Origin of the sequence: Corynebacterium sp. DNF00584, from assembly GCF_001552965.1 — a bacterium.
GTDB lineage: Bacteria > Actinomycetota > Actinomycetes > Mycobacteriales > Mycobacteriaceae > Corynebacterium > Corynebacterium phoceense.
Genome location: NZ_KQ959771.1, coordinates 1 through 54,988 on the forward strand (window position 1 = coordinate 1; position 54,988 = coordinate 54,988).

The 54,988-nt window shown below is 63.0% G+C and carries 58 protein-coding genes and 1 pseudogene (1 of these 59 cut by a window edge); 36 read left to right on the forward strand and 23 right to left on the reverse strand.

Going from position 1 to position 54,988, the window contains the following annotated elements; translation table 11 throughout:
- Positions 1 to 381 precede the first annotated feature (381 nt).
- From HMPREF0307_RS13610 to HMPREF0307_RS12080, 5 genes and pseudogenes are all read right to left on the reverse strand, one after another.
- The gene (locus tag HMPREF0307_RS13610; RefSeq protein WP_369799450.1) at positions 382 to 870 is read right to left on the reverse strand and encodes an IS3 family transposase; all 489 of its coding nucleotides are present in this window, start codon (positions 868 to 870) and stop codon (positions 382 to 384) included.
- A 31-nt stretch (positions 871 to 901) separates the two neighbouring features.
- Positions 902 to 1,279, reverse strand: coding sequence for an IS3 family transposase (locus tag HMPREF0307_RS13615; protein ID WP_156435940.1), 378 nt, complete (start codon positions 1,277 to 1,279; stop codon positions 902 to 904).
- Positions 1,276 to 1,639, reverse strand: a pseudogene (locus tag HMPREF0307_RS13620) (transposase). The gene HMPREF0307_RS13615 and the pseudogene HMPREF0307_RS13620 overlap by 4 nt, the downstream one beginning before the upstream one ends.
- Positions 1,640 to 1,893: 254 nt before the next feature.
- The gene (locus tag HMPREF0307_RS12075; RefSeq protein ID WP_066493438.1) at positions 1,894 to 2,088 is read right to left on the reverse strand and encodes a hypothetical protein; all 195 of its coding nucleotides are present in this window, start codon (positions 2,086 to 2,088) and stop codon (positions 1,894 to 1,896) included.
- Positions 2,089 to 2,470: 382 nt separating this feature from the next.
- Positions 2,471 to 3,514: a pseudouridine synthase gene (locus tag HMPREF0307_RS12080; protein ID WP_082723345.1), complete on the reverse strand. Its 1,044-nt coding sequence runs from the start codon at positions 3,512 to 3,514 to the stop codon at positions 2,471 to 2,473.
- Between HMPREF0307_RS12080 and HMPREF0307_RS13215 the strand changes: the two genes are divergently transcribed.
- From HMPREF0307_RS13215 to HMPREF0307_RS12095, 4 genes are all read left to right on the forward strand, one after another.
- Positions 3,450 to 3,593, forward strand: a complete 144-nt coding sequence (locus HMPREF0307_RS13215) for a hypothetical protein (RefSeq protein WP_168162240.1) — start codon at positions 3,450 to 3,452, stop codon at positions 3,591 to 3,593. The genes HMPREF0307_RS12080 and HMPREF0307_RS13215 overlap by 65 nt on opposite strands.
- A 69-nt stretch (positions 3,594 to 3,662) precedes the next feature.
- The gene (locus HMPREF0307_RS12085) at positions 3,663 to 4,559 is read left to right on the forward strand and encodes a universal stress protein (protein ID WP_066493443.1); all 897 of its coding nucleotides are present in this window, start codon (positions 3,663 to 3,665) and stop codon (positions 4,557 to 4,559) included.
- Positions 4,560 to 4,731: 172 nt separating this feature from the next.
- Complete coding sequence (locus HMPREF0307_RS12090) at positions 4,732 to 4,986, forward strand: GlsB/YeaQ/YmgE family stress response membrane protein (RefSeq protein WP_066493446.1); 255 nt, start codon at positions 4,732 to 4,734, stop codon at positions 4,984 to 4,986.
- A gap of 111 nt (positions 4,987 to 5,097) precedes the next feature.
- Positions 5,098 to 5,706: a TetR/AcrR family transcriptional regulator gene (locus HMPREF0307_RS12095; protein WP_066493449.1), complete on the forward strand. Its 609-nt coding sequence runs from the start codon at positions 5,098 to 5,100 to the stop codon at positions 5,704 to 5,706.
- Here the strand turns inward: HMPREF0307_RS12095 and yidC are convergent.
- Complete coding sequence (yidC, locus tag HMPREF0307_RS12100; protein WP_066493451.1) at positions 5,703 to 6,701, reverse strand: membrane protein insertase YidC; 999 nt, start codon at positions 6,699 to 6,701, stop codon at positions 5,703 to 5,705. The two genes, HMPREF0307_RS12095 and yidC, sit on opposite strands and share 4 nt — an antisense overlap.
- A gap of 42 nt (positions 6,702 to 6,743) precedes the next feature.
- On the opposite strand from yidC, the gene HMPREF0307_RS12105 reads away from it, so the two are divergent.
- Entirely contained in the window at positions 6,744 to 7,481 is a 738-nt protein-coding gene (locus HMPREF0307_RS12105; protein WP_066493453.1) for a class E sortase, read from the forward strand.
- Positions 7,482 to 7,634 carry a hypothetical protein gene (locus HMPREF0307_RS13220; RefSeq protein WP_168162241.1) on the forward strand — a complete coding sequence of 51 codons (153 nt, stop codon included), beginning with the start codon at positions 7,482 to 7,484 and terminating at the stop codon, positions 7,632 to 7,634.
- Here the strand turns inward: HMPREF0307_RS13220 and HMPREF0307_RS12110 are convergent.
- A complete protein-coding gene (locus HMPREF0307_RS12110) occupies positions 7,631 to 8,182 on the reverse strand; it encodes a DUF2020 domain-containing protein (RefSeq protein WP_066493605.1) in 552 nt (183 codons plus the stop codon). The genes HMPREF0307_RS13220 and HMPREF0307_RS12110 overlap by 4 nt on opposite strands.
- Here HMPREF0307_RS12110 and HMPREF0307_RS12115 point away from each other — a divergent pair.
- Together HMPREF0307_RS12115 and HMPREF0307_RS12120 are read left to right on the forward strand one after the other, a co-directional pair.
- Entirely contained in the window at positions 8,181 to 9,332 is a 1,152-nt protein-coding gene (locus tag HMPREF0307_RS12115) for a sensor histidine kinase (RefSeq protein ID WP_066493456.1), read from the forward strand. The genes HMPREF0307_RS12110 and HMPREF0307_RS12115 overlap by 2 nt on opposite strands.
- 40 nt (positions 9,333 to 9,372) lie before the next feature.
- Positions 9,373 to 10,008 (forward strand): response regulator, encoded by a 636-nt coding sequence (locus HMPREF0307_RS12120; protein WP_066493463.1) that lies wholly within the window; start codon positions 9,373 to 9,375, stop codon positions 10,006 to 10,008.
- Here HMPREF0307_RS12120 and HMPREF0307_RS12125 read toward each other — a convergent pair.
- Together HMPREF0307_RS12125 and HMPREF0307_RS12130 are read right to left on the reverse strand one after the other, a co-directional pair.
- Positions 10,005 to 10,319 (reverse strand): histone-like nucleoid-structuring protein Lsr2, encoded by a 315-nt coding sequence (locus HMPREF0307_RS12125; protein ID WP_066493465.1) that lies wholly within the window; start codon positions 10,317 to 10,319, stop codon positions 10,005 to 10,007. The genes HMPREF0307_RS12120 and HMPREF0307_RS12125 overlap by 4 nt on opposite strands.
- A 236-nt stretch (positions 10,320 to 10,555) precedes the next feature.
- The gene (locus HMPREF0307_RS12130) at positions 10,556 to 11,185 is read right to left on the reverse strand and encodes a DUF6474 family protein (protein ID WP_066493467.1); all 630 of its coding nucleotides are present in this window, start codon (positions 11,183 to 11,185) and stop codon (positions 10,556 to 10,558) included.
- Positions 11,186 to 11,261: 76 nt separating this feature from the next.
- Here HMPREF0307_RS12130 and HMPREF0307_RS12135 point away from each other — a divergent pair, with 76 nt between their 5' ends.
- The gene (locus HMPREF0307_RS12135) at positions 11,262 to 12,716 is read left to right on the forward strand and encodes a TM0106 family RecB-like putative nuclease (RefSeq protein WP_231725186.1); all 1,455 of its coding nucleotides are present in this window, start codon (positions 11,262 to 11,264) and stop codon (positions 12,714 to 12,716) included.
- On the opposite strand, the gene HMPREF0307_RS12140 is transcribed toward HMPREF0307_RS12135, so the two are convergent.
- Together HMPREF0307_RS12140 and HMPREF0307_RS12145 are read right to left on the reverse strand one after the other, a co-directional pair.
- On the reverse strand, positions 12,711 to 13,988 hold the full coding sequence (locus tag HMPREF0307_RS12140) for a copper oxidase (protein ID WP_231725188.1): 1,278 nt from the start codon (positions 13,986 to 13,988) through the stop codon (positions 12,711 to 12,713). The genes HMPREF0307_RS12135 and HMPREF0307_RS12140 overlap by 6 nt on opposite strands.
- A 10-nt stretch (positions 13,989 to 13,998) precedes the next feature.
- On the reverse strand, positions 13,999 to 15,144 hold the full coding sequence (locus HMPREF0307_RS12145) for an MFS transporter (RefSeq protein WP_066493476.1): 1,146 nt from the start codon (positions 15,142 to 15,144) through the stop codon (positions 13,999 to 14,001).
- Positions 15,145 to 15,214: 70 nt separating this feature from the next.
- On the opposite strand from HMPREF0307_RS12145, the gene HMPREF0307_RS12150 reads away from it, so the two are divergent.
- The gene (locus HMPREF0307_RS12150) at positions 15,215 to 16,087 is read left to right on the forward strand and encodes a LysR family transcriptional regulator (protein ID WP_066493478.1); all 873 of its coding nucleotides are present in this window, start codon (positions 15,215 to 15,217) and stop codon (positions 16,085 to 16,087) included.
- A 10-nt stretch (positions 16,088 to 16,097) separates the two neighbouring features.
- Here the strand turns inward: HMPREF0307_RS12150 and HMPREF0307_RS12155 are convergent, their stop codons facing one another.
- Positions 16,098 to 16,700, reverse strand: coding sequence for a superoxide dismutase (locus HMPREF0307_RS12155; protein ID WP_066493482.1), 603 nt, complete (start codon positions 16,698 to 16,700; stop codon positions 16,098 to 16,100).
- 144 nt (positions 16,701 to 16,844) lie between these two features.
- On the opposite strand from HMPREF0307_RS12155, the gene msrA reads away from it, so the two are divergent.
- On the forward strand, positions 16,845 to 17,495 hold the full coding sequence (gene msrA / locus HMPREF0307_RS12160) for a peptide-methionine (S)-S-oxide reductase MsrA (protein ID WP_066493483.1): 651 nt from the start codon (positions 16,845 to 16,847) through the stop codon (positions 17,493 to 17,495).
- Here the strand turns inward: msrA and HMPREF0307_RS12165 are convergent.
- A complete protein-coding gene (locus HMPREF0307_RS12165) occupies positions 17,492 to 19,285 on the reverse strand; it encodes an alpha/beta-hydrolase family protein (protein WP_066493485.1) in 1,794 nt (597 codons plus the stop codon). The genes msrA and HMPREF0307_RS12165 overlap by 4 nt on opposite strands.
- 130 nt (positions 19,286 to 19,415) lie before the next feature.
- On the opposite strand from HMPREF0307_RS12165, the gene HMPREF0307_RS12170 reads away from it, so the two are divergent.
- Genes HMPREF0307_RS12170 through HMPREF0307_RS12180 form a run of 3 tightly spaced genes read left to right on the forward strand, consistent with a single transcriptional unit; the run spans position 19,416 to position 22,014 of the window.
- The gene (locus tag HMPREF0307_RS12170; RefSeq protein ID WP_066493493.1) at positions 19,416 to 20,363 is read left to right on the forward strand and encodes an L-lactate dehydrogenase; all 948 of its coding nucleotides are present in this window, start codon (positions 19,416 to 19,418) and stop codon (positions 20,361 to 20,363) included.
- Positions 20,363 to 21,067, forward strand: coding sequence for a glycerophosphodiester phosphodiesterase family protein (locus tag HMPREF0307_RS12175; RefSeq protein ID WP_066493495.1), 705 nt, complete (start codon positions 20,363 to 20,365; stop codon positions 21,065 to 21,067). Before HMPREF0307_RS12170 ends, HMPREF0307_RS12175 begins: the two co-directional genes overlap by 1 nt.
- 23 nt (positions 21,068 to 21,090) lie before the next feature.
- Entirely contained in the window at positions 21,091 to 22,014 is a 924-nt protein-coding gene (locus HMPREF0307_RS12180; protein ID WP_066493497.1) for a DUF5926 family protein, read from the forward strand.
- Positions 22,015 to 22,187: 173 nt separating this feature from the next.
- On the opposite strand, the gene HMPREF0307_RS12185 is transcribed toward HMPREF0307_RS12180, so the two are convergent.
- The 3 genes from HMPREF0307_RS12185 to HMPREF0307_RS12195 form a co-directional block, all read right to left on the reverse strand.
- A complete protein-coding gene (locus tag HMPREF0307_RS12185; RefSeq protein ID WP_082723347.1) occupies positions 22,188 to 23,426 on the reverse strand; it encodes an LCP family protein in 1,239 nt (412 codons plus the stop codon).
- A gap of 110 nt (positions 23,427 to 23,536) precedes the next feature.
- Entirely contained in the window at positions 23,537 to 24,247 is a 711-nt protein-coding gene (locus tag HMPREF0307_RS12190) for a CPBP family intramembrane glutamic endopeptidase (protein ID WP_066493499.1), read from the reverse strand.
- Positions 24,244 to 25,380, reverse strand: a complete 1,137-nt coding sequence (locus tag HMPREF0307_RS12195; RefSeq protein WP_066493501.1) for an amidase family protein — start codon at positions 25,378 to 25,380, stop codon at positions 24,244 to 24,246. Before HMPREF0307_RS12195 ends, HMPREF0307_RS12190 begins: the two co-directional genes overlap by 4 nt.
- A gap of 19 nt (positions 25,381 to 25,399) precedes the next feature.
- Here HMPREF0307_RS12195 and pheA point away from each other — a divergent pair, with 19 nt between their 5' ends.
- Positions 25,400 to 26,290 (forward strand): prephenate dehydratase, encoded by an 891-nt coding sequence (gene pheA / locus HMPREF0307_RS12200; protein ID WP_066493503.1) that lies wholly within the window; start codon positions 25,400 to 25,402, stop codon positions 26,288 to 26,290.
- Positions 26,291 to 26,301: 11 nt separating this feature from the next.
- On the forward strand, positions 26,302 to 26,934 hold the full coding sequence (locus tag HMPREF0307_RS12205) for a histidine phosphatase family protein (protein WP_066493505.1): 633 nt from the start codon (positions 26,302 to 26,304) through the stop codon (positions 26,932 to 26,934).
- Here the strand turns inward: HMPREF0307_RS12205 and HMPREF0307_RS12210 are convergent.
- The 3 genes from HMPREF0307_RS12210 to HMPREF0307_RS12220 are packed head-to-tail and all read right to left on the reverse strand — an operon-like array spanning position 26,931 to position 29,063.
- Positions 26,931 to 27,278 (reverse strand): metallopeptidase family protein, encoded by a 348-nt coding sequence (locus HMPREF0307_RS12210; RefSeq protein ID WP_066493507.1) that lies wholly within the window; start codon positions 27,276 to 27,278, stop codon positions 26,931 to 26,933. The two genes, HMPREF0307_RS12205 and HMPREF0307_RS12210, sit on opposite strands and share 4 nt — an antisense overlap.
- On the reverse strand, positions 27,279 to 28,295 hold the full coding sequence (locus tag HMPREF0307_RS12215) for a septum formation family protein (protein WP_066493508.1): 1,017 nt from the start codon (positions 28,293 to 28,295) through the stop codon (positions 27,279 to 27,281). It abuts the gene before it with no gap.
- A gap of 27 nt (positions 28,296 to 28,322) precedes the next feature.
- Entirely contained in the window at positions 28,323 to 29,063 is a 741-nt protein-coding gene (locus tag HMPREF0307_RS12220; protein ID WP_066493509.1) for a GntR family transcriptional regulator, read from the reverse strand.
- Between the two features lie 101 nt (positions 29,064 to 29,164).
- Here HMPREF0307_RS12220 and serS point away from each other — a divergent pair, with 101 nt between their 5' ends.
- From serS to glpK, 4 genes are read left to right on the forward strand one after another with little or no spacing between them, the layout of a single operon-like run.
- A complete protein-coding gene (serS, locus tag HMPREF0307_RS12225) occupies positions 29,165 to 30,424 on the forward strand; it encodes a serine--tRNA ligase (RefSeq protein ID WP_066493511.1) in 1,260 nt (419 codons plus the stop codon).
- A gap of 6 nt (positions 30,425 to 30,430) precedes the next feature.
- Positions 30,431 to 31,354: a lysophospholipid acyltransferase family protein gene (locus HMPREF0307_RS12230; protein WP_066493513.1), complete on the forward strand. Its 924-nt coding sequence runs from the start codon at positions 30,431 to 30,433 to the stop codon at positions 31,352 to 31,354.
- A gap of 4 nt (positions 31,355 to 31,358) precedes the next feature.
- Positions 31,359 to 32,180: a Cof-type HAD-IIB family hydrolase gene (locus tag HMPREF0307_RS12235; RefSeq protein ID WP_066493515.1), complete on the forward strand. Its 822-nt coding sequence runs from the start codon at positions 31,359 to 31,361 to the stop codon at positions 32,178 to 32,180.
- Positions 32,180 to 33,634, forward strand: a complete 1,455-nt coding sequence (gene glpK / locus HMPREF0307_RS12240) for a glycerol kinase GlpK (RefSeq protein WP_066493517.1) — start codon at positions 32,180 to 32,182, stop codon at positions 33,632 to 33,634. Before HMPREF0307_RS12235 ends, glpK begins: the two co-directional genes overlap by 1 nt.
- Positions 33,635 to 33,682: 48 nt before the next feature.
- On the opposite strand, the gene HMPREF0307_RS12245 is transcribed toward glpK, so the two are convergent.
- Complete coding sequence (locus HMPREF0307_RS12245; RefSeq protein ID WP_066493519.1) at positions 33,683 to 35,596, reverse strand: N-acetylmuramoyl-L-alanine amidase; 1,914 nt, start codon at positions 35,594 to 35,596, stop codon at positions 33,683 to 33,685.
- A 144-nt stretch (positions 35,597 to 35,740) separates the two neighbouring features.
- Between HMPREF0307_RS12245 and glf the strand changes: the two genes are divergently transcribed.
- The 7 genes from glf (at position 35,741) to HMPREF0307_RS13070 (ending at position 41,591) form a co-directional block, all read left to right on the forward strand.
- Entirely contained in the window at positions 35,741 to 36,937 is a 1,197-nt protein-coding gene (gene glf / locus HMPREF0307_RS12250; RefSeq protein ID WP_066493521.1) for a UDP-galactopyranose mutase, read from the forward strand.
- 338 nt (positions 36,938 to 37,275) lie between these two features.
- Positions 37,276 to 37,425, forward strand: a complete 150-nt coding sequence (locus HMPREF0307_RS13065) for a helix-turn-helix domain-containing protein (protein ID WP_156435941.1) — start codon at positions 37,276 to 37,278, stop codon at positions 37,423 to 37,425.
- 120 nt (positions 37,426 to 37,545) lie between these two features.
- Complete coding sequence (locus HMPREF0307_RS12260) at positions 37,546 to 39,270, forward strand: carbon starvation CstA family protein (RefSeq protein WP_066493525.1); 1,725 nt, start codon at positions 37,546 to 37,548, stop codon at positions 39,268 to 39,270.
- Positions 39,271 to 39,276: 6 nt separating this feature from the next.
- Complete coding sequence (locus HMPREF0307_RS12265) at positions 39,277 to 39,519, forward strand: cory-CC-star protein (protein ID WP_066493527.1); 243 nt, start codon at positions 39,277 to 39,279, stop codon at positions 39,517 to 39,519.
- The gene (locus tag HMPREF0307_RS12270; RefSeq protein WP_141628694.1) at positions 39,513 to 40,412 is read left to right on the forward strand and encodes an ArsA family ATPase; all 900 of its coding nucleotides are present in this window, start codon (positions 39,513 to 39,515) and stop codon (positions 40,410 to 40,412) included. The genes HMPREF0307_RS12265 and HMPREF0307_RS12270 overlap by 7 nt, the downstream gene beginning before the upstream one ends.
- Before the next feature lie 116 nt (positions 40,413 to 40,528).
- Positions 40,529 to 41,134, forward strand: coding sequence for a three-helix bundle dimerization domain-containing protein (locus HMPREF0307_RS12275; RefSeq protein WP_066493531.1), 606 nt, complete (start codon positions 40,529 to 40,531; stop codon positions 41,132 to 41,134).
- Between the two features lie 307 nt (positions 41,135 to 41,441).
- On the forward strand, positions 41,442 to 41,591 hold the full coding sequence (locus tag HMPREF0307_RS13070; RefSeq protein WP_154666878.1) for a hypothetical protein: 150 nt from the start codon (positions 41,442 to 41,444) through the stop codon (positions 41,589 to 41,591).
- A 203-nt stretch (positions 41,592 to 41,794) separates the two neighbouring features.
- Here HMPREF0307_RS13070 and HMPREF0307_RS12280 read toward each other — a convergent pair whose 3' ends face one another.
- From HMPREF0307_RS12280 to HMPREF0307_RS12290, 3 genes are read right to left on the reverse strand one after another with little or no spacing between them, the layout of a single operon-like run.
- A complete protein-coding gene (locus HMPREF0307_RS12280) occupies positions 41,795 to 42,067 on the reverse strand; it encodes a type I restriction enzyme endonuclease domain-containing protein (RefSeq protein ID WP_066493533.1) in 273 nt (90 codons plus the stop codon).
- Positions 42,040 to 42,615, reverse strand: a complete 576-nt coding sequence (locus HMPREF0307_RS12285) for a histidine phosphatase family protein (protein WP_066493535.1) — start codon at positions 42,613 to 42,615, stop codon at positions 42,040 to 42,042. Before HMPREF0307_RS12285 ends, HMPREF0307_RS12280 begins: the two co-directional genes overlap by 28 nt.
- Positions 42,616 to 42,626: 11 nt before the next feature.
- Positions 42,627 to 43,973 (reverse strand): DUF5129 domain-containing protein, encoded by a 1,347-nt coding sequence (locus tag HMPREF0307_RS12290; RefSeq protein ID WP_066493538.1) that lies wholly within the window; start codon positions 43,971 to 43,973, stop codon positions 42,627 to 42,629.
- A 583-nt stretch (positions 43,974 to 44,556) separates the two neighbouring features.
- Between HMPREF0307_RS12290 and HMPREF0307_RS12295 the strand changes: the two genes are divergently transcribed.
- From HMPREF0307_RS12295 to HMPREF0307_RS12335, 9 genes are all read left to right on the forward strand, one after another.
- Complete coding sequence (locus HMPREF0307_RS12295) at positions 44,557 to 46,527, forward strand: glycosyltransferase (RefSeq protein WP_066493544.1); 1,971 nt, start codon at positions 44,557 to 44,559, stop codon at positions 46,525 to 46,527.
- On the forward strand, positions 46,517 to 47,074 hold the full coding sequence (locus HMPREF0307_RS12300; protein ID WP_066493546.1) for a phosphatase PAP2 family protein: 558 nt from the start codon (positions 46,517 to 46,519) through the stop codon (positions 47,072 to 47,074). Before HMPREF0307_RS12295 ends, HMPREF0307_RS12300 begins: the two co-directional genes overlap by 11 nt.
- Positions 47,071 to 48,063: a decaprenyl-phosphate phosphoribosyltransferase gene (locus HMPREF0307_RS12305; RefSeq protein WP_066493548.1), complete on the forward strand. Its 993-nt coding sequence runs from the start codon at positions 47,071 to 47,073 to the stop codon at positions 48,061 to 48,063. The genes HMPREF0307_RS12300 and HMPREF0307_RS12305 overlap by 4 nt, the downstream gene beginning before the upstream one ends.
- A gap of 22 nt (positions 48,064 to 48,085) precedes the next feature.
- Complete coding sequence (locus tag HMPREF0307_RS12310) at positions 48,086 to 49,816, forward strand: arabinofuranosyltransferase AftB family protein (protein WP_231725190.1); 1,731 nt, start codon at positions 48,086 to 48,088, stop codon at positions 49,814 to 49,816.
- Between the two features lie 112 nt (positions 49,817 to 49,928).
- Entirely contained in the window at positions 49,929 to 50,960 is a 1,032-nt protein-coding gene (locus HMPREF0307_RS12315) for an alpha/beta hydrolase (protein ID WP_066493550.1), read from the forward strand.
- A gap of 271 nt (positions 50,961 to 51,231) precedes the next feature.
- A complete protein-coding gene (locus tag HMPREF0307_RS12320) occupies positions 51,232 to 53,202 on the forward strand; it encodes an alpha/beta hydrolase-fold protein (RefSeq protein ID WP_066493551.1) in 1,971 nt (656 codons plus the stop codon).
- A complete protein-coding gene (locus HMPREF0307_RS12325) occupies positions 53,202 to 53,726 on the forward strand; it encodes a DUF732 domain-containing protein (RefSeq protein ID WP_066493552.1) in 525 nt (174 codons plus the stop codon). The genes HMPREF0307_RS12320 and HMPREF0307_RS12325 overlap by 1 nt, the downstream gene beginning before the upstream one ends.
- Positions 53,727 to 53,852: 126 nt before the next feature.
- On the forward strand, positions 53,853 to 54,797 hold the full coding sequence (locus tag HMPREF0307_RS12330) for a cutinase family protein (protein WP_066493556.1): 945 nt from the start codon (positions 53,853 to 53,855) through the stop codon (positions 54,795 to 54,797).
- Positions 54,798 to 54,904: 107 nt separating this feature from the next.
- Positions 54,905 to 54,988: the 5' end (the start) of a FadD32-like long-chain-fatty-acid--AMP ligase gene (locus HMPREF0307_RS12335; RefSeq protein ID WP_066493563.1), read on the forward strand. 1,785 nt of this gene lie beyond the right edge of the window; 84 of the gene's 1,869 nt are visible here — the first part of the coding sequence; the start codon lies at positions 54,905 to 54,907; its stop codon lies off the right edge, out of view.

Consider the following 54,988-nt stretch of genomic DNA (forward strand, 5'->3'; position numbering starts at 1 on the left):
CGCCGACATAAAAACAACAAACAACAACTACATATTTAAAGGCCGCTTGCCGGGAAGAACACGCTTCTTCCCGGCAAGCGGTCTTTTTGCGGTCTTGGCATACCGAAGGCAGAACGCGCCGACGGTCATGCCGAGCCTTTTGGCGGGCCGGCGACAGTCGGAGCCTGAAACGTAAATGAGGCATCGAATCTACCGCTTCGCGATTCTTCAACAGCTCATACATAATGGGGTGCTCGAATGCATCGGCCTCGCTACATCCCGAGTACAGGGCTATCGTTACGCAGAGGGGTCATCGGCACACGGAGGCACGCGAGCGCTACACGCCCACACGTTTTGTGAAGTGCCCCGAGTTTTGTTCCTAGGCATTTGCCTTGATCGTTATTATTTCCTGTGGCGGGGTCTGCTTCCAAAAATCGGTTTCCACCTCAACCGGGTTCGGTATCCCAAGCTTTGGTGGAGCCTTGTCTCGTTCCACCATGACACCCACTCGAACGTCGCGATTTCTACCTCGACAACATCATCCCACCTGCGAGTATGGATCAGCTCGTTCTTGTAGGAGCCGTTAACGTTTTCAGCCAGAGCATTGTCATAAGAATCCCCGACAGTTCCGGTGGAAGCGGCAATCCCGTGCTGGGCAAGGCGCTCGTTGTAGACCACGCTGACGTACTGCGAGCCGTGATCCGAATGGTGAATGAGACCTGTTGTTTCCTCAGCACACACGATCGCCTGATTAAGAGCTTGCAGCGGCAACGCTTCGGTGCGCATGGAGTCTGATAACGCCCACCCAACGATCCGTCGGGAGTAAACGTCGGTGACAAACGCGGCATACACAAAGCCTTTCTTCGTGCGCACATACGTAATGTCAGCCACCCACAGTTTGTTCGGGCCGGGGGCTTTGAACTCACGCTCGACCAAGTCTGGGCGCAGATCCGGCCTGTTGAGGTGTACGGGTTGTGATTGGTGATCTGCCTTTGCCTTTGCCAGAAACACCAGCTAGGCGCATCAGCCGGGCGGTTTGTTCACGACCGATGTCGATTCCGTCACGGTCAAGCGCATGCCACATTTTCCGCACCCCGTAAACACCGTAATTATCCTGATGAACAGCCCTAATGCGTTCAATCAGCACAGCATCGCGAAGGCGACGAGCACTTAATCCACGGGCCTTGGACTGGCGATAACCACGCGAGGTGATAAACCCACCAGCCCGGCTATTCTTCAACGTCTTACAAATGAACTCGATAGAGAAACGATTCCGGTGTTCATCGATGAATCGGATCATTTCCGACGTTTGGGGTCGAGTTCCGACGCGAAAAAAGCTGAGGCAGCCTTCAGCAGCTCATTAGTATCGCGTAGCTCTTGATTCTCACGGCGTAGTCTCGCGTTTTCGGCGGCCAAATCTTCAGGCACAGGTTCTGGAGTGTTTCCCGAACGGCGGGCCTGCTGGGTCCATTGACGAGCTGTGTGCCATGAAACCCCCAGCTTTGGGGCTACTGCCTGGCACGCGGCTTGCATCGACATATTTTCCGCCAAGATGCGGTCCTCAACGAGACGGACCACGCGGTCCTTCGCATCCTGGTCAAATTTCCTTGGCATGTTCCAGATTTTCCCATCTACTCAAACGGAACAAAACCTGGGGCACTTCAGCGATTCAAGGGGGCCTGTCGTTTGCTTGGTGGGACGCTCGCTACTTTGCGTTAGCGTCGAAAGGAAGGCATCCCATCTTTCCATCGGCTCGTACTGGAGGGGCCGAGTAGAACGGCGCGACTGCCTGCGCGCGGATACAGAAGCGTGCGGCACGCAGTTACGCATTTAGTTCGGAAACGGGACGTTGGGGTCGTGCCAATTCGTGATGGGATCGTTGACGAATACGGGGTCGAGGCGGGGCGGGCGCTGCTACTCGGGAAGGAAGCTGTAGGTATACAGCACGGGATTGTGGATGGTGAGCTCGTAGTTGACGCCGCGGTCCTCGGCTTGGGAGACGAGGTTGTTGACCTCGGCGCGATGGAAGAGGTGGACAGCGGCGAGCAGTGTAGCGGCGAGGAGGAGGACAGTGGCGGTGACAATCTTGAGCATTGTTGCGGTCTTCATGGCGTTCCTCCTCCTGGTGTTTACGGGCTTGAGGGTATCGGAGTGGAGTGCAGCGTGCAACGAGGCTTGATAGCAGACAGAGGATGCTAGCGAGGGTCGGGTGGCAACGGAGTTCCAACGAAGCGGGCCGCGAAAGTTCCTATGTTCGAATATTCACAGCAGTCACAGAGGTTAACTTGGGGGATCCGCAGGCAACTGACTTGGGGGCTCGCCATTATTGTGCGGATCGGGCATGGTGAGAATTGAAATGGGAAATTGTGTTGTTATAGCTACCCCATTCTTCGACCAGTGGTTTTCGCAGCATTTCTCATCGTGCGGAAAGCATGAAAAATCCCTCTCTGCGTGCACCGGAGAGGGATTGTGGGCGTGTAGGACGTCAATTTTAGAACGTAGTGCCTAATTGTGACGTGAATGTGCGTTGCTCGCCGCTCAGCGGGTCGGTGAAGGAGAGCGTGCGCGCAATGAGATGCATCGGGATGGTCATGTCTTCGGCGTCCTCGGGAAGCACGGTGGGATAGACCGGGTCGCCGAGGATGGGGTGGCCGGCGGCCCACATGTGGAGGCGGAGCTGGTGCGTCTTCCCGGTGGTGGGCTTGAGGACGTAGCGCGCGAGCGAGGGTTGCGGGCCGTGGATGGCTTCGAGGGCTGCCTGCTCCGAACTAGACAGGGGCATGACAGACTCGAGCGTGGTGATGGCGTTGGGTTCGCCTTCGACGAGCGTGCCTTGGATTTCGCCGGGGACCTTGTGGATGCGGGAGCGCCAGGTAATGGGGGCATCGGAAGGCTGGTAGGCGGCGACGGCCTCGTAAGTCTTGGAGACTTCCCGGTTGGCGAAGAGGGTTTGGTAGGCGCCGCGGACGGTGCGGTCCTTGGTGAAGAGAAGGACGCCGGCGGTAAGCCTGTCGAGGCGGTGGGCGGGGGAGAGTTCGGAAAGACCGGTCGAGCGGCGCAGGCGCACGGTGGCGGTCTCAGTGATGTGGCGCGCGCGGGGCATGGTGGCCATGAAGTGGGGCTTGTCGGCTACGAGGAGTTGGTCGTCTTCGTAGAGGATCGGAATGTCGTAGGGGACGGGTGTTTCCGGAGCGGGGGTGCGGTAGAAGTAGACGTCGGAGCCCTCAGTAAGGACGGAGTCCGGAGAAAGGACGGTGCCGTCGCGGAGAACCACCTCGCCAGCATCGAAGCGGGCGAGGACTGCGGCCTCGTTGTCTGAGGGGTGGCGGTGGCGCTGGGAGGATACGAGGTGCCAGACGAATGAGTAGGCGGTGAGCCCGGGTTCGGGAACGCGGGCGCGAGTGGCGTTGAGACCATCGCGGATGGGCAACGGGGTGAAGCCTTTGCGCATGTGTACTAATCTATTGGCCATGGATTTTAACGCCCTTCTCGAACCGATTGTCGCCTTCTTCTCCGATGGTATCGGTGCTGTCATCGCCCGGATCGGTGAGTTCTTCTATAACGTCTTCTTCCCGGCGAATGCGGAGGCCGCTCACACCACCCCCGAGATGTGATCTAGCTGGTAGCGTCCGGTCTTATGGGCGGTATACTAACGGTATAACCACTTCGAAAGGATGGATGTCATGGCCAAGGAAGACATTGTTGTCGTTGCAGTCGATGGCTCGGAGGCGTCAAAGAACGCTGTGCGGTGGGCCGCAAACACCGCGATGAAGCGCGGCATCCCGCTGCGTATTGCGTCGAGCTACACGGTTCCGCAGTTCCTCTACGCAGAGGGCATGGTTCCGCCCAAGGAACTCTTTGATGATCTGCAGGCGGAGACGCTGGAGAAGATCGAAGCTGCACGTGCCGTGGCTCATGAGGTTGCGCCGGACATCAAGATTGGCCACACCATCGCTGAGGGTTCGCCGATCGACATGCTGCTCGAGATGTCGCATGACGTCACCATGGTTGTCATGGGTTCCCGCGGCATGGGCGGCCTGTCCGGCATGGTTATGGGTTCGGTCTCCGCGTCGGTTGTCTCCCACGCGTCCTGCCCGGTCGTCGTCGTTCGCGAGGACAACCAGGTCACCGAGTCCACGAAGTACGGACCCGTTGTGGTCGGCGTCGATGGCTCCGAGGTCTCCCAGAAGGCTACGCACTACGCGTTCGCTGAGGCTGCGGCCCGCGGTGCTGAGCTTATCGCCGTCCACACATGGATGGATATGCAGGTGCAGGCGTCGCTTGCCGGCTTGTCTGCCGCGCAGGCCGAGTGGGCCGAGGTTGAGAAGGAACAGGGGGTGCTGCTCACTGAGCGCTTGGCCGAGTTCCAGGCCGAGTACCCGGATGTCCCGGTGAAGAAGGTTATCGCTCGTGACCGTCCGGTGCGCGCGCTTGCCGATGCCGCCGCGGGTGCCCAGTTGCTCGTTGTCGGCTCGCATGGTCGCGGCGGCTTCAAGGGCATGCTGCTGGGTTCCACCTCGCGCGCGCTGCTGCAGAACGCGCCGTGCCCGATGATGGTTGTCCGCCCGGATTCTGAGTGATAACCGTGTGCGTTAGTTTCTCGGAACATTTATAGAATGTTTCGATTAGCTAACGAATGAGTAAGCGTCCAATAACGATATTGGACGCTTTCTCGCTTTTTCTTGATTTTCTCGAGCAACGGGCGCACCATGGGAGATGGACCAAAAAGTTACTTAGAAAAGGAGCGCTCTCATGAGCTTCATTGGTTGGATTATCGTCGGTATTATCGCTGGTTGGATTGCAGAGAAGATCATGGGCCGCGACGACAGTCTCATTATGAACCTGATTATTGGTTTGGTGGGTGCTTTCGTGGGTGGCGGCATCCTCAAGCTGCTGGGTATCGGCGGCTCGAACGGTTGGATTCTCTCGATCGTTACCGCGGTTGTGGGTGCGGTTGTCTTCCTGTGGATCGTGGGTCTTATCCGCGGTCGCGGTGCGAAGAAGTAATATAATTCGCGCCGGACATACCGGTTTGTCTACAGTGTGTAGATGAACCGGTTTTCCAGTTTTTCACCCCCTGGCTGGAGCCACCTACCCGATACCCCGTGAAGGAGCACTGTGACAACCCCGAAGAAGTCCCGACGCAACCGGCCAAGTCCGCGTAGCCGCCTGCTCGAGTCGGCGACGAACCTCTTTAACACGGAGGGCATCCGTGTCATCGGCATCGACCGCATCCTGCGCGAGGCGGACGTGGCGAAGGCGTCGCTCTACTCGCTCTTTGGCAGCAAGGACGCGCTCGTCATCGCGTATATCGAGGCGCTTGACGAGCAGGCCCGCACCGTATGGACTGAGCGCACCCAGGATGCGACGACGGAGGAGAAGGTGCTTGCCTTCTTCGACATCGAGATCGAGGAGCAGCCGGGCAAGGAATTCCGTGGCTCGCACTTCCTCAATGCGGCGGGCGAGTATCCGCGCCCGGAAACGGACCTAGAGCGCGGCATTGTCGAGGCGTGTCACACGCACCGCGATTGGATGCACACGGTGCTCACGGACCTGCTCAGCGCGCGCAACGGCTATCCCTCGGGCGAGCAGGCGAACCAGATTCTTATCCTGCTCGACGGCGGTCTCGCGGGGGCGCGCCTGCGTCGCGACGTGGCACCGCTGCGGACTGCGCGCGAGATGGCGCAGCAGATGCTTGCTGAGCCGCCGGCGGATTACACGATTTAGCTCTCTTCACCGGACTTCTTAGCTTCGCGCTCCTCGCGTAGGAGCTGCGCGCGCAGCTCTGCGACGCGCTTGGCCTCGGCCTTGGCGGCCTTCTTCTGCGCGCGGCGCTCGGCGCGGGGGATTTTACGGGATGCCCTGTGGCGCTGCCAGGACTCGCGGCGGGCGGCATGGGCGGCATCGGAAAGCGGGTAGCGGCGGCGTAGCAGGGTCTCATTGACGAGGGTCTGGGTGAGCGTATAGAGGTTCGACGTGAACCAGTAGAGGATGACCGCCACGGGGACGGGGCCGTGAATGGCGGCATTCCACAGCAAGTAGGGGGTCAGCACTGCGAAGAACGCGAGCACGTACAGCATGCGGCGCGGCATGGTCTTGTCGAATTGGGTGGTGAGGAAACCGCGGTAGCAGGAGATGCACATGTTGATAAATGTGGCAGCGAGCGCGGCGAGCAGAAGCGGCATGATGAGGTGGCGGACCTCGCCGCCAGTGACGCCGTACTGCGTGGCCCAAGACTCGGGCATGGAGACATAGGCGGGTAGCGGAACGCCGGCGAGCGTGGTGCTGCGGAAATCTTCGACCTCATCCGCGGAGATGAGCCCGATGGCGCCCGTAAACGACGGGCGGGCCATGCGCAGGATGACCTGGTAGAGGCCGATGAAGACGGGCACCATGATGAAGGGAATGAGGCAGCCGGCCACGGGGCGGTAGTGGTAGCGCTCGTGGACTTCCTTGACCTTTGCCTTGTGTGCCGCGATGTCCGCTGTCGTCGTGGCCTGGGCGAGCTCCGCATTGAGCGCGGCGAGCTCAGGGCGCATGAGTGCGGAGCGGCGGCCGGAGCGGATGGCGGACCAGTTAAGCGGCCAGATGAGGGAGCGCACCGTGAGCACGAGGAGCGGAATCGATACGAGCCATGCGGTCTGATCGCCGAGGAAGCTGTGGAGAATGAGGTGCCAGAGCTTCATGATGGCAGAGACCGGGTAGACGAAGATATCAATCACGCGGGTTCGGGCCTTTCTCTGAAGGGCAGTACAGTGTTGAGCATGAAGAAGTCGCTCATGAGCGTCACCCACGTTGTGGGCGAGCTGTTGCTTACCGCTGGGGTCCTTCTCTTGCTCTTCGCATTCTATGAGTCCTACTGGACGAATATTGAATCAGGCAAGCTGCAGGATCAGGCGTCTGAGAAACTCGATGAGGAATGGGTCAACCCGCGCGGGCAGCTCCACCCGGAGCTGGGCGAGGCTTTCGCCCGCATGTATATCCCTACGTTCGGCTCGGATTACCAGTTTGCGATAGTCGAGGGCACGAACGACGAGGACCTTCTCGCTGGCCCTGGGCGCTATACGGACAGCCAGATGCCTGGGGAACTCGGAAATTTCGCCGTTGCCGGCCACCGCGTGGGCAAGGGTGCCCCGTTCAATGATCTGGGCAACCTGCAGACGTGCGACGCGATTGTGGTTGAGACGCAGTCCGAGTGGATTACCTACCGCGTGCTGCCGATTGATGGTGAGCCCGCGGACTGCCTCACGCCCGAACAACAGGGGAAGCTCACGGGCGAGTATGCGAACGTGCTGGGCCGCTCCATTACGCTTCCGAGCGACGTGGGAACCATCGCGCCGGTGCCTGGGACGGACAACGCGGAGGCATCGGAAGGCTTGATCACCTTGACGACCTGCCACCCGCAGTTCTCGAACGCAGAGCGCATGATCATCCACGCAATGGAGACGGACCATCAGCCGAAGGTCGCGGGCGAGCGCCCAGCCGTATTGGAGGAAAGCTAAATGTACAGAGCCATATGGAACCTGCTGCCGGGGCCGCGCTGGGTGAAAGCGACTTTCTCGCTCGCCCTGCTCGTCGCCGTATTCTTTCTGCTCATGGACGTCGTGTTTCCATGGGTGTCGGAGATGATGCCGTATAACGACGTAGCGGTTTAGAGCCCGAGGTTTTTAATTGCTTCCTTGGCGATGAGTTCGGCCTTGACAGTCTGTGCTTGGTTCGTCCACACGAGGACGGCCTCGTTGTCCTTCTGGACGGCGTAGACGGAGAGATCCTCGTTGAGGACGCCACGGCCGCCTTGCCAGCCGCCCTCATCCACAGGCTCCGTCTGGTCGATGGGGGCGGCCCAATCCACGGCGGCGCGGGCGCGCTCTACGGTGCCGAGGTCGCGCACCATGACGGTCGCCTGGGGCGCTTCGGGGTAGGACCAGAAGACGCAGGCGGGCGTGCCAAAGCGGGTATCGAGACCCTGCTTGGTCATGCGCTGGCCGTTGGTCTCCGCGACCCATTGGGGGTCGAGGTACGGGCATTCCTGATCCCACGCGTTGACGATGGCGGGGGAATCCACGGGAAAACCGTCGACCGCCGCGTTATCCGTGAGCGGGTCGGCGGCGACGGCACTCGATTCGGCGGGTTCGGGAGTGTCCTGCGCAGAGCAGCCAGCGAGGAGGGCGGCACACACGAGGGGCAGTAGGATATGGCGCATGGACACCAGCTTAACGACAGAATCTGATGCACTGCGCAATGGCGTGCATATCCTCACCACCACGCTGCTGGTCGTGGCCATCTTTACGGTGGTGTCCATGCCTATGAGTTCGGCGGTGTCCACGCTCATGTTGTTGTCGACCTTCGCCATTATCTACTTCGGTGGTTGGAATTTCCTCGAGCGCTGGACGCTGGGGCCTAAGATTTTGTGGCTCGTGGTGCTCACCGTGACGTGGTTCGCGGCGATGCTCATCGCGCCAGCGGCGATGTACCTGCTGTTCTCGCTTATGTTCCTCTACCTCTTCGTCGTGGACGATTGGCGCGGCATTCTCATGGTGGGTTTTGCAACGGCGCTGTCGATTGGCGTGCAGATTCCGAACGGCATCACCTTCGGCGGCGCGATGGGCCCGCTGGTCTCCGCGGTGGTCGTCGTCGCCATCTACTACGCGTTTAACGCACTCGCCGAGATGACACGGGAGCTCAAAGAAACGCAGGCTCAGCTCGCGGAGTCCGAGCGCAATGCGGGTGTCATTGCCGAGCGTCAGCGCATCGCTCACGAGATTCATGACACGCTGGCGCAGGGGCTCTCCTCTATCCAAATGCTCCTCCATGCGGCGGATCGTGATCTCGACACGCACAACGAGGATAAGGCGCGCGAGCGGATTGCGCTCGCGCGTACCACCGCGTCTGACAACCTCCATGAGGCGCGTGCAATGATCGCTGCTCTTCAGCCGACGGCGCTTGCGGAGACCTCGCTCGCTGGCGCCTTGGAGCGCATGACGGCGAATTTCGCGGCGACGGCCGGGATTGACATCGACGTTGACGTGGAAGGCGACGCGGCCCAGCTACCCATGAAGATTGAGGCGGCGCTCCTGCGCATCGCGCAGGGCGCTGTGGGCAACGTGGTGAAGCACTCGGGCGCGACGAAGGCGCGCGTGACCGTCACGTACGACGAGAACGAGGTGCGTGTGGACATCGTGGACAACGGGCGGGGCTTCGACCCTGCGGCCGTGGAGGCGCGCCCGGCCGGACTCGGACACATTGGTCTGTCTGCTATGCATCGCCGGGCAGAAGAGCTGGGCGGGACCGTCACCCTCGAGTCCACGCCGGGCTCTGGGGCGGCGGTATCTGTTAGCGTGCCCTTAGTATAGAATGACGGTGTTCAAAAGTTTGATATAAGGAGCGTTCGTTGTGATTAGGGTCCTGCTGGCAGACGACCATGAAATCGTGCGCCTCGGTCTCCGCGCCATCCTGGAAGGCGCAGAGGACATCGAGGTCGTGGGTGAGGTCGCGACGGCAGAGGCCGCCATCGACGCCGCCGCGCGCGGCGGGATCGACGTCATCCTCATGGACCTGCGCTTCGGCGCGGGCATCGAAGGCACCCGCGTCATGGGCGGCGCCGAGGCCACCCGGGCCATTCGCCAGGGCGACAACCCGCCCAAGATCCTCGTCGTGACCAACTACGACACGGACGCGGATATCCTCGGCGCCATCGAGTCGGGTGCTGTGGGCTACTTGCTCAAGGATGCGCCGCCGGCGGAGCTCCTCGCGGCGGTGCGCTCCGCGGCGGACGGCGACTCGGCGCTCTCGCCCGTTGTCGCTGACCGTCTCATGACGCGCGTGCGCACTCCGCGTACCTCGCTGACGCCGCGTGAGCTCGAGGTCCTGCAGCTGGTCGCCGCAGGTGCGTCGAACCGCCAGATTGGCCAGGACCTCATGCTCTCTGAGGCGACGGTGAAGTCCCACCTCGTGCATATTTATGACAAGCTGGGCGTGCGTTCGCGCACCTCGGCCGTGGCTGCGGCGCGCGAGCAAGGCGTGCTTTAAGCGTTGGCCTCGTTGTAGGCCTCAATGATCACGTTAGGGATCTTGCCGCGGTGGGCGACCGGGATGCCCCGGGTGCGGGCCCAATCGCGGATGACGCTGGGGCTCACACGGCGTGCGTCGGGCTCGGGTGCGATGTGCGCAGCACTCACAAACGGATCGAGGGCAGCGCGGAATTTCGCCGCGTTGGCAGGGGAAAGATCCAGCAAGTACGTCGTTCCGTCGACGGAAAAACGGATGACTTCCACTTCGCTTTCGGACAGCGGGGTGTGGTCCAGGTCGTCATAGAACTGTGTGACTTCGCGACGTGACATGGGAAAAGCCCTTTGAATACTATTGTGGGGGTTTCGACTATGCAATGACAGGTGACTTTGTCCCGCAAAACAGTGCTCCGTCTTTCTCATGGTGACAGAACATGGGACTAATTCGATCATAAAATCGGTCGCGTCAACAAAAGCGTTACGCAATTGAAGAAGAAATTCCTCAAATTAATAAAACAACCCGGAATCACCATAAAGGTGCATTCCGGGTTAATCGAAATCGAAGGAAATTACAGGCGTTCCTGGATTTCCTGAGTAACTCCGTCAATATCGGCCGAAATGGATTCATGTGCGCGGCGACGTTGCTGGTCCGTCATGTATTCGGCGTTGTCGACCGCCTTGTCGAGCTCGTCGAGACGCTCGCGGACGTCGCGCTGGAAGCCCGCCGGAAGGCCCGAGCCCGGCAGCGAGTTGCGCACGCCAGCGATGCGCGCCTTGAGCGGAGCGCCGTGGCCCGACAGAGACGCGAGCTGGTCCACGGAGACGCCGGCCCGCTTGGCCTTGCGCTGCTCTAGGGCCTCGCGGCCGGACATAATGCCACGGTAGATAAGCGGCAGCAGCAGCGGGGCGGCGGCGCGGAGGGCGCCGGCGTAGCGGTTGACGGTCTTGGCGTTGAAGCGGCCTTCTTTAATCTTCTGCAGCTCCTGCTTGGCGCGCTTCTGCTCGTGCTTGCGCTTGCGCTTGAGACCCTTTTCCTCGGCCTTAATGAGGTGCTTTTCCTGCTTGGCTAGCAGCTTTTGCTGACGTTCGCGTGCCTTGCGGGCGTCCTTGACCTCGGCCAGAGCGCGGGTCTTTGCTGCCTTAATCTCGGCCTTCGCCTCGTTGCGACGCTTGCGGAGGGTCTTCATGATGCTGGCCATGGGAATCAGTTCCTTGTGCTTCGTTGATGTTTGTGCGTTTATCGTCTTCCAACTTTACCCGTTAGGCTTGGAAGGCGTGAGGAACTACAGCGTCGGTCCCGTAGAGGCCAGCGATCTCGTGGGCTGCCGCTACCGGCTCGTGCAGCGGGAGCGCTACCCCGATGTTCCCTCCACCCATGCAAGCCTCGCCCGTGCAGAGCGTGCCGATGCCGCCCGTGCTGCGGTCCATTCCCTCCTTTCGTCGAGCTCTAAAAATTTCCGGCGGGTCGACCTTGGAGGCGACGACTTCGCACGTGAGATGGCGACCCTCGAGGCGATGGCCGCGGGAGTCCATCTCATTACGAATGCCCGCTTTCGCTATGGCGGCTGGTACGTCGAACTCGACGGGCTGGTGCGTGACGGCGAGGCCTACCTGCCCATCATCGTGAGTAACCACCGTGTGGCGAAGAAGAACCCGCACGCGACGCTCCCCGGCGTGCCGACGCACAGGCTGGGACTTTCGGCGCCGCTCGACCTGCCCTATAAGCTGCGCCATCACCCGGTGGACGGCTACCGTCTCGCACTGGGCGCGTGGGGCTTACAGGAATCCGACCTTGACTCCGGCCGGGGCGTCGTCATCGGCCAGGACCGAGAGACCGCGTTCGTCGTCGAGACCGGTGATTACTTTGAGGCGACCGAGCGTGCTCTCGCGACGCTGGAGGACCTGCCCGACTCCCCGCGCCGTGTCAAAGAGTGCGCCAGCTGCCGGTTCTGGGAGTTCTGCCGCCCGGAGCTCGAGCGCATGGACGATATTTCGCTCTTCCTGCCTGGGGATCGCGGTCGCAAGTACAGGGAGCGTGGAATCCACACGGTGCACGGCCTCATCGAGGCGAACCTCGGCGAGCCCAGTCGTCTCGCGGAGGCGTGGGAACGCGGGATCCCGCTTCTCAAGCGCCCTACCTTTGCCCCGCCGCGCCGGGCCGACGTGGAGGTCGACATCGACATGGAGGCCTACCTCGACCAGGGCGCGTACCTCTGGGGTGTGTGGCACGACGGTGCGTACCACCCGTTCGTCACGTGGCAGCCGCTGGGCGGCGCCTCAGAAGGTGAGAATTTCCACGAGTTCTGGACCTGGCTGACCGAACTGCGCAGCGCCACGCATGCGCGCGGCGAGACCTTCGCCGCCTACTGCTACTCGGCGCATGGGGAAAACCATTGGCTGCGGTCATCGGCAGAGCGCTTCGGAATTGCACAGAATGAGATCGAAGAATTCATTACTTCCGAGGACTGGGTCGACCTCTTCCTTGACGTCAAACGCAGCTTCGCTGGCCCGCATGGCCTCAGCTTAAAAACCGTCGCTCCCGTTGCTGGCCATGCGTGGGCAGAAGACGACTTTGATGGCGAAGCGTCTGTCAACGCACGCCGTGCCGCCGTTGCAGGCGACGAGAGCGCCCGTGCGCGCCTTCTGGAGTACAACTGCGGCGACGTCCAGGCGACGTACCGTATTCGCGAGTGGATGAGTGCTGGGGCGCCGGGCATCGGCGATTTATAGCTGGAACAGGACCCAGACGAGCGCGAGGATGGCGACGCCGATTGTGATTTCCATAAAGCGCGGCTCGGGCTCGGCTGCGGGTGCCTCTTTCTCCTTCTTCAGCACCGCCTTCTGTGCCTTGACCGCGCGGATCATGAAGATGGGGAAGACCGCCAGCGAGCCTAGACACAACAGCGACATGACGACGTTCTGGTAGGAATTCGTGCCGGAAATCCACAAGAGCAGGCCGCCGTTGATAAATGTCCAGCGGAGTAAGCCATACCTGTACATCTCTATTAAGCCCGCGCGCGTCGCGCCGGGGCCGCCGCCCATGGTCGAGGGCAGAAGGTAGCTCATCATGCCGATGAGTAGCTGCGCCGCAAAACCGACGAGGAGGGCAATGGTGGGAACCTTCGGCTGCATCTGCAGCATGAGCTCCACCGCGTAGTAGGCGAGCGTGAGCACGAGCCAGGTGACGGCGGCAATGGAGGACGCTGACGCGTACGTGAACTGCTTGAGGTTGACGTTGCCCAGCCACTGCTGCCAGGCGAGGACCCAGCCGATCACATACACAACGAAACCGAATTCTGGAAAACCAACGAGCGCGCCGATAATCGTGACGAGGACGCCCGCGCCCAGAATCCACAGCGTGGGCGTCATGTACTTCGAGATGCCCTGAGAGCGCCACACGGTGGGCAGGAGGATGGTGAGGCTGGCTGCGGCCGCAAGCCCGACGAAGCCGCCGATATTCGCCGCGATGTGTGCAATGAGCAGCCGCGGATTGCCCGGATCGAGCGCAAGCCAGCCGCCAAAGAACGCGCCGACGGGCAAGCAGAATGCGGATGCCGCATACGCGCCGACGATGGGCCGAAAGCGTTTCCCGGACGCACCCTTCCACTGGCCGAGGATTTCTACGCCGTGCCACGCCATGAGTACTGCGATGATGGCGGCGCCGGTAATAGTCGCGTAGGGAATCGCAAAGACCTGGCCCACCATGACGATGATGGCGCCGATATTGAGCCCGTAGATCCGATACAGCTGGCGGGGACGGGCGGCATCGGCAAGCTTGTGCTGCACGAATTTCTCGGTGAGGTGTTGGGACCACACGAGGATGGAGTTGGTGAGAATGCCCAGGGTAAAGACGTGGACGAGGAGCCATCCGTAGTTGGGGATGGCGAAGTGGGTAAGTCCAATGAGGATGAAGATCATCATCCACACAGACACCGGCCGCGCAGCGCGGCGATGCCACACGCGCGGGGAAAACTTTTCCTCGACCGTCTTTTGGTTGTTCATTCTTACGACTTTAGTCGGATAAATTTGCTGCGATCAAGGTGGGAAGGAGTGAGAGCACCGCCAACACCACCGCGTAGGCGACCCAGGGGATAACGGAAAACGCCCACCCCGTCGCCGCGCCGATGATCGAGGAGCCCAAGTAATAACAAAAGACGTACATGCTCGAGGCCTCGGCGCGGTCCTGCGTGGCACGGGCTCCCACCCAGCCGGAGGCCGTGGAATGCGCCGCGAAGAAACCGGCGGTAAACAACAACAGGCCGACGAAGAGCACCGGCAATGGCCCCGCGGCGAGCAGGGAACCCACGACCATGAGCGCGGAAGATCCGGTGAGCGTCGCCCTCCGTCCGAATCGGTTGATGAACCCTCCTGCGCGCGCGGATGACCACGTGCCGGAGAGGTACAGCAGGAAGACGAAGCCTGCGATGACGGGCGGAATCCCAAAGTGCTCGATGAGGCGGAAGCCGATGAAGTTGTACAGAGATACGAAGGTGCCCATGGCGAGGAATGCGACGGCGTAGAGCGCCGCCAAATGACCATCACGCCAGTGCTGGAAGAGGGCGGAGAGCTCCGAACGTAGGTGAATTTCTTTTGGGGTAAATCGTTGCTGCGGAGGGAGTAAGAACGCCGCGACGAGTGCGAAGACCAACGTCACGGCTGCGCCCGTCCACAGCGCGCCGCGCCAGGTGAAGACCTCGGTGGCGAACGTAGGAACGAGGCGGCCGATGAGCCCACCGATGGAATTGCCTGCGATATAGATGCCCATGGCGCGCGGGAGGGCCCTCGGTTCGAGTTCTTCTGCCAGCCACGCCATGGCCGTGGCGGGCGCACCGGACATCACTGCGCCTTGGAGGCCGCGCAGGACAATCACCGCCCATCCCGTCGTCGCGAACGGAACGAGCACGCCGATGAGCGCGGCACCAATGGCGGAGGCGAGAAGCACGCGACCGCGGCCGAATCTTTCCGAAAGGATGGACGCCGGAATGACAAAAAGCGCGAGCCCACCCGTTGCGGCGGACACGGTGAGCGCCGCCGCGCCCGAGCTCATGTCCGTCTCCTCGACGAGGACCGGCAGGATGGCCTGCGTGGAGTAGAGTCCAGAAAAAATAGCCAGGCCGATGAGCAGCATGGCGAGCGTCGCGCGGCGGGAACGAGTCATTCTTCTAGCCTGCCTCACCTGCGTTCATGTGTAAAATGTTTGAAACTCTAGTTTTCAATGCGAGGTGTGCATGAATTTCGAGGATCTGCGTGGAATCGTCGCCGTCGCGGAGCATGGTCACGTGGGCGCCGCCGCGGATGCCCTCGGCATGTCCCAGTCAGCGCTCACGCGCCGCATCCAACGAATCGAGCGCGAGCTCGGCGCCACGCTCTTCGATCGCGCCGGAAGAGCCCTTCACCTCAACGACCGTGGGAAGTCCTTCGTCCCGCGTGCGAAGGGCATGCTTGCCGATGCTGCCGCGGCCCGCGCCGAGGTCGCTCGCCTCATGGACCCGGAGCGCGGCACTGTCCGGCTCGACTTCATGCATTCGCTCGGAACGTGGCTGGTGCCGGACCTGCTGGGAAAATATCGTGCGGCCCACCCCAACGTCGACTTTGTACTCCATCAGGGCGCTGCCCGCGAGCTTGTGGATCGCGTGCAGCAAGGCGAATCCGACATCGCTCTCGTGGGCCCGAAACCGGAGGGTTTGCCCTGGCACCGGCTCGAGATGCAGCGCCTTGGCCTTGCCCTGCCTCCCGGGCATCCGAAGTCGGATGCAACCTTTGTCCGCCTCGCCGACTTCGCGGAGGAGCCCTTCATCGGCATGCTGCCCGGCTACGGTACGCGCATGCTTCTTGACGGCCTGGCTGCCGGCGCTGGTTTCACGCCGCATCTCGTCTTCGAGTCGATGGAGCTTACGACCGTTGCGGGTCTGGTTGCGGCGGGACTGGGTGGCGCGCTCATTCCGGTGGATGACCCGTACCTGCGGGTGGGCTCCGTGGTCCCGCTCGATCCGCCCGCGTACCGCGAGCTGGGCTTTACGTGGCGGCCCGGTTCGCCGGCGGCGGATCAATTCCGGAGTTTCATTGAAAAACGCGAAAAGCCCGCGCAAGGCGGGCTCTAGGCTCTAAAAATTACTTCTTAGCAGCAGCGTAACGCTCTGCAACGTCGTCCCAGTTGAAGACGTTCCAGACAGCCTTGACGTAATCAGCCTTAACGTTCTTGTACTGCAGGTAGAAGGCGTGCTCCCACATGTCGAGCATAAGCAGCGGGGTCAGGTTGATGGAGGTGTTACCAGCCTGGTCGGTGAGCTGCTGGATAGCGAGGCGACCAGCGATGTGGTCGTAACCCAGGACGGCCCAGCCGGAGCCCTGCAGGCTCAGCGCAGCGCCGGAGAAGGCCTTCTTAAAGCCCTCGAGGGAACCAAATGCCTCGTTGATGGCCTCAGCCAGCTCGCCGGTCGGCTCGCCGCCACCGTTCGGGGAGAGGTTCTTCCAGAAGATGGAGTGGTTGGTGTGGCCACCCAGGTTGAAAGCAAGGTTCTTGTAGAGAGCGCGCAGGCGGTCACCGTTGCCCTCGCCCTCAGCCTCGGCTTTGATGGCTTCGGTTGCAGCGTTAGCGCCAGCCACGTAGTTAGCGTGGTGCTTGGTGTGGTGCAGCTCCATGATCTCTGCGGAGATGTGCGGCTCGAGAGCGTCGTACGCGTAGTCGAGTTCCGGAAGTTCGTAAACAGCCATTGTTGTTTCCTTTCTTTGGGTACAGTGCACGATGATAGGCCCACTGTAAGAAATTTGCCACCATTAATTGGCAAATGTGGGGAGGCGGGAATAATACGCCCAGCTCCGCGCGCTGACTTGTAAGACGAAAGAAAAGGAGCCGCCATGTTTTTGTTCAAGCCTGAACCGAAGATTGTCGCGAAAACCGACGCCACGCCGGGTCGAGATACCCCGGTGCTCGCGGATCCGCAGCCGCACACCGTGCTCGGCACGCCGACTACGGGCCCGTGGAAAGACGGTCAGCGTTCCCTCCTTGTGGCGTTGGGTTGTTTCTGGGGCGCGGAGAAGATGTTCTGGGAGCTCCCCGGCGTCGAGTCCACCTCGGTCGGCTACGCCGGTGGCACGACACCCAACCCCACTTACTTCGAGGTCTGCCAGGGGATGACCAACCACGCGGAGACCGTCCAGGTGGTCTATGACCCGGACAAGGTCTCGCTCAAGGACCTCGTCGTAACCGCGCTCGAGGCGCACGACCCCACGCAGGGCTTCCGCCAGGGCAACGACGTGGGCACGCAGTACCGTTCCGCGTTCTATCCGGAAACCGAAGAGGAACGCCAGGAAATCCAGGAGATCGTCGACGCGTATGAGCCCAAGCTCGCCGAGGCTGGCTTTGGTCCAATTACCACCGAGGTCCGTCTGCTCTCCGAGACCGACTCGGGCGCGTACTACCTGGCCGAGGATGACCACCAGCAGTACCTCGCCAAGAATCCGAACGGTTACTGTCCGCATCACAGCACTGGCGTGAAGTGCGGCTAGCCGCGGGGCTGCGTTTTCACAATGAACTTCCGCATCCGGTCGGCCTTCGCCGCGTCGAGCGGGACACGGGCCTGCGAGCCTAGGACGGCGTCCCAGTACCAGAAGGTTTCTTCAAAGTAGTTGTGGCCGTGGCCGCCGGGCACGTTGAGTGAGTTCACCTGGTCGAGCGCAATCTGCCACCAGGTGATAAACGGCGCCCATTGCAGCCGCCGGAAGGCATCCGCGTGGAGCGTGGGCGGGACTTGTTCACGCAGCCAGTCCGGCCGACGCCACGCGAGCTGCTGGTCCCACCACACGATGGCATCGGAAGCATGCTGCGCGACCACGACCCGGGGGCGCTGCCAGGCGCGGGGATACGGCGCCCCGAAGGCATCGGCAGCAAGATGCGCGGGATTGGATACGTAGCGGACATGGCGCCCGCCGTCGATGAGTGGAAGCCGCTCCAGCGAGCCGCGGTCACGGGATGCGGCGAGCCTGCGGAAGAACCCTGTCATCCGCGGTGGGCCCGTGAACATCGCGCCATCGCATGCGGTGAGCAAATGCTCCAATTCCTCGAAGTTCTCGACCAAGGCGAAGGCACCGAGAGACTCACCCGCGAGGTAGAGACGTGGGCGATCGTCCTCCGGCAGAGATGCCATGCGAGCATGCACCATGTCGAGGAGGACGCGGGCGGCCGCGACGGGCGCGTCTCGATCGACGAGGAAAGCGAAGACGGAGGGCAGATACGAGTACTGGAGCGTGACTGTCGCGCAGTCGCCGCGGGTCAAAAATTCATACGCGCTCGTGGAGTAATTGTTGACCCAGCCAGAGCCAGCGGGCATGTGCACGACGATGGTGTCACGGCGGAACGCGCCGGTGCGCTCCATTTCCGCGATGACCTGCCGGGCGGAGCCCAGAAAGTCGCGGCCGGGGACGAGCCCGGCGACGATGCGGATGGGCTCGTGCGCGTGGTCGTAGCCCATGATGTCTTGGATGTCGCGGGCGCGTGGGCCGCGGGTGACGAAGCGACGGCCTTGCGCGCCGATGGCGGTCCAGGGCTCGTGTGACCAGGGGCTGCCGGAGCGCTCAGGTTCCCAGGGCATCATCGAGTCGGGGAAGATGAGCCGGTTGAGGCGCTCAGCGCGCACGGAGGCGGTCCGGATGAAGCGACGCCACACGACGCGGTCGCTTAAGGCGATGACGCTGGCGCCGAGGACGCCCGCCGCGAGGGGCCAGGCGACCCAGCGTGGGAGAAACCTTTGCGCACGGCGGCTGAGCTTTGTTGTCGCTGCTTGTGCCGCTTCGCCGAGGATGAGGAGGACGCCGTAACCGAGCGTGCCGAGGGCGACGCCGGCGGCAGCTTGGCGCGGGCCGCGCTCGTTTTCTTTGCCCACGAGCTGGGCTTGCGCTTCCTGGTTGCGGATAGAACGGATGCCGACGAGGACTGTTCCCGCCCCGAGCACTGCGTGGAGAGTGCGATACGGAATGCGGTCCTGTGGGCGCACGTCGTAGACGCGGAATGCCCGTTTGAGTCCGAATGCGAGCGCGGAGGCGCTCAAGTGACCCATGCCTTGGCCTAGCGCCACGTTGGCTGCCGTCACCCACCAGGGACGGGGGAGAAGCGACGGCGACACGGCGGCCCATGTGGCGACCTCGGCGCCCGCAGTGCCTGCCGCCATGTTCTGTGGTAAACGTCTCCTCCCGGTCATGCGTACACCAGGGGTAAGATCGCTCAACACTTCGAGGCCAAAAATGGCGGCAGACAGGCCTTTTGCGAGAACGCGTAGTGCGAAGCGATGCATGGAAACCATTGAACCAGGGAATTCGGCACTGTGCAGACCCTGTCCGAACGGGCATATGTGATGTGAGATCGGACATCCGACTGTGTGAGATCGGGCGCACAACGCGACAAGTCAGACATTTTCGTGCACAATCGGGGTCATGACGAATTTTGTGGGAAACAAGGTTGTATTGATTGGTGCAGGCGATGTCGGAATCGCCTACGCGTATGCATTGGTGAACCAGGGCACTGTCGACCACCTGGCCATCATTGACATCGATGAGAAGAAGCTCGAAGGCAACGTGATGGACCTCAACCACGGTGTGGTTTGGGCTCCGTCCCGTACCCGCGTCACGGTCGGTACCTACGAAGACTGCAAGGACGCCTCCATGGTCGTCATCTGCGCCGGCGCCGCTCAGAAGCCGGGCGAGACCCGCCTGCAGCTCGTGGACAAGAACGTCAACATCATGAACTCCATCGTGGGCGACGTCATGAAGAACGGCTTCGACGGCATCTTCCTCGTGGCATCCAACCCGGTCGACCTGCTCACCTACGCGGTCTGGAAGGCTTCCGGCCTGCCGCACGAGCGCGTCATCGGCTCCGGTACGGTTCTCGACTCCGCACGCTACCGCTACATGCTCTCCGAGATGGAGAATGTCGCACCGACCTCCGTCCACGCGTACATCATCGGCGAGCACGGCGACTCCGAGCTGCCGGTCGTCTCCTCCGCCAACATCGCTGGCGTTCACATGTCCCGCCGTTCTGAGGAGGACCCGGACTACAACCAGCGCATCGAGAAGATATTCGAGCAGACCCGTGACGCGGCCTACCATATCATCGACGCCAAGGGCTCCACGTCCTACGGCATCGGCATGGCCCTGGCCCGCATCACCCGCGCTGTCATCCAGAACCAGGGCGTGGCCCTCCCGGTCTCGACTTACCTGCAGGGTGAGTACGGCGCCGAGGACGTGTACATGGGTACCCCGGCCATTGTGGACCGCTCCGGTGTCAGCCGTGCCATCGAGCTGCAGCTCGACGAGCACGAGCAGGAGCGCTTCAACAAGTCCTTCAATACGCTGAATGACATTAAGAAGGAAATCTTCGGCTAGTGCACATCGTTGCCCATAGGGGATACTCCGGAAAATATCCGGAGCTATCCCCTTCCGCTTTTGCTAAGGCGCTTGAGCTGCCCATCCATGGCGTCGAGTGCGACGTTCACCTCACGCGTGACGGATATCTGGTCGTCAACCATGACTCGACGCTCGATCGCACCTCGGACCGGACGGGCACGATCGAAAAGATGGACTGGGCGGACGTCCGCAAGGCCGACATTGGCGGCGGCGAGCACCCGCTGTTGCTCGACGAGTTGCTCGAGATGGTCGCTCCCACAGGCCATCACCTCTACGTCGAGACCAAGCACCCGAGCCCCTTTGGTGATCGGGTCGAGGAGGAGACTGTGGCGCGTCTTCGTCACGCAGGGCTTTCCGATGACCCCCGCATCCACCTCATTTCCTTCTCTCACCGTGCTATTCGCACGATGTCGCACCTTAATCCCTATATGGACCGGTTTTATCTGCGCCGCGACTGGGAGCGCCACCTCAACCGCCCGGACGTCCTCCTGTCCAAGCCCACCGGCCTGGGCATGTCACTCCTGCGCGCGAAAATGCAGCCGAGCGCCATCGGTGCCTACGGCCTGCCCACGTACCTGTGGACGGTCGACCGTCCGGATGATATGCGGTGGGCGTGGGCGAATGGAGTAGATATTCTGGCCACAAATCAGCCAGAAGTGGCCCTGCACACCCTGCAGTATTAATACGCCCGGTAGACTTGGGCGCTATGGCCAAGAAGAACAAGAAAAACAAAGAACAGCTGCCTGAGGGCATGTCCCGCCGTCAGGCTAAGCTTGCTGCCCGTGCCGCTGAGCGCGCGGCCCTTGAGAAGGACCCACGTCCCTACGCCGGCCTTGCTGCCGAGTCCCAGCTGGTCGCTCTGCAGGAATTCGTTCCTTCCGCTATTGCCAAGCTGACCTTGAAGGATGTCGACCGTGACGTCTACGTGGCGACGGTGCTGCCGGGGGCATCGGCAGCCCTTATCCGCGACGAGCAGTCCGGCGGCCAGGCCTTCGTGGGCCTGCAGGTGAAGACCCACTCCCACAACCCGGGCCGCGACCTTGCGTACGCGCTCAACTGGGTGAAGAACCACGGCGAGGGCGAGACCCTCGAGTCCACCGTTGCAGATGGCACCGAGCCGAAGATCACTGAGCTGCTGGACAACGACGCCATCCTCGACGTCGAGGTCTACCAGGACTTCGAGTGGTGGCTGCCGGAGGGTGCTCAGGTCACCCCGCAGATCGCGCAGTCCATGCAGATGGCCAACGACTCTGTCATTGAGTCCCACCAGGTCGGCGAGGGCATCGTCGGCACTGCTTTCTGGGCCAACGCTGGCGGCGGCAAGGCGCACATCCGCTGGGTCCGTCCGAACGATGACGAGGCCGCCCTGCTCAATGGCCTGGCACGCATTGCTGCCCGCGGTGACCTCAACCTCGGCGAGGGCACCAAGTTCGCTGGCGTCTTCCGCACCCATGGTCTCATCGCCCCCGTGTTCGATCTCGATCCCGAGGTCGCCTACGACTCCTACGAGGAGAAGCTCAAGGCTGTCGATGCCGCGATTACCGCCGAGCTTGACAACGACGCCGAGCTCACCGCAGACGAGCGTAAGCAGCTCCAGAACATTAAGTCCCGCCAGGTTACCTTGCGTTAGACGTTCCTTTTGCTCAGGCCAGAGCCCCCTCAGCGAGGCTCTGGCCTTTGCTTTCTTCTTAGGACCGTTGCGATGTCTGAATCCGCTGTCCTTACCGATACTCCTGCCGCGTTCCAGACACCCGACACCCCGGACACCGACCAGGAGGACAACACCCCGCCCCATTCTCAAAGCTAGGACTTCATCGACTCCCACAGAGCTGCCGTCTGTTCGTCATCCCAGAGCACGACGTTGCCGGAGGCTGTATCGGCGAAGCCGGATACAGGGATGGTCTCGGTTTCGACGCCATCCGCCATGGCGAGGGCTACGCGTGCCAGGTGCCATACGTGATCCTTCTTGCCCACGACGAACGAGTCAGCCGTGTGGTTGATGAGCGAAATCGTCCGGAAAGGATTGATGAGCGTTGTCGGGGCCGTGACCTTGTCGAGCAGTGCGGCGAAGAACTCACGCTGGCGCTGGACACGGTCAAGGTCGCCCATGGCTGTTGCACGCGTGCGCACATAGCCTAAGGCATCGCGGCCCTGTAGATTCTGGCAGCCCGGCTGCAGATCGATGCCAGCCAGCGGATCGTTGATGGCTTCCTGGACGCAGATGTCTACGCCGCCCACGGAATTGACGACGTTGGCCAGTCCACCCATGCCGACTTCCGCATAGTGGTCGATGTGGAGCCCCGACCATTCTTCGACGGTCTGTGCCAGCAGCGGCGCACCGCCGTAGGAGAAAGCCGCATTGATCTTGTCCATGCCGAATCCCGGGACGTTGACCCAGCTATCGCGCGGCAACGATACGAGCTTCGCCTTACCCGACTTCGGGATGTGCAGAAGCATGATCGTGTCAGTGCGGCTCGATCCCACGTCGCCACCGGTGCCAAGCTCAATTTGCTCTTCCTCGGTAAGGCCTACGCGGGAGTCGGACCCGACCAGCAGCCAGTTGGTGCCCGGTGTGTTCGAGACCTGTGAATCTGGCATGGCTTCAATGCGCGTGAGCTTCGAATCGCTCCACAGCGCAATCGCCAGCGTAAATACCACAATCGCGACAAGCGCTGCGCCGAGGCAGCCGATGCCCCGTCGCACCGGGTTGACTTGCTTGCCATGGCGGTGCGGGCGCACGGCTGGCTGCGCCGACCGGGACGAGTAGTTGCGCGGCACCGGCTGGCGTGCCTGCTGCCGAGGCGTGCGTTGTGGCGCAGGCTGGGGCGCGGGCTGGTGGGCTCGGTGTTCGCGCTGCCAGTCCTGCACGGAGAACTGCGGGGTCCGCTCCGCGCGGGGTGCAGGCTTCGCGATGGAACGGCGGAGGACGGGACGGCCGTAGCGATCGGTGATGGGCTTGCCGTCGGCGCCGAGCACGTAATTGCTCAGGTCGTCGCCAACACGCCGGTTTTCCCGGTGGGGGTCGCGTCCTGTGTCAGTCATGCGAACAGGATACCGCGCGCCTCCTCGGGAACGGGACTAGCGCAGACGCAGGGTATCGCCACACATGCCAGAGCCGGTCTTATCGGTGTAGATGTGGTCGGGGTTTAGCGCTAGATTCTCAGGAAGTCGAGGCTGGGCAGGAAGGCGTAGCCTACGAAGGCGACAGCATCGATAAGGAAATGCGCGATGATAAGTGGCCATACCTTGCCGGTTTTGTGGAAGTAGTAGCCGAAAATGAGACCCATGGCGAGATTGCCGAAGCCTGCCGATACCCCCTGATAGAGGTGGTAGGAGCCGCGCAGCACCGCCGAGGCAGCGATCGCTGCCCACGGCGAAATCCGCAGTTGCCGCAATCGTGAGATAAACCAGAAGACGACGACGGTCTCCTCGGCAAAGGCGTTGGCGGCAGACCACACGAGGAGCGTGGGGACCTCGACCCACGGATTATTAAAATCCGTAGGGACAACTTCTTTGGTCCACCCGAAGTGGAGGGCGGTGATATAGAGCGCGAGCCCTGGGACGCCGATAAGAAGGGCGAGGGCGGGGGAGGAGGCGGCATCGGAAAGCTGGGGCCGGGGGAGTGAGCGTTGAAGGAGGAAGAGGGCGAGCGCGCCCCAGGCGAAGAGGACCCCGGCGGAACATAGCTGGAGAGCGATGTCGAGCCACGCCAGGTCCGATTGGGAAGCGTTGAGGGTGACGGACTGTTCGGACAACGGCGCTGGGTTAAGGAGGCCATCGACGAGTCGGAGCAGCGAGCGGAGCCCGGACATGCCGAAGGTGACCGCAAGGACGATGAGGATCTCGGAGCGGACGCGGTTCATGGGTGGAGCACCGTGGCCAGGCCGAGAAGCTCGGGCTCGGAAAGGGTAATCGCGCCGAGCTGGAGGCCGACGGGCTGGTGATTATCGAGGGCCCACGGGACGGAGATTGCGGGGAGATGCGCAACATTGAAAAGAGAACCCCACGGCGACCAGCGAGTTTGTTCCTCGAAGTTCTTCTCGTGGGGCAATGCGCGGAAGGTGCCGTGGCGTGGTGGGTCGAACGCGAGCATGGGGGAGACAATCGCGTCGACGCGCCATTGGAGGGTGAGGATCTCCTGTAATGCCGTCCCATGCTTCTTCGCCAGGGCGAGCTGTTTGGGGGAGACCCGGCGCCCGAGCGCACGGATCCAGTCCACGTAGCCTTCGGCCTCGTCGAGGTTCGCCAGATGCGAGGTGAAGATGTGGCGGAAGGACTCGAAAGTGGTGTTTGCCTGCGGATATTTTCCGATGTGGACGACGTCGAAGCCGCGGGCGCGCAGTCGCTTTTCTGCTTCGCGGACCGCCTCGAGCATGACGGGATCGACGCGGGTGTCGATGAAGAGCGGCTCGGTGAGCACTCCAATCCGCGCGCGGGGGACAAGCGGGTGAATGTCGTGGAGGAAGGCGGCATCGGCAACGGTGCGGGTGATGAAGCCGTCGACCGCGAGTGAGTCCCCACCCGGTTTAAATCCGACCACTCCGCAGGCTGCCGCGGGAACGCGAATAGAGCCGCCGCCATCGCCGGCGTGGGCGGCACGGAGCAGGCCCCGTGCCACCTGGACCGCCGCACCGCCGGAGGAGCCGCCCGGGGGGCGGCCAGGCCAGAGAGGGTTATCCGGATGTGGCAGCCCGATGGGCTCCGTGTCGACCATGAGTCCGAGCTCGGGTGCAGCGGACTTGCCGATAATGACAGCGCCTTCGGACTCCAGCTGCGCAAGGAAGGGATCCGTCGCAGTGGCGGTGTACGCCCGATCGATATGTCCCAGCGTCGTGCGCATACCCTTGACGTCCGCCAGATCCTTTGCGGAGAGCACCCAGCCGTCGAGGCGACCGGACGCTGTGGGGCTCCGATCCAGATCGAGGTAGGTAAAGCCATGTTCTTCGGGGGTAAGGCCCTGAAGGTCCTGGCGTAACTGTCCAAGGGAAAAATCCATAGGTGTTAGGGTAATCGCTATGCATACGACAGTCGCGTATTTGGGCCCTGCCGGGACGTTTACGGAAGCCGCCCTCCTGCAGTTTGATCTGGGGGAGGTGACGGGGCTTCCGGTTAGTTCCCCTTCCGAAGCGCTGGGAGCGGTGCGCTCTGGTGCTGCCCAGTACGCCGTCGTCGCGATCGAGAACTCCGTGGATGGCGCCGTCACGGCGACCTTTGACGCGCTCGTCGAGTCTGATGAGCGAGTCCAGGTCTTCGGAGAGGTCGATCTTCCCGTCGAGTTCGCCATTATGGTGCGCCCGGGGTCGCGGGATCGAGCGAAGTTTGCGACGCATCCGGTCGCGTACCAGCAGGTGCGGAGCTGGATCGCGCAGGAGCTTCCCGATGCCGCCTTTACCCCGGCGTCCTCCAACGCCGCGGCCGCGGAGATGGTCGCGCAGGGTGAGGCCGACGTCGCTGCAGCACCGGCGCGCGCGGCGGAGATTTATGGACTGGAGATCATTGAATCGGGCGTGGCCGACGTGCGCGGCGCGACGACGCGGTTTCTTCTTGTTGGTGCGCCCGCGGCTCCGCCTTCCCCGACCGGTTCCGACCGCACGTCTGTCGTCTTTACGCTTCCCAACCAACCAGGCTCGTTGGTGGGCGCGCTCGAGGAGTTTGCGATTCGCGGCGTGGATCTCACGCGCATCGAGTCCCGTCCCACCCGACGAGAGTTCGGCACGTACCGCTTCTACGCGGATCTTGTGGGGCATATCGAGGACGAACCCGTCGCTGAGGCCTTGCGTGCCCTGTGGCTGCGGACGGAGGAGCTCGTCTTCGTCGGCTCGTGGCCCGCGGCGCAGGAGCTGGACTCGAGCCGTCGTCTCGCGGCCGCAGACGAATGGGTAGCGCGGGCGCGCCGGGGCCAATAAACTTCCGGGGTATGCGTATCTACCTCGTGCGTCACGGGCAGACATTCTCTAACGTCGAGCACCTCATGGACACCCGCCCGCCGGGTGCGGAACTCACCCCGCGCGGCCGCGACCAAGCCACCGCGGTGGGGTTGGAGCTGGCGGATCTCATTGAGGGGGTTCCGCGTTTCCTTTCATCCATCGCGATTCGCACGCAGCAAACGGCGATGGCGGCGGCGCGCGCCTTCGAGGAAGCGCGCGGCTGGGATCCGTATACGTTGCCCGTCGAGCCGACGCCGGGGCTCCATGAAATCCTCGCCGGTATCCACGAGATGTCCGGAACCGATGCGACGCGTGATGCCTATACCTTCGCCCTGCGCGGCTGGCTCACCGGGGATATGAATGCGTGCATGGAAGGCGGCGAAACGCTGCGTGACGTGCTGGGGCGCTACCAGCCCATCCTGGAGTCGGTCGTCGGATCCGATTCGGACGTTGTTGTCTTTTCGCACGGCGCCGTCATCCGTACCGTGACGACGCATGCCTGCGGCGTGGATCCAGACTTCGCCTTCACCGGTTACATGCCCAACTGCCGCTTCACGGTCATGGAGCCGACGGGGCGGTTTGGGGAATGGACGCTGGAGCGCTGGGCCGACCTCGAGCTTTAACCCCAGCCCAGCTCGTGCAGGTGCTCGTCGTCGATGCCGAAGTAGTGCCCCAGTTCGTGGAAGACGGTCACCATGACTTGGTGCTCAAGTTCCTCTTCTGAATTGCACCAGTCTTGGAGCGCGCGACGGTAAATGAATATCGCATCGGGCAGGTAGCCCGTGTGGTCAAACGTGCGCTCGGGCAGCGCGACGCCCTCGTAGAGACCCAGGATGTGGGGCGACTCCTCGTTGTAGTCTTCGACGAGAATCGCCAGGTTGCGCATGCGCGCCACGAAATTTTCGGGCACTTTGTCCAGCGCTGCCTCGACCATTTCATCGAAGCGCTCGTCCTCTACGTAATACATCTACGGGTTCCGCAGCGGGTTACGCGTGGGCGGCGCGGCCGGGGTGGCGCCGTCGATGGTGAGGGATTCGCGGCCATTCTTCGCCGAACCCGTGATGGCGGAGAAGGTCTTCGTTTGCCTGTTCACGTGCATGAGCGAGCAGTTGACCGAGCGCGATCCGCCGTTCCACGAGGACTCCGCGAGCGAGCCCCAGTAGGGCTGCAGCGTGGACTGGTAGAGCGCTTCCTCGCCGCCGAGGTAATCCTCGACCGCCTGGGTGCAGCGTTCCGAGAGGAACTTGTTCTGGTCGTCGATGGACGGCGTGCCCTGTGGGAATTGCTGGGACAGGTCCACGATGGACACCGTCTCCAATTGGTGCGGCTCGGCGCAGTCGACCGTGCGCAGCACCTGGTCGTCGCCGATGGCGCGGCACGCGCCAGGCTCCGCGATATTCGCTTGGTCAACCTCGACGACGCGTCCGCTAAAAGGCTGTGCGACGCCTTTTTCATCCGTGGTTTGCAGGCCGCAGAGCATGGTGCGGTCTCCCTGCGCCCAGGCTTCCGCCGGCGGCAGGATGGGCGCGATGGAGAACTTGCCCGCCGGATCGAAGCGGCCGTCCACGTACGCGAGCGTCGCGCCGTGGCAGAGCTCTTCGCGCAGCTGCGCCTGGCGCTCCTGGTTGGGCATCTGCGCGTTTTCGCCGAACTCACTTGTGGGGTAGACAGACAGATCCTCGCGCGCGGCGACCTCGAAACGGTGCTCTGTCGAACAGTCAGTCTGCGAGAAATTCGAGACTTTCCCCTGCGCGTCGATATCCCAGTTCAGGCACGAGCCCGCGTCCGCCGTGGTGAACGGGGCAAGCTCTGCGGCGACCTCTGCCGAGCTTGAGGCTGCGGCGGCACCGTGCGTCTTGGTCGTGGTCTCGCCTCCGAAGAGACCGTAGGAGCCGACGAAGACGGCGGAGGCCGCCGCCGCTATCAATACAGTGTTGACGGCGGTGGCGCTCCGGAGGGCGCGGAAAGTCTGTCGGCTACTCATATACCTGCGTAGTTTACACTCGCCCGGCTACTCTTCCATCGCACGTCCGACGCGGGCTGAGAGGTGATAGCGGTCTGTGCGGTAGACCGAGGAGCACCACTCGACCGGTTTATCGCCCGAGCGCGAGTACCGAATGATGTGGAGCAGCGGCGTGCCGGGCTCGACATCGAGTAGTTGTGCGACCTCCGGATCCGCGGCGACGGCTGTGACGATCTGGTCCGCCTCCGTAATCGGTACCTGAAAGTCCGTGTCGAGAATGTGATAGACGGACTTGTAGATGTCGTTCTCCAGCAGATTGGGCACGTACGTGGAGTTGTACCAACCGTCATCGATGGAATACGGCTCCCCGTCGCCCAGGCGCAGGCGCCGCAGGTGCGTGTGCGGGGTTCCCGCCGGAGTTCCGAAGAACTCCGTGACCTCGTCCGGCGCTGGCGAACGTCCGCCCAGCAGGATCTTCGAGGAAGCCTCCACGTCCTGGGCGCCCATCTCATCCGAGAAGGATGCGAGGTGTAGGCGGGAGACGAGCGGGTTGGGGGCGACGAAGGTGCCCTTACCGCGGACCCTCCGCAGCTGCCCGGCGGCGACGAGATCACCAATCGCGCGGCGGACCGTGATGCGGGAGACGCCGTAGGTTTCTTCCAAGAGCCTCTCCCCGGGCAACATATCTCCAGGTTTGAGCTGCGTGTGGCACAGCTCCGCCAAAATATCGCGTAGCTGCGCATGCTTCGGGATGGGGCCGTCCTCGATGATGCGTGCTGGGATGTTCATGTCATGTATTTTAGGCCGGTGGTCATAACCAGGCAAGGGGGTGGTCGCCCCCGTGGCGAGCGTAAGCCGTGGTGAAAGTCCCTATGCGCTAGGATTGTTGCGTGATTGATCTCAAGTTCCTCCGCGAAAACCCAGACGTTGTCCGTGCCTCCCAGGTCACCCGCGGCGAGGATCCGTCGCTGGTCGACGCCCTCATTGCTGCGGACGAGCGCCGCCGCGCCGCCATCGTCGCGGCCGACGAGCTGCGTTCCGAGCAGAAGGCCTTTGGCAAGAAGATCGGTAAGGCCTCCCCGGAGGAGCGCCCAGCCCTTCTCGAGGGCTCGAACGAGCTCAAGGCCAAGGTCAAGGAAGCCGAGGCCGAGCAGGTCGCGGCCGAGGAGCAGGTCACCGAGCTGCAGTACAAGCTCTCCAACGTCGTCGAGGGCGCACCCGCCGGCGGCGAGGACGACTTCATCGTCATCGAGGAGGTCGGCGAGATTCCCACCTTCGACTTCGAGCCGAAGGATCATGTGGAGCTGGGCGAGTCCCTGGGGCTCCTCGACATCAAGCGGGGCGCCAAGGTGGGCGGCGCGCGCTTCTACTACCTCACCGGTGACGGCGCCTTCCTGCAGCTGGGCATGCTTATGCTCGCCGCGCAGAAGGCACGCGAGGCTGGCTTCCAGCTCATGATCCCGCCGGTGCTCGTGCGTCCGGAGATCATGGCCGGCACCGGCTTCCTCGGCCAGCACTCGGACGAGATTTACTACCTCCCAGCGGATGACCTGTACCTCGTCGGCACCTCCGAGGTCGCGCTCGCGGGCTACCACAAGGACGAGATCATCGATCTCAAGGACGGCCCGCTCAAGTACACTGGCTGGTCTTCCTGCTTCCGCCGCGAGGCCGGCGCCAGCGGCAAGGACACCCGCGGCATCCTCCGCGTCCACCAGTTCGACAAGCTCGAGATGTTTGTCTACTGCAAGCCGGAAGAGGCCGAGGACATGCACCAGCAGTTGCTGAACATGGAAAAGTCCATGCTCGAAGCCATGGAGCTGCCGTACCGCACCATCGACATCGCCGGTGGCGATCTTGGATCGTCCGCTGCCCGCAAGTTCGACAACGAAGCGTGGGTCCCGACCCAGGGGACGTACCGCGAGCTCACCTCCACCTCGAACTGCACGACCTTCCAGGCCCGCCGCCTGCACACCCGCTACCGCGACGAGAACGGCAAGACCCAGTTCGCCGCGACCCTTAACGGCACGCTTGCGACCACCCGCTGGCTTGTTGCCATCCTGGAGAACCACCAGCAGGCTGACGGCTCCGTCGTCGTGCCCGAGGCGCTGCGCCCGTTCGTGGGCAAGGACGTCCTCACGCCGGTGAAGTAGGGCACCATGGATATTCGCGAAGGTTTCGTCCACGTCCCAGTCTCGCTTGAGAAGCTCCCGCGCCACGCTGAGGCGGGCGAGCCGGTCTACCAGGGCATTATTGCTGTTCTCAACCGGATCATGCGGGCGCAGGGCATCCAGATTTCTGTCTACGGCGCGGAGAATGTCCCGCAGTTCGGCGGCGCGCTCTTCGCGATGAATCACACGGGTTACTACGACTTCATTTTTGGCCAAATCCCGCCGTATATCCGCGGGCGTCGCCTCACCCGCTTCATGGCGAAGAAGGAAATCTTCGATGTCCCCGTCGTGGGCTGGCTCATGCGCACGATGAAGCACGTACCGGTGGACCGCTCGGCGGGTGCCTCGTCTATCGATGCCGCCGTGCTCCACCTGCGCTCCGGTCGTCTCGTGACGATCTTCCCGGAGGCCACGATCTCCCGCAGCTTCGAGCTCAAGGACTTCAAGAACGGTGCGGCGCGCATCGCCGCGACCGCAGACGTGCCGCTCATTCCCATGGTGACGTGGGGTTCCCAGCGCATATGGACGAAGGGCGGCGAGAAGCACCTCGGCCGCACCAAGACGCCGGTCATCATCCAGGTGGGCGAGCCCATTACTAGGACCGGGGACCCGGACACCGACATCGCGACGCTCAAGGCCGCGATGCAGGCACTGCTCTCGGAGGTCCGTACCCGATACGACAAGGAGTACGGCCCGTTCGAGGACGGGCTCGACTGGCGCCCGGCCGCGATGGGCGGCACCGCGCCGACCCTCGATGAAGCCAACCGCATGGATCATGCCGAGCGCGAGGCCAAGGCCCGCGCCCGCGCGGAGAAGGCCCATCGCGCCGCCGCACAGAAGGAAATCAAGGAAGATAAGCGGCTCGCCCGCCGGGTGCGACGCGCCTGGCGCCGTCTGAAGAAGGAAACTTAGAAAAGTGATCCCACGGCTCATTGCCAGCGATATCGACGGAACGTTCCTCGATCCCAACCACCGCGTCACGCAGCGCACCCGCGACGTCGTGGCGCGCGCGGTCGAATCCGGAACCCACTTCGCGTTGGCGACGGGCCGTCCGTTCCGGTGGATCGCGCCGGTGCTCGAACAGATTCCTGTGCGTCCGCTCTGCGTGACGAGCAACGGGGCCGTCATTTACGACTCCGCGGCAGATCAGGTGGTCCTCGCTCATGAGCTGCAGCCGGAGACGCTTACCACCATCGTCGAGACCGCGCAGTCCGTCATGGCGCGCTACGGGGGCATCGCCGTGGGCGCCGAGCGCGCTGGCACGTCGACCCGTGACAACGTGGCGGAACTCTTCGTCGTGGATCCCGCCTACGGCGACGATGATCTATTTGGGGAGTTCAAGAAGGATACGACGGAGGGAGTTATTTCGGTCCCCTGCGTCAAGCTCATTCTGCGCAACCTGGAGTACAGCTCGCGGGAGCTCTATGAGCTCATTGCCCCGCACGTCGATCCTGATGAGGCACACGTGACCTTCTCCATGGACGAGGGCATCCTCGAGATTGCTGCGCCGGGCATCACCAAGGCCACGGGGCTTACCTGGCTCGCGGATCACTACGGCGTCGCACAAGACGAGACCATCGCGTTTGGCGATATGCCCAATGACATTGAGATGCTGCGCTGGGCTGGACGTGGCGTGGCCATGGGCAACGCCGCGGACGCTGTGAAGGAGGCGGCCGACGAAGTGACGACCCCGAACCATCAAGCCGGGGTGGCCACAGTGCTGGAGCGCTGGTTCTAATGCCGCTGATTGCCGCCATCGACCAGGGGACCACCTCGACGCGTTGCGTCTTCGTTAACGAGGAGGGGCACATCGTCGCCTCTGCACAGTACGAGCACGAGCAAATCCTTCCGCGCCGGGGTTGGGTTGAGCACGATCCGCGCGAGATCTGGGACAACACGCGCCGCGCCGTCTCCACGGCGATGGTGGAGCTCGACATCACCGCGGCGGATGTCGCCGCGCTCGGCATTACCAACCAGCGCGAGACGGCAGTGGTGTGGGACAAGGAGTCCGGCGAGCCTATCTATAACGCGATCGTTTGGCAGGACACCCGTACCGCGGGCCGCCACGAGCCCGCCGATAAATGGCACAAGAAGACCGGCCTGCTCGCGAATTCCTATCCGGCAGGGCCCAAAATTGCCTGGATCCTCGACCACGTGGAGGGGGCCCGGCAACGCGCCGAGAACGGCGAACTGCTCGCCGGCACCATCGACGCGTGGCTCCTGTGGAATCTCACGGATGGCGAGATCCACGCGACGGACGTGACCAATGCGTCGCGGACGCTGCTCATGGACTTGAATACCCTCGAGTGGGACGAGGACCTCTGCCGTGAGGTGGGGGTTCCGGTCCAGATGCTTCCCCACATCCTCCCCTCCGTCGGCGCCTTCGGCGTGGTGCGACACCGCGGGACGCTCTCCCGCGTGCCCATCATGGGTGTGCTCGGCGACCAACAGTCTGCGCTCTTCGGCCAAGCCGGATTTACCCCGGGACAGGTGAAGAACACCTACGGCACCGGGCTCTTCCTGTTGCACAATACCGGCGCCGAGCCGCACTTTTCGGACCACGGCCTGCTCACCACCGTCGCGTACCAGCTTTCCGATGCCGCCCCCACCTACGCCCTCGAGGGCTCCGTCGCCGTAGGCGGCGCGCTTATCCAGTGGTTGCGGGACCAGCTGGGGATGATTCCGACGGCGGCGGCATCGGAAAGCATTGCAGCGGAGGACAACGGCGGGGTGTACATCGTGCCGGCTTTCTCCGGGCTCTTTGCTCCGCGCTGGCGGCCGGACGCGCGCGGGGTGATTGTGGGCCTGACCAGATTCGCGGACCGCTCGCACATCGTGCGCGCCGCGCTCGAGGCCACGTGTTTCCAGACCCGCGAGGTCGTGGAGGCGATGGTCGCGGACTCGGGCGTTGCGCTCACAGAGCTGCGCGTGGACGGCGGCATGGTCGCCAACGACCTCCTCATGCAGCTGCAGGCTGACATTATGGGCGCGAAGGTTACGCGCCCGAGCGAGATTGAGACCACTGCGCTTGGCGCTGCGTTCGCCGCAGGGCTCGGCGCTGGCGTGTGGGAAAACCTCGAGCAACTCGAGGGACTCGTTGCCCCGGATAAGACGTGGGAGCCGCAGGCCAACCGGGACGACATCTTTGCCGACTGGCAGCGCGCGGTGGAGCGCAGTCTGGACTGGGCTTAAATATCGCATAAAAAATGCGCCCCGAGGGGCGCATTTTTCGTGTGCGTCTTACTTGGTGAAGACCTGAGCCTGGCCGCTGGTCGGGTCAAACGTAATGTAGCCACCCTGGAAGTCAACGCGGATGGTCGTGCCGTCTGCGGATTTGTATTCGTCTGAGGTGGGCAGGCCCAATGCCTCCGGGTTCTCGGCCCACTTCCGAGCGATATCGCCCACGAGCGCGTGGGTGCCGGTGTCCTTGCTGGACAGGACGACGCCGTTGGTGAACAGCTGGGAGACGAGCTGGGAGTCGACGTCCTTGAGGTCCGGGCCGCCCACGGGCAGGCCGAGGACCGGGCCGAAGGCGTTGAGGACCGCAGTCCACGTCTCGGCCAGACCCTCGTTGCCGGTCACGGCGATGACCTTCGACACGATATTCGGGACCTCGCCCACGGTGATGCCGCCGGCGAGCTCGGCCTTCTGATCGACCTTCATGCCGTCGACGTTCGAGGCTGCGACGATGCCGATGAGCGCCGCTGCGATGCCGATGATCGCCTCGATGGTGGACATGGGAACCTCGGTGCCGCCGATAGACGAGGTGGCATTCGAGTTCGAGGTCTGCGGAGTCGAGGAGTGATCCGAGCTCGTGTTGTTCTCCTGCGCCTGGGACTCGTCCCAGCCGTCATTGATGCCGTCGTTGATGTTGAGGTCATCCGCAGCGCCGCCGCCGTTCTTGATGGCGTTGTACTTCGTCGTCGCCTTCGCACGGATTTCGTCCCAGCGGGCAATGGTATTCGCACCCGGGCACTGCGTGTAGTGCAGATCCGAGTGGCCCATGAAGGCCGGGCCGGTGTAGGTCTGGCCCGCGGCGTAGCGCGAACCGTTGAAGCCACCGGAGGTCAGCGAGACAGTCGATGACGGGGAGAAGCCGGATTTCGCGGCCTTCCAACCAGCGATGGAGGCGACCGAGTCGAGCATCTCCTGGCTTGGCTGCGCGGTCTCGTAGTTGCCGATCATGGAAATGCCCCAGGTGTGGGAGTTGAAGCCGCCCACGTGCGCGCCCTGGATGGCGCGGTCGAGTCCGCCGTAGCGGCCCTCGTAGATGGTGCCGAACTTGTCCACGAGCACGTTGTATCCGATGTCGCACCAGTCCAGGGTCTGGGCGTGGTAGGCGTAGATGCCGCGCACCTGCGCGGCGGCGTCCGCCTGCGTGTAGTTATTGGAGCCCGCGGTGTGGTGCAGCGTGAGCGCCTTGACGTAGCCGTCATCGGTCGGCTGCTGGCAACGGATGCCTTCGTTGGCGCCCCAGCCCGCGCGGGAGACGACGGACGGCATGCCTGCGTCGCGGTAGTCTGCGACCGGCGCGATGCCGGACTGCGCCTTGCCGTCGATGAAGACGACGTCGAGGTCGCTGGGCATGGTGTCCGCGACCGGCGCGATATCGCCCACGTTGGTAAGCAACGGGTTGATGGTATTCGCTGCCTGGTCGAGGATGTTGTCGTTATTGTCCTGGTAGAGGTCGACGTTGCCCACGGAGACCTGGACGTCATTGGTCTGGCCCACATAGATGAGCTCCGTGCCGGTTTTGCCGTTGCTGCCCTCGGTGCCGATAGGCGAGGCGTCGTACCACTCGGACCACGAGCCATCCGGCTGCTTCGCGCGGACGAACGCGGCGATATCGCGCTCACCGGACCACGTGAGCGCAAACTGGGAGAAGGCCTCGTCGCGGTGGAATTCCTTCACCGCGCGCGGGCCGTCGCCCTCGCCCTGGGAAGCGATGGCCGGATCGTCAACAACGGTCGTGGCGCCATCGGCGAAGGACGCCGAGTTGACCGCCGGGTCAATCGGACCAGAGCCGATCTCCTGCGTCTTGAGGATGTCGTGGCCGCCAAAGGCTGCGGCGGCAAACACGGAGACGGACGTGATGACGGCGGCTACCGGCGTCCACACGGAACGCTGGCGTCTATTGATACGTCGTAACTGCACGGTGAGGACTCCTCGGATTGGTCGCAGCATGCTGCCGCGACGAGAGTATACGTTTGGGGCCAATGTTAAAGCTGATAAAAGTGTGAACTCTGTTGCGACACGCCGCTGCCTTTCTTTGAGCCTTTTCCCATTAAGCTGGGAGCCATGACTTCTTATGACCTCATCGTTGTTGGATCCGGCTTCTTCGGCCTCACCGTCGCCGAGCGGGCTGCCTCGCAGCTGGGCAAAAAGGTGCTCATCGTCGAGCGCCGCAACCACCTGGGCGGCAACGCCTACTCCGAGCCCGAACCCGAGACCGGCATTGAGGTCCACAAGTACGGCGCCCACCTCTTCCACACCTCGAATAAACGTGTGTGGGACTACGTCAATAAGTTCACGTCGTTCACGGACTACCAGCACCGCGTCTTTGCTATGCACGACGGCACGGCCTACCAGTTCCCCATGGGCCTGGGCCTTATCAACCAGTTCTTCGGCCGCTACTACTCCCCGGACGAGGCCCGCACGCTCATCGCCGAGCAGGCCGGCGAGTTCTCCCCGGAGGAAGCCACCAACCTCGAAGAGAAGGCCATCTCGCTCATCGGCCGTCCGCTCTACGAGGCCTTCATCCGTGATTACACCGCAAAGCAGTGGCAGACCGATCCGAAGGAGCTGCCGGCCGGCAATATCACGCGCCTGCCCGTGCGCTACACCTTCAACAACCGTTACTTCAATGACACCTACGAGGGTTTGCCCGTCGATGGCTATGCCGCGTGGCTGCACGCGATGGCTGACCACGAGAACATCGAGGTCCGCCTCGATACTGACTGGTTCGAAGTTCGCGACGACATCCGTGCCGCCAATCCGGACGCACCCGTCGTCTACACCGGCCCCCTCGACCGCTACTTCGACTACGCCGAGGGCGAGCTCGGTTGGCGCACGCTCGATTTTGACCTCGAGGTTCTGCCTACCGGCGACTTCCAGGGCACCCCGGTCATGAACTACAACGATGCGGACGTGGATTACACCCGCATCCACGAGTTCCGTCACTTCCACCCGGAGCGCGCGGATAAGTACCCGACCGATAAGACGGTCATCATGAAGGAGTACTCCCGCTTCGCCGAGTCCGGCGACGAGCCGTATTACCCGATTAACACCCCGGAGGACCGCGCCAAGCTCGGGGCCTACCGCAAGCGCGCGGCGGCCGAGGCTAAGGACAATCAAGTCCTCTTCGGCGGCCGCCTGGGCACGTACCAGTACCTCGACATGCACATGGCCATCGCCTCGGCGCTGTCCATGTTCGACAACAAGCTGGCACCGTTCTGGAATGAGGGCAAAGCCCTTGAGCAGGAGCGCGGTCACTAAGTCTCCTCCGCTGAGGTCGCGAAGCTTCGACCTTTAACACTGCACATAACACTCAACACAACACGCGCACGTGCTGAGTGTTGTGTGCAGTGTTGTGTTGTGGGGTGTGCCGTTTTCGCGCGCAGTTAGTCGTTCTGAACTGCGGGGATAAACACACGCACGGCGGGGCACTTCATCGTGCAACCGGCTGTATCGAAATCCTTGATCAACTTCTGCGGCATGTGCTGCCGCCGCCAGAACCGCGTGACTCTCTGACGGCGTGTGAACTTGTCTTCCCACAGCGCGACGCGACGAGGACGGAGAGAGCTGCTGCAAGCGGAGGGAAGTCTCGGGATGCTGTGATCGACTATGTGCAGGAACATGTGACGGCATCGAGTCGTGAGCTCGCGGCGGCGGGCATATCGGTGGGCGGTATTCGTCGTGTGCTCAACGAGATGGTGGAAGCCGGCGAACTTGTATGCACCGAGCCTTTGCGCAGCCCGAGATAACGGTAGCGGTTCGCGTGATGGGTGGAAAATACCCCCATCACTCACGCGCGATGGCGCCCCATCTCGTGATGTGCCATAATCCTCCCAATTAATGTGAACCGCAGCACACGGAGGATTGGTATGAACTCTCTCATCCTTATGGCCATCGGTCTTTCGATGATGGCCGTCGGCTACTTCTTGTACTCAAAATTTTTAGGCTCAAGAATCTATAGACTCTCCGATAGCTATAAGACGCCTGCCCACACCATGGAGGACGGCGTCGACTACGTGCCGACGAATAAGTACGTGCTGTGGGGTCACCACTTCACTTCGGTCGCGGGTGCGGCGCCCATCATCGGCCCGGCCGTCGCCGTCATTTGGGGTTGGCTACCGGCCTTCCTGTGGGTGACCATCGGCACCGTCTTCATGGCGGGTATGCATGACCTCGGCGCGCTGTGGGCTTCCCAGCGCCACCGCGGCCAGTCCATCGGTACGCTCTCCGGGCGCTACATCGGTGCGCGTGGCCGCAACCTCTTCCTGGTCGTCATCTTCCTCCTCCTGCTCATGGTGAACACCGCCTTCGGTGTGGTCATCTCCAATCTGCTGGTTTCGACGCCGACCTCCGTTATCCCGACGTGGGGCGCCATCATCGTCGCGCTCCTCGTGGGCCAGGCCATCTACCGTCTCAAGTGGTCGCTGCCGCTCGTTTCTGTTGTGGGCGTCGTTGCGCTCTACACGCTCATGATCATCGGTGATCGTTTCCCCATCGTGCTGCCGGAAACCGTTCTCGGCATCCCGGCGAACGGCGTGTGGATCATCGTTCTGTTCGTCTACGCGTTTATCGCCTCGCTGCTGCCGGTGTGGATGCTGCTTCAGCCGCGCGACTACATCAACGGCCTACAGCTGTTCATCGGCCTGGGCATCCTCTACGCTTCCTTCCTCTTCACCGCGCCCGACGTCGTCGCACCGGCGTTGCGCGACAACCTGCCGGCGGAAACACCCGGTATCTTCCCGCTGCTCTTCGTTACCATCGCCTGCGGCGCGATTTCCGGCTTCCACGGCATGGTTGCCTCTGGCACGTCGTCGAAGCAGCTCGATAAGGAGACCGACGCTCGCTTTGTTGGTTACTTCGGTGCCGTCGGCGAGGGCCTTCTTGCACTGGGCACCATTATCGCCACGACCTCCGGTTTCAAGACGCTCGCCGACTGGGAGCAGATCTACTCCGAGTGGAACGCCGGCGGTGTGTCCGCCTTCGTTGAGGGCGGCGGCAACCTCATCAACGAGGGCCTGGGTATTTCCACCTCGTTGTCCGCAACCATCCTTGCGACCATGGCCGTCCTCTTTGCGGCGACGACAATGGACTCCGGCGTGCGCCTCCAGCGCTTCGTCGTCCAGGAGATCGGCGAGATCATGGGCTTCAAGATTGGTGCCCTCGGCGCAACGTCCATCGCGGTGGGCATCGCTTTCGCCCTCACCTTCTCGCAAGGCGCGGACGGTTCCGGCGGCATGACGATCTGGCCGCTCTTCGGTACTACGAACCAGCTCATGGCGGGTCTTTCGCTCGCCGTCATCACGGTCATTCTCACGCATCTGCGCCGCCCCACGTGGCCGGTCGCCATCCCGCTCGTCTTCGTTACCGCGATGTCTCTGTGGGCTGCAGTCAAGCAGCTGGGCACGCTGTGGGCTGCCCAGAACTGGCTGCTCTTCGCTATGGACGTCGTCATCGTTGTTGCTGCGGTGTGGGTCATCGTCGAGGTTATCGGCGCCGTCTCTGCGGCACGCAAGGCCCCGCCCGTCGAGTGGAGTGACGAGGACACGGACGCGCCGCATCCGGTGCGTCAGACTGCCGATGCCCCGGTGGCCTAAGTCTGTATGAGCCTCACCAGTCTGCTCAAAGAGTTCTACGCCGCGCCGTACCGGCGCGAGTTCTCCCGGGCGCGCCGGGACGAGGACGACTTCTTTCGTCTCCTCGTTCTCTCCGAGGCGCTGGGCATCCCGAATCCGGCGAGCTTCTACACGATTGAGTTGCTCCCGGTTATCTACGAAGACCTGCACGAATGGCATACACGCATGGGCATGGATCGGTCGCCGATTGAGGGGATGAGCTGTTGCTAACGTTCTTTGGCGGCAAGGGCGGCGTGGGGAAAACCACGTTGTCGAATGCCTACGCGCTGGGCCGCTCGAAACAGGAACGCGTCCTCGTTGTTTCCACCGATCCTGCCCACAATCTGGGCCACCTGTGGCATCAGGAGATCGGTCCGGAACCTGTGACGGTGCGCGAGAACCTCGACCTCGTGGAGCTGGACCCGGAGAAGGCGACCCGCGCTCACCTCGCGCAGGCGGGGGAGACCATGCGCGCCCACATGCCGGAGCGCCTCCATAAGGAAGTCGATAAGCATCTGGAGCTTGCCGCAGCCTCCCCGGGCACGCATGAAGCTGCGCTCCTCGAGCAGATGGCCGTCCTTATCGAGGACCACGAGGGCTCCTACGATCACATCATCTTTGATACCGCTCCGTCCGGGCATACCGCGCGTCTCATGGCGTTGCCCGAGCTCATGAGCGCGTGGACGGATGGTCTCCTCAAGCGCCGCGATAAAGCGGATAAGTTCGCGGACGTCGTCGGCTCGCTCGGTGGCGAGACCAAGTCGCAGCGCCGTGACGCGGAGTTGCGTTCCATCCTTTATCGCCGCCGCACGCGCTTCGCGCATCTGCGTGACGCGCTGCGGTCCTCGACCTTCAATATCGTGCTCACGGCCGAGCGCCTGCCGGTCATGGAGACCATTGAGCTTTACGCGGAGCTCGCCGAGCATCGCATACCGGTGGGAGGGTTGTTCATTAACCGCCGATCTCCGGCGGCGCTGCCTGGCCGGCGCGCGGTGGAGGAAGAAGCGCTTGCGACGCTGTGCGCGGCGTTGCCTGACGTGCCCGTCACTGAGCTTCCGCTGCTTGATTATGAAGTTGGCTCGCCCGAGGCACTTGAAGAGATAGCGACCTACCTGCAGCGATAGCTCAAACTTTCATGACACGAATTGCTGGGTTGGTTCCCACTATTTGACCACTCCCATTACCCTTGCTAAAGTTAACAGTAGGTTAACGAGATAAGAAAGTGAGTGGGTGAATAATCATGCTCAACATCCAGAATGCCCTCGATACCCTGCGCAAGGACCTTCACGAGTCCTACGGCCATAGCTTCTCCGCGGAAGAGATTGACTCGAAGCTGGATGAGGTTATCGCTCGCCACCTCAAGCGCGCGACGCTCGACGAGTTTGTTCCGGTCATGGTCGAGCGCGAGATCTCCGAATACTTTGGCCAGCACCGCGTGCACGTTCGTTTCGCGTCTGGTGTGGATCCTTCACTGGCTGCCGCTGCTGTCGCGCTCACCAAGAAGCGCGCGGGCGATGCGCTGTATGTCGATGCTGCTGTCACGCACCCAGAGAACCTCTCGGATTCCCACATGGCGCACGTCCTCGGCGAGCGTGGCTTGGGCGAGGACCCGGCCCGCTACCTCGATGAGGTACGCACCGTCGCCATGCCGGATTACATCGTCTACCTTGGCCGCGACCTTGAGCGCGACGAGGCTGGCAAGGACATCAAGATCTGGGACATCGAGCCCGCCACCACCGTCGAGGAAACCCGCGAGCTCGCGGACGACCTCGAGGCCCGCGTGCTCTACATGCTGGGCAAGCTCGGCATCGAGCCGATTTCTGAGGACGCGCCCGTCAACGTCTAAATTGCGCCTTGTAGCTGCATTACAACCCGTGACCGCACAAACGCGGCCACGGGTTGTGCGTTCTTGGGGCAGAAAGTCTCCCTGCTTTCGGGGTCGAACCGAGGCCGTTCTGAATTACATCTCGTGGACTATTGTGCTCCGGTAATGTGGTCGGCGAGCGCGTAAGTGCTTCCCTTTTGACGGTGCTGTTGGTTCGGGTTTCCCGAGCGGTCTCCACCGCCATATATGGGGGTCGGGGGCCGATTGTCCAGGCAGTTTCTGTCGGAGGGATCGGGTTCCGCCTACCTGATGAAGGGAGGTGAGATGGATGTCCTCTTCTGACTTGGAGCCCCCGCGTGGCGGCAATAATAAGAAGAAGGTCTGGATCGCGATTGTTGGTGCAATCGCAACCCAGACCCTCGGGACGCTGGCAGCCAATTACCTGATCGTCGCAATCGATCAGTGGCTGGCTAGCTAGTCTCACCGGGGAAGCCTCGGTGCCCTAAAAAGCCGGGGCTTTCCTGCTGTTGGTGACAATCCGGCGGCGCGCTTTCATGTCACTTGCCATGATACGCGGTACAAGGAGAGGACTCAATGCCGGGCATCGATGTGCTTTGACATGCAATCTCGTATCGTGGATGTCGTCACGTCAACAGCGGACGCAACCGAAGCGGTCACCATTTAGAATTCATCATGTTCGCGTGCCTGTGCCGAATACCTCGGCGCGAATTTCTCCATCTGCTCAATAACAAGCTTGATGGCCTCCGGTGCCTTGTCCGGCGGGTACTTGTAGTCACGCAGCGTGGCCACGAGCTGGCGAGCGATCTCCGCCAGGGCCTCATGGTCCATGAGTTCCGCGGCGGACTCATTCGTGGAGACGGCGTCGAAGAACGAGAAGACGGCACGCTGGTGCCGCAGGTGTCGGCCTAAAGACTGCCCACGCGGCTGTTCCACTTCTTGAGTGCGCGGCGGCCGCGGTAGTGGCCGAGGAGCGAGACGGTCGCGGTATCGAGGGGGAGTTGCGAGCCGAAGCTCAGAGGCATGCCCAACCACGTCATTGCGAGCACGCGCAGGGCGTGGCCGTGGGCGAAGACGAGAATGCGCTCGTCGCCGGTATCGATCATGCGGTTGTAGAAACGCGTGAGCCGTGCGGCGACCTGCTCTGGGGTTTCGCCGCCGGGAGCACCGTGGGTCCAGATCTGCCAGTCGGGAATGGTGGCGATGATGTCCTGGCGGGTCTTTCCCTCGTACTGGCCATAGTTCCACTCGGCGAGGTCCTCGGTGACCTGATAGTCCGAGAATCCGGCGAGCTGGGCGGTTTCCTGTGCGCGCAGGCGCGGGGAGCAGTAAACCGTGTCGAATTGGTCAGGGTCGAGGACACCCGCGAGCGCCTTCGCCTGCTCGCGGCCCTTCTCGGTGAGCGGCAGATCCGTGGTCGAGGTGTGCTGGCCAGTGCGCGACCAGGCGGTTTCGCCGTGGCGAACGATAAACAAATTAGTCATGTAAGTCCTTCTTAGAACGAGCTGGATCCGCCCGAGCCGGAGAATCCGCCGGAGGAGTAGCCCGTGGAGACGCCGCCAGAATCCGAACTTGCCTGAGCGTGGGCGGCGACGTCCGACTGGTGCCAGTCGTTGATGACGACATAAGGGACATAGTAGGAGCCGACGCCGGGGCGCCAGGCGGCATCGGCAAGCGTGGCGGCGCTGTGGTCCTCGCGCTCGATGTTGGAGGCGGCGTAGAGCTGGTCTTGGAGTGCGTCGATGAGGACCTTGTAATCGCCGAGGATGCCGGCGTAGGTGTCCATGAAATCGGGGGCATCGATGTATTTCCGCAGCTCCAGGACGCGGGCGTCGAGCACCTCGAGCTTGCCCTTGAGATCACCCTCCGCCTTGGTGGTGGCGGCGAGGACGTCCTCATGGAGATCCGTGAGCTCACGACGGCGGACTTCGGTGTTGCCGTGCTCCATGCGGGCGAGTTCCTCGATATTGGCCTCGGCGTTCACCGCGGCTTCGACGGCAGAGCGGGCATCGGCAAGCTCGCTTGCCTTGGCACGGAACTCCTTGTCGTCGGCGGGGGCAGTCGGCATGGACGCGTGGGCGGCGAGGAACTCGCGGCGCACGTCCTCCCACTGGGCGCGCAGCGTGTCATTCGCCAGGGGAGAGCTGAGCGAATGGGCGCGGACATTGATCTGGTCGAGGCGCTGCGCGATGTCGCCGTGGTGGGCCAGGATATAGTCCCAGTCCTCGCGGGCTTTCTTGGCCTTCTTCTTGCGGGTGGCCGCTATTGCGGTACCCGCAGCACCGAGGCCGAGGACGCCGAAGGTGCCGCCGATAATGCCGCCCACGAGGCCGTCGTTGGAGTCCTTGGCGGTGAGATTGGTATCGGCAGCGGCCTGCACGCCACGGAGCATGCCGTCCTTGTACTTCTCGTCCGCGAGGAGCCCGCGCATTTCGTCGGTAATTGCCTCGAGACGCTTCTCGTCGCGGAGGTTGAGGTCGCCTGCGACGTCCTCGCCGGCGTAGACACCCATGCGACGCGGGTCCATGCCCACGGCGACGATGAGGTGACCGTCGGCGTATTTCTCGCCCGAAGCGTCATGGAGCCCGTGGTCGCCGGTATAGAAGCGCACGGTGTCATTGAGATTGTCGTCGTTGCTTTCAAACGTGACGAAGTCGATAGCGGTGACGCTCTCGGGTAGGGTGACGTTGCTGGCGTCCTCCTTGAGCTGGGATTCTTCCTCAGAAGTGAGAAGGTCTGCTTGGTCATCCACCGTGACGGTGGAGGGCTCCACCGCGAAGGCGGGAGCGGCAGGGCCAAGGAAGAGCAAGGACGCGGCGGCGAGGGTGGGGAGGATACGCATGATTTAAGTGTATGTGCGTCTGGGCGTGGCAGCAGGATTTGTGCGAGAGCAGCCAGGACGCGCCTTACAATGCGTCACCATGTCCGCTAGAGGCACACTTGTGAGATACCGGTTCAGGTGTCATGCCGTGAAGACAATGCATACGTTAGCTAGGGCTTTTGTTTCGCGCTAAAGCTGAAGAATCGTGAGCCAGCTACGGAGGCCTGGATCTATGTAACGAACTATTTCTGTTGCATCGTGCAGTCGCGCATGCGGGTTGGAGTCGAGAAGGTTGTCTACGTGTGCGGCGCGATTCCGTAGCTGAACAAGCCGGTGCACTCGTTCGTAGACGAGTTCTACTGCAGGTTTACACAACCTTCCGTTCCTGCCATACTCACGGAGAAAGTTGCAGACAAGTACTGTAACTGCTTTCCCAAGACTTCTAGTTCGGCTAGAGGATCTTCGAAGACAGCGCTGAGACACAGTCGTCTCGGTGCTGTCCTTTTTTGTATAGGCATGGCCTGCTTGGTCGTGGCAACGCGGCAACCGCGCTGAAAACAATTAGGCTAGTTCGGCAGAAGACGTCCCTACATCAAGGAGAACTGTGTCTACTTCCTCGGCCACTGAAGCCACCGGCACCCAGGCCAAAGAACCGCTCGCGCGCATCTTGCTGCCCAAGCGCGGCGAGCCGAACGATGTGCGCATGCTCTACCTGCTCGAGGCGAAGCAGAATAACAACCGCCCGCGCTGGTCGAACCGCACGACCGTGACGGTGCCTGCCGGCGCCGAGGTCTCCTTCGAGACCTACTTCAATGCATTCCCGGCCGCGTACTGGCGCCGCTGGTCGCAGCTGGAATCCGTGGTCCTCTCCGTCGAGGTAGAGGGCTCGGCCACGCTGTCCTTCTACCGTTCGAAGGAAGACGGCCAGCGTATCTCCATCGCGCACCATGACGTGGAGACTGGTCACCACGAGTTCGAGTTGCCGCTGCGCAACTTCGAGGACGGCGGCCTGTTGTGGTTCGACGTGTCGGCTAGCGCCGACACGACTTTACGGAATGCCGCCTGGTGCGCGCCGCACGCGCCCAAGCCGCAGACGCTGCCGGATGGCACGGAGTACCCGGTCCAGCCGCGCAAGGTCGCGGTGGGTATCCCGACGTTCAACCGCCCGACCGATGCCGTGGCGGCGCTCGATGCGCTGCGTTCGGACCCGTTCGTGGATGACGTCATCGAGTACGTGCTCATGCCGGACCAAGGCAACCAGCACCCGGCGGACGAGCCGGGATACGCCGAGGCCGTGGCGCACTTTGGCGAGCGCTTCCGCGAGTTCCGCCAGGGCAACCTGGGCGGCTCGGGTGGCTACTCGCGCATTATGTTCGAGGCCATTGAGAACACGGACGCGCCGTACATCCTCTACATGGATGATGACATCGCGATCGAGCCGGACTCTGTGTACCGCGCACTGCAGGTCGCGCGCTTTGCGGCACGTCCGTTCGTGGTGGGCGGCGAGATGCTCAACCTGCAGGAGCGCAGCCAGCTGCGCACCACGGGTGAGCGCGTCAACCGCGCGGACTTCATGTGGGGTGCGGCGGAGCACGCTGTGTACGACCACGACTTCGCGAAGTACCCGCTGCGCGCGATTGGTGACGCGCAGTCGCATCTGGACCCGAAGAAGTACGACTCGCGCGCGCTGCACCGCCGCGTGGACGTCGAGTACAACGGCTGGTGGATGTGCCTGTTCCCGCGCGTCATCGCGGAGACCATTGGCCAGCCCCTTCCGCTCTTTATCAAGTGGGATGACACGGAGTACTCGCTGCGTGCCGCGGCGAATGGCTTCCCCACGGTGACGTGGCCGGGTGCCGCGATCTGGCACATGGCGTGGGCGGATAAGGACGACGCCATCGACTGGCAGGCGTACTTCCACCTGCGCAACCGCCTTATCGTGGCGGCGCTCTACCACGAGGGTGACGTCAAGGGCATTACCAAGTCCATCTTCAAGTCGTCGCTCAAGCACACGATGTGCATGGAGTACTCGACCATGGCCATCCAGCTCGAGGCCATGAAGGACTTCCTGGCCGGGCCGGATCAGCTCTTCGACATCCTGGAGACCTCGCTGCCGCGCATTGCGAAGATTCGCCAGAACTACTCGGACGCCGTCATCCTCCCGTCCGCCTCGGACCTGCCGGCGCCGACGGGCGCGCCGGGTGTGCCGCGCAAGAACGTGGGCGGACGCCTGGGCAAGGTGAAGAAGCTGCCGTGGGCCGCCAAGGCGGCGCTGCATCTGCTCAAGAAGGAAGACCCGGCGCATCACACCGCGCCGCAGCTCAACCTCACGCCGGAGGAGGCGCGCTGGTTCACGCTGGCACGCGTGGATTCGGCGACGGTCTCCACGGCGGGCGGCACGGGCGTGGCGTTCCGCAAGCGCGACCGTGATCTGGCGCGTGACTTGGTCAAGCAGACTCGTGAGTTGTTGGGCGAGATTGAGGAGAACTTCGACGGCTTGAAGGCGCAGTACCGTGCGGCGCTGCCGGAGCTTACCTCGCGCGACTCGTGGCGGGAGGTCTTCGATGCGCAGTAATCCTCCGGGGAAGCTTTCCGTCGCGGAATCCCACATCCTGGAAAAGATCCAGGAGGTCGCGTTTGATAAGCCGGGCGTGCTGCCCACCGCGCGGGGTTTGAGCCACTTTGGCGAGCATGCGCTCGGCTGGATGGGCACCTCGGCGGTGCTCGCGGGGCTTGCGTACCGACGCGGGGATAGTGATCGCGTGCGTGATTGGGCGCGCGTGGGCGTGAGTGCCTTTTCGGCGCATGCGGCCTCGGTGATCATCAAGCGCATCGTGCGACGCAAGCGTCCGGACTACCCGTACGTGCGGGTGGGCGTGGGCACGCCTTCTAAGCTGTCCTTCCCGTCCTCGCACTCGACGTCGACGACGGCGTTCCTTGTTGGTGCGACGCGCGTCACGGGAAACCCGGCATTCTTGCTGGGTATTCCCGTCATGATGTGCTCGCGCATGGTGCTGGGCGTACACTACCCGTCGGACACGGCGCTGGGCGCCGCCCTGGGCGCGGCCACGACCTGCGCCCTCTTTGAACTTGATTCCGCCCGCGAGGAGAAGACTGCATGAGCCCCAAGGACGATGGCACCCAGAGTGTGTTCCACTCTGAGCCGCACACCGCTGGCGTCGATACCGGCCGCAAGCGCCAACCGCCGAAGAACCTAGCCGATGGCATGGTCAAGGCCCTGCGCCCCAAGCAGTGGGTGAAGAACGTCCTCGTGCTGGCCGCGCCCGCCGCAGCCGGCGCGGACGCGCTCTTCCACTCGAGAGTGCTCATCGATGTGGCGCTGGCGTTCGTGGTTTTCTGCTGCGCGGCCTCGGCCATCTACCTCATCAACGACGCGCGCGACGTGGACGCGGACCGCGCACACCCCACCAAGCGCTTCCGTCCCATCGCGGCGGGCGTGCTGCCGGTGGGACTCGCGTACGCGATGGCCGTCGTGCTCATCATTGCCTCGGTGGGCCTATCCTTCCTCGCGACGGCGGGGGTCGAGCTCGCCATCGTCATGGCGGTCTACATCGCGCTGCAGTTGGGCTACTGCTTCGGCTGGAAGCACATGCCGGTGATCGACATCGCGCTCGTGTCTTCGGGCTTCATGCTGCGCACCATGGCTGGCGGCGTGGCCGCGGGGATTGTCCTCTCCCAGTGGTTCCTGCTCGTCGCGGCATTTGGTTCGCTGTTTATGGCCTCGGGCAAGCGCTACTCGGAGATCCTGCTCGCGGAGCGCACAGGCGCGAAGATCCGCAAGTCCCTCGAGGGCTACACCCCGACGTACCTGCGCTTCGTGTGGACGCTCGCGGCCACGGCCGTGGTCATGAGTTACACGCTGTGGGGCTTTACGCTGTCCAACTCCGTCGATGGCGCGGCCGCAGTGTGGTACCAGGTCTCCATGGTGCCGTTCACCATCGCCATCCTGCGCTACGCTGCAGACGTCGACCGCGGCAACGGCGGCGCGCCGGATGAGATTGCGCTCCAGGACCGTGCGCTGCAGATTCTGGCGCTACTGTGGCTCGCATGCATCGCAATTGCCACGTATGTGATTCCAGCTTTCTTCTAAACTGCTGGTAGATTTTCTACTCGTGCCGAATACCGATACCTCGCGGGAGAACCTGATCGTCCGATGGACGGTGTGGGCCTCCGTCGTTGTTATCGGTATTTTTTCATTCTGGGGTGCGTGGACCCGCCGCTGGATCGCGGACGATGGCCTCATCGTGCTGCGCACGGTGCGCAACCTCATCGCAGGTAACGGACCCGTCTTTAACGCGGGAGAGCGCGTCGAGGCGAATACCTCCACGCTGTGGCAATACCTTATCTATGCGGTCCAACGCATCACGCGTGGCGACCTCGAACACATCGTGATGTGGCTGGCGCTGCTGTTGTCCGTTGCGGCGATGACGGCGGCCGTGTGGGCGACCTCGCGCGTGTTCGCGGGCCGCGCCGTCGTTCCGGCGGGTGCGCTGGTGTATCTGGCGCTGCCGCCGGCGCGCGACTTCTTTACCTCGGGCCTCGAGTGGGGCCTGGCCATCTTCTATCTCGCTTTCTTGTGGTGGCTGCTCATTGAATGGGCTCGCGGGGAGAGGAATGCGCTCGTCTACGTGCTCGCCTTCTGGGCGGGGCTGTCCTGGCTCGTGCGCCCGGAGTTGGCGCTCTACGGCGGTATCACGGGCATCGTCCTGCTCGCCACGCACCGTCACTGGCGCGCGTGGCTGGGCATCCTCGGCGCGGCGCTGCCGGTGCCGGCGGCGTACGAGCTCTTCCGCATGGGCTACTACGGCCTGCTTACCCCGCATACCGCGGTGGCGAAGTCCGCGGCTGACTCGGCTTGGGGCCAGGGCTGGGCCTACCTCATGGATTTTGTGGGGCCGTACTGGCTGTGGCTGCCGGTCCTCGTGGCGCTCATCGTCGGGTACTTCGCGTACCGCGGGGGTGTGCTGCGTGGGCGGCGCGTGGCGGCCGTCGCCATCATGGTCGGTTGCGCTGCCTTACATACGCTCTATGTGCTGCGCGTGGGCGGCGACTTTATGCATGGCCGCATGCTCTTGCTGCCTCTCTTCGCGGCGCTGTTGCCGGTCTTCGTCGTGCCGCTGAAAGCGGTGGGGGCATCGGCAAGCGCGGCGGTGCTGGGTATCTGGGCGTTCACGGTGGTCCTGCGCGGACACCCGGTGGATTGGGCATACTTCGAAGATGGGGAGATTTCCATCGTCGACGAGCGCGAGTTCTGGACGTACGCGAACAGGCTGGAGCGCGGCGACGCCCCGAAGGGGATTGCAGACTACGCGGACAATAAGCTGCTGGGCGGCTTCGACAAGGGCATCAAGGGCCTCGAGGACGGGGATGCACTGGCCATGCGCTACCTCGAGAACGAGGACCCGGAGACCTACAGCTGGCTGCCGGTGGAACGCGAGACCGGGCGCACGGATCCGCCCACGCTCTATCTAGTGAACATGGGTATGTCCTCGGCGCGCAGCCCGTTGAACGTGCGTGTGCTCGACAATATTGGCCTGGCCACGCCGCTCGCGGCGCGTCAGCCGCGCCTGCCGGAGGGGCGCATTGGACATGACAAGCTGCTCTCGCGCGAGTGGCAGGCGGCGGATTCCGCAGTGGATATCGACGAGCTGCCAAGCTGGATAAACAAGGACGAGGTGCGCAAGGCACGCAAGGCTTTGCAGACCGAAGATTTCCAGAAGCTCTTTGCGACCTACCGCGATCCGCTAACGTTTGACCGTTTCATGGCGAATATTAAGTGGGCGCTCACTGACGGGCGCACGCTGCAGTTGTCCTCGAACCCAGACGATTACCTGGGAAGCTAACGGACAACACCCGGCGGGAGCGACTTTTTCGCGCTCGTCCGCTAAGCTACTGCAGAACCTTCGTTATAGATTTGTGACGAAATCAGAATTCTTTCAATCTCAAAGGAGAGACATGTTCACCTTGTCCTTGACCAAGGTACAGACGGTGTCTCAGCGCGTCCTCGCGGTCCTCGTGGCCATCGTGGTCGCCTGCGGCCTCGCCGCCGTCGCCGCCCCGCGCGCCTCAGCTGCCCCGCGCGACTTCCTGCGTGCGGACGCAACCGGTACATGTACGTGGGATCCCGTGGGCTGGTGGGTCCAGCGCTGCGACGTGTGGTCCCCGTCCATGAACCGCACTATTCCGGTGCAGATTCAGCCGGCGAAGCGCGGCGGCAACGCGGCCCTCTACCTGCTCGACGGCCTCCGTGCGACGGATAAGACGAACGCGTGGGTCAACGACGTCAACGCGGCACGTCTCTACGAGCCGAATAACATCACGCTCGTTATGCCGGTGGGCGGCACCGCATCCTTCTACCAAGACTGGCAGGGTCCGGCCACGTATGACGTCATCAACCCGGTCACCTACCAGTGGGAGACCTTCCTCACCTCCGAGCTGCCGGGCTACCTCGAGCGCAACTTCGGCGTGGCACGCAACAACAACTCGATTGCGGGTCTGTCCATGGGCGGCACCGCCGCCATCACGCTGGCCGGCAAGCACCCGGGTCAGTTCCGCCAGGCGCTGAGCTTCTCCGGCTACCTCACCACCTCTCTGCCGGGCGCTCACACCTTCATGCGCATGGCCCTGCTCGATGCGGGCGGCTACAACATCAACGCCATGTACGGTTCTTCGCTCAACCCGCAACGCTTCGAGAATGACCCGTTCAACCAGATCAATGGTCTGCGCAACACGGACGTCTATATCTCGGCCGCCTCGGGTGTTCCGGGCCCCAAGGATAAGTCCATCCCGGCCAACATCCAGGCCGCCGGTATTGCTCTGGAGGGCTTTTCCCTCGCGACCACCCGCCTGTGGGAGGCCAAGGCTCGTGCCATGGGTCTTAACCCCACCGCGGATTACCCGGCCACCGGTGAGCACAACTGGATCAACTTCGGCGATCAGCTCGTGAAGACGCACAAGCGCGTTCTCGACGTCATGAACGCCTGGTAAAACTCCACGCTCTTCGCCCGCGCACCTCGCACCGAGGTGCGCGGGTTTGTGCGTTTTTCCGCGTGTCCTCCCCCACAAAGTCTCAAGTTTTACTTAAGGTAGAGCGCACAATAGACATAGACAGCTTCGCCAGCACCCTGGCTGCCAGTCCGGAGGAGGGGAACCTTCGGAATGTGGCTCGCCGCGGTGCCTCCTCTCCACGCCTCGTACCGGGCGTGGTGGGGAATACTCGTGACCTCGCCGCCACTTCAGAGATTTTTAAAGGACTTTCATGCGCACACCATCTCGCTTCCCCTCTCGCACCGCCCAGACGCCGCGCGCACTCCGTCGCGGCATCGCTGCCGCCGCTCTGCCCACCGCCATCGCCGTGGGCGTGGCCCTGCTGCCGGGCGCCAACGCACAGTCGTCGCTGCCGAATGGTCTCTCCAGCAACGGCTCGAGCCTCTCGGATGCCTTCGCGCCGTCCAACCCGCCGCAGCGCACTCCGATTTCTACGGAGGATCATCCGAAGATTGAGGGTCTGCCGGAAGGCGTGTCCGTCAACCGCATCGAGTACCTTTCCCCGCGCCACGTTAAGGTGTGGGTGAAGTCCGCCGCCATGCCGGAGCAGGAAGTGGGTGTGCAGATTCTGCTCGCGCGCGATTGGTACTCCCAGCCGGATAAGACCTTCCCGGAGGTCTGGGCGCTCGATGGCCTGCGTGCGCGCGACGATGAGTCCGGCTGGACCATCGAGACCAACATCGAGTCCTTCTACGCGGACAAGAACGTCAACGTTGTCATGCCCATCGGCGGCGAGTCCTCCTTCTACTCGGACTGGCAGAAGCCGGACAACGGCAAGCACTACATGTGGGAGACCTTCCTCACCCAGGAACTCACGCCGATCCTCAAGAACAAGTTCCGCTCCAATGAGCAGCGCGGCGTCATCGGCATCTCCATGGGCGGCACCGCCGCCATGAACCTGGCCGAGCGTCGCCCAGACCTTTTCAAGTTCGTCGGTTCTTTCTCCGGCTACCTGGACACCACCACGCAGGGCATGCCGGAGGCTATCCAGGTCGCGCAGATGGATGCGGGCGGATACACCTCCACCAACATGTGGGGCCCGCACTACTCTCAGGACTGGGTCGACCACGACCCGAAGCTGGGCATCGAGGCTCTCAAGGACATGACCGTCTACGTCTCTGCTGGCTCCGGCAAGGACGACTTCGGCACCCCGGGCTCCGTGGCCAAGGGGCCGGCCAATATGGCGGGCGTCGGCCTCGAGGTGCTCTCGCGCATGTCCACCCAGACCTTCGTGGACTACGCGAAGAAGGCTGGCGTTCCGGTCACCACCAAGTTCCGCCCGTCCGGCATCCACAACTGGGAATACTGGCAGTTCGAGATGGAGCAGGCCTTCCCGTACGTCGCGGACGCCCTGGGTCTGTCTAAGGAAGACCGCGGCGCGGACTGTACCCCGGTGGGCGATATCGCTGCCGCCACCAAGGGCGGCATCATCGGCACCTGCGTCAACAACGAGTACGACGTGGCGGACGGCAAGGGCAAGGCCGAGGACTTCACCGGAGGCACGGCCTACTGGTCCCCGGGCACCGGCGCACAGCCGCTGTTCGGCCGCATCAACGCCCGCTACGCGGAAATCGGCGGCCCGTCCTCCTGGCTGGGCTTCCCCACCTCCGGCGAGCGGAAGACTCCGGACGGCAAGGGCCGCTTCGTTCACTTCGAGCACGGCTCCATCTACTGGACCGCGGAGACCGGCGCGTGGGCCATCCCGGGCGACATGTTCACCGCGTGGGGCGCGGGCGGCTACGAGACGGGCGACCTCAAGTACCCGACCGCAGCTGTGCGCCAGGTCGGCGAGGGCTACGCCCAGGACTTCCAGAACGGCGTCCTCACCCGTAACCCGGACAAGTCCAACTCCGTCGTCCACGGCGCCATCGGCGCGAAGTACAAGGAGCTGAACGGCCCCGAGTCCGCTCTCGGCTTCCCGAAGGGTAACGAGAAGGCTATCAACGGCGGTGCCTTCCAGGAGTTCGAGCACGGCTCCATCTACTGGTCCCCGTCCACTGGTGCACACGTCATCATGTACGGCGACATCTTCAACACCTGGGGCGCCAATGGCTTCGAGCAGGGCGTGTATGGCTGGCCCACCGAGGACTACGCGCAGATCCCCGCCGGCGGTGAGATCCAGAAGTTCCAGCACGGCGAGATCAGCCAGGTCTTCGGCGCTATCCAGGAGAAGAAGAACTAATGCGTGCCCCGCTCGCTGCTGCCGTCCTCGCCGCCGCCGGCCTGCTGGCCGCATGCGGCTCCGCGACGGTGGAACAGGAAACCCCCACCTCCATCGCCCCGCTGGAGACCACCGCGCTTTCCGATGCCCCCTCCTCCGAGTCCGCCGAGGCTTCCGCCTCGGCATCAGGGGCGGCGTCAGCGTCTGAGTCTTCAGCGAGCGCATCCTCCGAGCCGGAGTCTGAGGCCGCGGCCGTCGCCACGGCCCAGGACGAGGGCGCCCGCGCCATCTCCGAGGCTCCCGCGCCTGCACCGCTCGTGGACCGCGACGCGGACTACCTCGCGGCACTCACGCAGTCTGGCATCAACACCGAGGGCGTCGAAGACCAGCTCCTCGGCGTGGGCCAGAACTCCTGCGAGGGCCAGGATTCCGTCACCATCGGCGCTGTCGCCGGCCAGCTCATCGAGCAAGGCCGCACGCAGCTGCCGCACGAGCAGGTCGTGGCGCTCATTACGAATACCGCCATGGCGGCCTACTGTGGCTAATCCACCTGGCTAATCTAGCTGCAGTGACAACACTGCAGTACAGAAACGGGGCACAGCCAGCTCCCATGTAGTCCGCATGGGGCTGGCACCTTTCCCCAACGTTGAAGGAGTAGTTCTAAGAAGACTATGAAAAAGGTTGTCACAGTCATCGCTGTCGTCATCGTTCTACTCGTCATCGGTGGGGGAGCGGTCCAATACTTCAACTCGCGTCAGACGGGAACGAGCACGGATAACGCGCTCGATCCTGCCGCCCCGGACAACCCCGAGGGCGAGGACGCGACCACGCCCGAGCAACCGGACTGGTGCCCGGCCTATGAGTTCATCTCTGCCCCTGGCACGTGGGAATCCGCGAAGGACGATAATCCGCTCTCGCCCACGGCCAACCCGCGGTCGTTCATGCTGTCTATTACGAACCCGCTGCAGCAGGCTTATACCCCGGACCACGTCAAGGTGTGGACCCTGCCGTATACCGCGCAGTTTAAAAACATCAACGCGCAGCACGAGATGAGCTATGACGAATCCCGTCAGGAAGGCACCTCGACGCTCGAGGGCGAGCTCAACTACATGCACAGCGAGTGCCCCAACACGCAGTTCATCCTTTCCGGCTTCTCCCAGGGCGCCGTCATCGTGGGCGACATCGCGGACCGCATCGGCGGCGGCAACGGCCCCATCCCAGCCGAAAACGTCGCCGGCGTCGCCGTCATCGCGGATGGTCGCCGCATGCCCGGCGTGGGCATTAACCCGGGCAACCCCGTGGACGGCATCGGCGCGGAGGTCGCCCTCCTGCCGGTCAATTCGCTTATCCAGGCCGTCGTCCCCGGCGCCACCATGCGCGGCGAGCGCGCCAACGGCTTCGGTTCGCTCGCGGACCGCACGTATCAAATCTGTGCCCCGGATGACTCGGTGTGTGATGCCCCGCGCGATATTGGCAACGGCATTGACCGCGCGGCCGCCCTCATCGCTGCCAACGGCGTCCACGCCATGTACGCCTCGAACCCCAACGTCATTCCGGGCACGACGGCGAATGCCTGGGTCGTGGACTGGGCGCGCGGCATCATCGACGCCGCATAAGCGCACCGCAGCGCTTAACTATCCTCGCGTGGTGTTGCTGACGCCGCGCGTCTCTGTGCTATATTTTGCAGTCAAAACAAAACTACATCGAAAGTAAAGGAACCCCCATGGATCTTGCCAAGATGTTTGCCAAGTTCTTCGACGAAAACGGCCAGATCGTCCTGCCGCCGCAGCTGACCCTGCCGGGCCTG

Excerpts from the sequence above, each read along its gene's own strand:
- HMPREF0307_RS13615 (WP_156435940.1), bottom strand. The coding sequence starts at position 1,279 with ATGATCCGATTCATCGATGAACACCGGAATCGTTTCTCTATCGAGTTC.
- HMPREF0307_RS12075 (WP_066493438.1), bottom strand. The coding sequence starts at position 2,088 with ATGAAGACCGCAACAATGCTCAAGATTGTCACCGCCACTGTCCTCCTC.
- HMPREF0307_RS13215 (WP_168162240.1), top strand. The coding sequence starts at position 3,450 with ATGGATTTTAACGCCCTTCTCGAACCGATTGTCGCCTTCTTCTCCGAT.
- HMPREF0307_RS12080 (WP_082723345.1), bottom strand. The coding sequence starts at position 3,514 with ATGACAGCACCGATACCATCGGAGAAGAAGGCGACAATCGGTTCGAGA.
- HMPREF0307_RS12085 (WP_066493443.1), top strand. The coding sequence starts at position 3,663 with ATGGCCAAGGAAGACATTGTTGTCGTTGCAGTCGATGGCTCGGAGGCG.
- HMPREF0307_RS12090 (WP_066493446.1), top strand. The coding sequence starts at position 4,732 with ATGAGCTTCATTGGTTGGATTATCGTCGGTATTATCGCTGGTTGGATT.
- HMPREF0307_RS12105 (WP_066493453.1), top strand. The coding sequence starts at position 6,744 with ATGAAGAAGTCGCTCATGAGCGTCACCCACGTTGTGGGCGAGCTGTTG.
- HMPREF0307_RS13220 (WP_168162241.1), top strand. The coding sequence starts at position 7,482 with ATGTACAGAGCCATATGGAACCTGCTGCCGGGGCCGCGCTGGGTGAAA.
- HMPREF0307_RS12115 (WP_066493456.1), top strand. The coding sequence starts at position 8,181 with ATGGACACCAGCTTAACGACAGAATCTGATGCACTGCGCAATGGCGTG.
- HMPREF0307_RS12110 (WP_066493605.1), bottom strand. The coding sequence starts at position 8,182 with ATGCGCCATATCCTACTGCCCCTCGTGTGTGCCGCCCTCCTCGCTGGC.
- HMPREF0307_RS12125 (WP_066493465.1), bottom strand. The coding sequence starts at position 10,319 with ATGTCACGTCGCGAAGTCACACAGTTCTATGACGACCTGGACCACACC.
- HMPREF0307_RS12130 (WP_066493467.1), bottom strand. The coding sequence starts at position 11,185 with ATGGCCAGCATCATGAAGACCCTCCGCAAGCGTCGCAACGAGGCGAAG.
- HMPREF0307_RS12140 (WP_231725188.1), bottom strand. The coding sequence starts at position 13,988 with ATGAACAACCAAAAGACGGTCGAGGAAAAGTTTTCCCCGCGCGTGTGG.
- HMPREF0307_RS12145 (WP_066493476.1), bottom strand. The coding sequence starts at position 15,144 with ATGACTCGTTCCCGCCGCGCGACGCTCGCCATGCTGCTCATCGGCCTG.
- HMPREF0307_RS12150 (WP_066493478.1), top strand. The coding sequence starts at position 15,215 with ATGAATTTCGAGGATCTGCGTGGAATCGTCGCCGTCGCGGAGCATGGT.
- HMPREF0307_RS12155 (WP_066493482.1), bottom strand. The coding sequence starts at position 16,700 with ATGGCTGTTTACGAACTTCCGGAACTCGACTACGCGTACGACGCTCTC.
- msrA (WP_066493483.1), top strand. The coding sequence starts at position 16,845 with ATGTTTTTGTTCAAGCCTGAACCGAAGATTGTCGCGAAAACCGACGCC.
- HMPREF0307_RS12165 (WP_066493485.1), bottom strand. The coding sequence starts at position 19,285 with ATGGTTTCCATGCATCGCTTCGCACTACGCGTTCTCGCAAAAGGCCTG.
- HMPREF0307_RS12170 (WP_066493493.1), top strand. The coding sequence starts at position 19,416 with ATGACGAATTTTGTGGGAAACAAGGTTGTATTGATTGGTGCAGGCGAT.
- HMPREF0307_RS12180 (WP_066493497.1), top strand. The coding sequence starts at position 21,091 with ATGGCCAAGAAGAACAAGAAAAACAAAGAACAGCTGCCTGAGGGCATG.
- HMPREF0307_RS12185 (WP_082723347.1), bottom strand. The coding sequence starts at position 23,426 with ATGACTGACACAGGACGCGACCCCCACCGGGAAAACCGGCGTGTTGGC.
- HMPREF0307_RS12190 (WP_066493499.1), bottom strand. The coding sequence starts at position 24,247 with ATGAACCGCGTCCGCTCCGAGATCCTCATCGTCCTTGCGGTCACCTTC.
- HMPREF0307_RS12195 (WP_066493501.1), bottom strand. The coding sequence starts at position 25,380 with ATGGATTTTTCCCTTGGACAGTTACGCCAGGACCTTCAGGGCCTTACC.
- pheA (WP_066493503.1), top strand. The coding sequence starts at position 25,400 with ATGCATACGACAGTCGCGTATTTGGGCCCTGCCGGGACGTTTACGGAA.
- HMPREF0307_RS12205 (WP_066493505.1), top strand. The coding sequence starts at position 26,302 with ATGCGTATCTACCTCGTGCGTCACGGGCAGACATTCTCTAACGTCGAG.
- HMPREF0307_RS12210 (WP_066493507.1), bottom strand. The coding sequence starts at position 27,278 with ATGTATTACGTAGAGGACGAGCGCTTCGATGAAATGGTCGAGGCAGCG.
- HMPREF0307_RS12215 (WP_066493508.1), bottom strand. The coding sequence starts at position 28,295 with ATGAGTAGCCGACAGACTTTCCGCGCCCTCCGGAGCGCCACCGCCGTC.
- HMPREF0307_RS12220 (WP_066493509.1), bottom strand. The coding sequence starts at position 29,063 with ATGAACATCCCAGCACGCATCATCGAGGACGGCCCCATCCCGAAGCAT.
- HMPREF0307_RS12230 (WP_066493513.1), top strand. The coding sequence starts at position 30,431 with ATGGATATTCGCGAAGGTTTCGTCCACGTCCCAGTCTCGCTTGAGAAG.
- glpK (WP_066493517.1), top strand. The coding sequence starts at position 32,180 with ATGCCGCTGATTGCCGCCATCGACCAGGGGACCACCTCGACGCGTTGC.
- glf (WP_066493521.1), top strand. The coding sequence starts at position 35,741 with ATGACTTCTTATGACCTCATCGTTGTTGGATCCGGCTTCTTCGGCCTC.
- HMPREF0307_RS12260 (WP_066493525.1), top strand. The coding sequence starts at position 37,546 with ATGAACTCTCTCATCCTTATGGCCATCGGTCTTTCGATGATGGCCGTC.
- HMPREF0307_RS12265 (WP_066493527.1), top strand. The coding sequence starts at position 39,277 with ATGAGCCTCACCAGTCTGCTCAAAGAGTTCTACGCCGCGCCGTACCGG.
- HMPREF0307_RS12275 (WP_066493531.1), top strand. The coding sequence starts at position 40,529 with ATGCTCAACATCCAGAATGCCCTCGATACCCTGCGCAAGGACCTTCAC.
- HMPREF0307_RS13070 (WP_154666878.1), top strand. The coding sequence starts at position 41,442 with ATGTCCTCTTCTGACTTGGAGCCCCCGCGTGGCGGCAATAATAAGAAG.
- HMPREF0307_RS12285 (WP_066493535.1), bottom strand. The coding sequence starts at position 42,615 with ATGACTAATTTGTTTATCGTTCGCCACGGCGAAACCGCCTGGTCGCGC.
- HMPREF0307_RS12290 (WP_066493538.1), bottom strand. The coding sequence starts at position 43,973 with ATGCGTATCCTCCCCACCCTCGCCGCCGCGTCCTTGCTCTTCCTTGGC.
- HMPREF0307_RS12300 (WP_066493546.1), top strand. The coding sequence starts at position 46,517 with ATGCGCAGTAATCCTCCGGGGAAGCTTTCCGTCGCGGAATCCCACATC.
- HMPREF0307_RS12305 (WP_066493548.1), top strand. The coding sequence starts at position 47,071 with ATGAGCCCCAAGGACGATGGCACCCAGAGTGTGTTCCACTCTGAGCCG.
- HMPREF0307_RS12315 (WP_066493550.1), top strand. The coding sequence starts at position 49,929 with ATGTTCACCTTGTCCTTGACCAAGGTACAGACGGTGTCTCAGCGCGTC.
- HMPREF0307_RS12320 (WP_066493551.1), top strand. The coding sequence starts at position 51,232 with ATGCGCACACCATCTCGCTTCCCCTCTCGCACCGCCCAGACGCCGCGC.
- HMPREF0307_RS12325 (WP_066493552.1), top strand. The coding sequence starts at position 53,202 with ATGCGTGCCCCGCTCGCTGCTGCCGTCCTCGCCGCCGCCGGCCTGCTG.
- HMPREF0307_RS12330 (WP_066493556.1), top strand. The coding sequence starts at position 53,853 with ATGAAAAAGGTTGTCACAGTCATCGCTGTCGTCATCGTTCTACTCGTC.